Genomic DNA, 56139 nt, shown 5'->3' on the forward strand with positions numbered 1-56139 from the left:
CGTCGAAGATGCTCTGGTAGCCCACGGCCTTGAAGTCGCCGTGCGCGGTCGGGATCCTGGCCTCGGCCACCCGCACGACATGCTTCTCGTGCTTGCGCCGCCAGGCGATCATGTCGGCGATCGAGATCATCGCCAGGTTGTGCTCGTCGGCGAACACGCGCAGCTCGTCGGTGCGAGCCATGTGCCCGTCGTCCTTCTGGCTGACGATCTCGCAGATCACGCCCGCGGGGCGTAGTCCGGCCATCCGGGCCAGATCGACCGCGGCCTCGGTGTGGCCGGGCCTGCGCAGCACGCCGCCGTCCTTGGCGCGCAGCGGCACCACGTGGCCGGGGCGGGTGAATTCGTCGGCCTTGGCCTGGGCACTGGCCAGCAGGCGCATGGTGACGGCCCGGTCGGCGCCGGAGATGCCGGTGGTGATGCCCTCGCGCGCGTCCACCGAGACGGTGTAGGCGGTGCCGTGCTTGTCCTGGTTCATCGCGTACGCGGGCGGCAGGCCGAGGCGGTCGCAGTCGTCGGCGGTGAGCGGCACGCAGATGTAGCCGGAGGTGTAGCGGATCATGAACGCGACCAGCTCCGGGGTGGCCTTCTCGGCCGCGAAGATGAGATCGCCTTCGTTCTCCCGGTCCTCGTCGTCGATGACGACAACAGCCTTGCCGGCCGCGATATCGGCGACCGCGCGCTCGATGCTGTCCAACCTGGTCACGTCTGCTTGCTCCGTAATTTTGGCGGCCGGGGCCGCGGGTTTGCCGTGGGGATGGCAACTAGTCCTACATTACGGCGTGGTCCCTGGGTGCTCGGTCAGGCCCGACGCCGATCGGTTTCAGCCTCGTTGGGCGAGACGTTCCACGTACTTCGCGATGACGTCCACCTCGAGGTTCACGGTGGCACCGACAGGGGCGGTGCCGAGAACCGTCAGAGACAGGGTGGTCGGGATCAGGGAGACCTCGAACCAGTCACGCGATCCGTCGGCGTTCGGTTCCGCTTCGATGCCGAGGCCGGAGACGGTGAGCGAGACGCCGTCGACGGTGATCGAGCCCTTCTCCACTACATAGCGCGCGATGGAATCCGGCAGCGAGATCCGCACGACCTCCCAGTTCTCCGACGGGCTGCGGCGCAGGACCGTGCCGGTGCCGTCGACGTGGCCCTGCACGAGGTGCCCGCCGAGGCGGCTGTTCAGCGCGGCCGCGCGCTCGAGGTTGACCGGCGAACCGGCGACCAGCCCGCCGATGCTCGAACGCTTCAACGTCTCGTCCATGACGTCGACGGTGAAGCTGTCGCCGTCGACCACGTCGACGACGGTGAGGCAGACGCCGTTGACGGCGATCGAATCGCCGTGTCCGGCATCGGAAGTCACCAGCTTGCCGCGGATCGTCAACCGGGCGGCGTCGGTCAGCGCTTCGGTGGCCACGATCTCGCCAAGCTCCTCGACGATCCCTGTGAACATGCCTGACTCCCTTGTCGCGTCATCCGTACCCGTTGGGCCCAACAGCAGGTGGGTGGCCGCTATTCCCGCGCGGCCGCCCAGCTCGTCGCACAGCCTAGTAGCGCGGCCGGTGAGCCCGGGGCGGGGGCCGAACCCGACCACGCGCAGCACTCGGTTACCGAAAGCGATCGGCGGGCCGGCGATCGGGCGGCAAAGGTGTATCGACATGACGGAACGCCGCCGTTAATCAGTCCGGCGGTTGTCGTTCAATCCAATTTTCGACGAACCGGCCCCCTGCATTCATCCGGCAGCCTTAACCTGGTATTACCCGCCATTACGAACTGGAAACACGGTGAGTGGAATGCTTGCGCCCGCCGCGCCATTGACGCAATATTGTTACGTCAACGATTCCTGCTGTTCAACCAGATGTCGGGGCCTGGAACTGCGGGTTCTCCCGACATCATCGCCCGGAGCACTGCGGCTACCGGGAGTTCGCCCCAGGGATAGTCCACCACTCCAGGAAGACAACACTGTGGGTTACAACAGGTTCGCTATATGTGGGGGTGCCGCGTGAGCACATTGATCGATTCGACGCTGGAAATGCGCTGCGTGCGTTATCGGCGAGAGTTGCATCTGCCGGCCAAGATCGATTTCGATTCCCGCCGCATTCTGCTCCAGATCGGCGCGCACTACGGCGCGGTGACCATGCCCGGCGACCTGGGCGAGCGAGTGCAGGCCCGATTGCGCGAGGCCGCTATCGCGGGCCCGGTCGTCGATCACCCCCGCGCCCGGCGCTGGACGTTCCTCACCGGCCCGTGCAGGCCCGACTCCCTCACCGCGACCGCCTCGGCCGAACTGTTCCGCCTCTACGCGACCGTCGCCTGCGCGGGCAGCCAGATCGTGCTGCCCTCCCCCGACGACGAGCGCACCGGCTACCGCACCTGGGTGCAGGAACCCGAATCCGGCGACCATCGGCCGCCGGTGCAGGCAGTCGTCGACGCGGCACGGGCGCTCGGCACCCGCAAACTCCGCGCCCTGTAACTAGGGCAGCCAGACCGACGCGGCGAGGTTGCGCAGCGTCTGCACGGCGGCACCGGGATCGGCGGTGTTGTAGACGGCCGACCCGGCCACGAAACAATCGATTCCGGCCGCGGCGGCCTGCTCGATGGTGTCCGCGTTGATGCCGCCGTCGATTTCGACGACCAGGCGCAACTCACCCGAGTCGACCAGGTTGCGCACGATCCGCGCCTTCTCCAGCACGCTGGGAATGAACGACTGCCCGCCGAAACCGGGTTCCACGCTCATCACCAGCAGGGTGTCGAACTCACGCAGGATTTCCAGGTACGGCTCGATCGGAGTGTTCGGCTTCACCGACAGCCCGGCTCTGGCACCCGCGGCGCGGATATCGCGCGCCACCGCGATCGGATCGTCGGCCGCCTCGGCGTGGATGGTGACGTTGTAGGCGCCCGCCTCGGCGTAGCTCGGGGCCCAGCGGCCCGGATCGTCGATCATCAGATGGCAATCGAACGGGATGTCGGTGGCCTTGAGCAGGCTCTGCACGATCGGCAGACCCAGTGTGAGGTTCGGCACGAAGTGGCCGTCCATGACGTCGACGTGGAGCCAGTCGCATCCTTCGACAGCCGCGGCCTCGGCGGCGAGGTTCGCGAAGTCCGCGGACAGGATTGACGGGGCGATCATCGGCTGGGACGGACGAGAGAACGTCGGTGTGGACACAGCGCGCCAGTGTAGCGACGGCAATGGTGATTGCCCTGCCGGGATATGGGTAGCCTTCTCAGGGTGACCAATTTTTCGGCGGAACATGGGCCCTTCGGCGCCCCGGTGGAGATTCGTGTGGCAGCACAGCTGACGCAGCTGCCAATCGTGCGCGGACTGGCCGAAACACTGGTACTACTCAGCGATTTCACCCTCGACGAGGTAGCCGATGTGCGCCTCGCCGTGGACGAAGTGTGCTCGACGCTCATCGCGATCGCCGCCCCGGATACGCTGCTCACCTGCCAATTCCTTGTCGGTGACACCGAATTGCAGGTGCGCGTCGACGGTGTCGCGGCGGCGCAGGGCATGCCGGACCAGCGCAGCTTCGGGTGGCATGTGCTGCGCACGCTGTGCGACGAGGTGACTGCCGAGCAGCAGGATTTCGACAGCGGTGTGTCCGGTTTTCCGACGACGGTCCGATTCCGTCGGGTCCGGGGGAAGGCGTAGTGCACGGCGAAGACAACGAGCCCGACCACAACAATCTCGGCGAACCAGGAAAACCCGACTCCCCTCCCGCGGATTCGGACAAGGCCGCTGAACCGGAGAAGGAAACCCTCGAGCAGGAAACTCTCGACGAGGAGACCGAAACCCCCGAACCGGTGTCCGGATACGACGATGTCAGCGCCCTGTTCGAGCGCCTCGCGGCGACCGAGCCGGGCAGCGTCGCGCACGCGGTGGCGCGTGACGCGCTGATCAACCGCTGCATTCCGCTGGCCGACCACATCGCGCGCAAGTTCAGCGGGCGCGGTGAGCCGTTCGACGATCTGTCGCAGGTGGCGCGGGTCGGTCTGGTGCACGCGGTGGATCGGTTCGATCTGAGCCGCGGCTCGAATTTCCTGTCCTTCGCGGTGCCGACGATCATGGGTGAGGTCCGGCGGTATTTCCGTGACAACACCTGGGCGATGCGGGTTCCGCGGCGCGTCAAGGAGACTCACCTGCGCATCGGTGCGGCGGTGGATCAGCTGTCGCAGCGATTGGGGCGCTCCCCCACCGCCAAGGAGATCGCCGCCGAACTCGATGTCGACCCCGACGAGGTGACCCAGGCGGTCATCGCGGGCAACGCCTATCAGCCGACGTCGATCGACGCCGCCTCGATCGGGCGCGACAGCGACGCGTCGCTGCTCGACACCCTCGGCGAGGAGGAATCGCAGTTCGACCGGGTCGAGGAGTACATCGCGGTGCGGCCACTGCTGGCCGGCCTGCCCGAACGTGAGCGCCGCATTCTGACCATGCGGTTCTTCGAGTCGATGACGCAGACCCAGATCGCTTCGCAGCTGGGGATCTCGCAGATGCACGTGTCGCGAATTCTCGCGAAAACCCTTGCGCGCCTGCGCGAATTGTCCGAACGGGACTGACTCGCGCGGACCGGACAACGGTGTCCTACGCGCCCTGCCTCGCCCGCCGCAGCTTCGCGGGTGCGCGCAGCCACCAGGCGCTGTCGAGCAGCTCGGCGAGCTGTTGCGGGTCGACCGCGTCGAGGTCGATGAGGATGTACGGGTGCCCGTCGTAGTGCGGGGTGGTGTAGAAGGCCGGGTCGCCGGAGGCCAGCAGCGCCTCCTTTTCCGCGGGCTCACAGAGCAGGACAAGGCCGCCTTCGGCTTCGTCACGTAATCGCGCGAAACCCTTTCCGCCGACATTCAGGCCCGGACTGCGCCACCAGGTGCCCTCCGCTACCTCCGGCAGCGCCGTCGCCATCGCGACCACCTGCTCCCATGTCATCGTCATACGCCGATTCTCCTCCTCGGCGATCGCTTCCCGCTTGGACAAATGGAACGGCGCCGTCCCCTGTACTGGGAACGGCGCCGTCGTATCGTCGCGTCTACTTCTTGCGCAAAGTCGCCAGGAACATGGCGTCGGTGCCGTGGCGGTGCGGCCACAGCTGCGCGGACGGGCCGTCGCCGAGATCGGTGACACCGGGCAGGAACTCGCGGCTGTCGAGTTCTTCGGCGCCGGTGCGACGGACGAAATCGGCGACCACCGACACTGTTTCCGCGAGGTGTGGTGAGCAGGTCGAATACACGACGACACCGCCCGGACGCACCAGATCCCATGCGGCGGTGAGGAGTTCACGCTGCAAGGTGACCAGTTCGGCCACGTCGGCCGGGGTGCGACGCCAGCGCGCCTCTGGGCGCCGGCGCAGGGCACCGAGGCCGGTGCACGGCGCGTCGACCAGAACGCGGTCGTAGCCGGGGGTCAGACCGCTGTCGCGACCGTCGGCGACGTGCACGGTGACGGGCAGGTTCCGGGTGGACTTGCGGACCAGTTCGGCGCGGTGCTCGGCCGGTTCGACGGCGTCGACGGTGAACAGGTCGATCGCCGCCAGCGCGCCGAGCAGGGCGGCCTTACCGCCGGGACCCGCACAGAGGTCGAGCCAGCGGCCCTTGTCCTCGCCTTGCAGCGGCGCGCGGGTGAGGGCGAGCGCGACCAGCTGGCTGCCCTCGTCCTGAACGGCGGCGATGCCGTCGCGGACCGGTTCGAGCTGCCCGGGGTCGCCACCGTCGAGGTACACCGCGTAGGGCGACCAGCGGCCTTCCTCACCGCCGGTGACCAGCGCCAGCTCTTCGGAGGTGATCTCGCCGGGCCGCGCGACCAGGTGCACGACCGGGCGCTCGTCGTCGGCTGCCAGCAGTGCGTCCAGCTCGCCTGCCTGGGCGCCGAGCGCGTCGGAGAAGGATTGGGCGATCCACTTCGGGTGCGCGTGTTCGAAGGCGAGCTTGCCGACCGGGTCGGCCGGTGCCAGCTCGGTGATCCACTCCTCGGCGGTCTTCTCCCCCGCCCTGCGCAGCACGGCATTGACGAAACCGGCACGGCCCTGGCCGAATTCGGCGCTGGCCAGGTCGACGGAGGTGTCGACGGCGGCGTGCGCGCTGGTGCGGGTCCGCAGCAGCTGGTAGACGCCGAGGCGCAGGATATCGAGGATGGGTCCGTCGATCTCGTCGACCGGGCGGCCCGCGCACGCCGAGATCACCGCGTCGAGCTGCCCCTGCGAACGGCTCGCGCCATAGGTGAGCTCGGTCGCGAACGCGGCGTCGCGCCCACTGATCTTGCGCTCGCGCAACAGCTTCGGCAGCGCGAGGTTGGCGTAGGCATCACGCTCACGCACCGCGCGCAACACATCGAGGGCGACCTCGCGCGCCGGATCCACGGGCTCGCCGCGCCGCTTGCGCGGACTCGGGACGGTGGGATCGGGCCGCTCGGGGCGACGCGCAGCGGCGGCCTTGCCCGCCGGTCCCGCGCCGGCGGCTCGGCTGCCCGCGCCACGGCCACGCGCATCTCCTTCGCGCGCACCACGATCGGGACGGGAGGCGCCACGGTCGGGACGTCCCTCGCCGGGACGTGCCGCGCCGGAGCGACCGGTCGACCCACGCTCATCGCGCTGATCAGCCGCGTCACGCCGCTGCGCGGGTGCTTTCGCACCGCCGAAGCCGGGACGGTCATCGGCACGGCGGGGCGCACGGGATCGCGGAGCGTCACCGCGTTGTTCGCCCGCGTCACGACCCTGCGGGCCGCGAGCGAAACCGGGGCGGTCGTCCGCACGGCGGGGTGCGCCGGATCGGTTGCCGCCGTCACGGTCGTCGCGGCGGGGTCGATCGGAGCCGCCGCGGTCGTCGCGGCCGCCCGTCCAGCGGTCACCGTCCGCGCGCGGGGTGGTGGTGCCCTTCGCGGCGCGAGCGGCCCAGCCGCCGTCGACGTTCTTACCGGTGATCTTGCGGTCGTCACGGGGGCTGCTGCCGCGCGGCGCGCCCGCCTTTCCGGTGGGCTTGCGGTCCTCGCCGGACGTGATGCCTTTCGCGGCATCGGCTTCGCGGCGACGTCGACGGTCCGAGGCACTCATCCGATCACCGTGCCGGGGGTGAGGCGGGCGCCGCGGGCCCAGTCGAGGGCGTTCATCATCTTCTTGCCGGGTGGCTGGACCTGCCCCAGGCGGACCGCTGTGGTCGATGTTCCGACGAAGACGCCGGACTTGCGCACCTCGATCTCGCGTTCGGGCAAGGTTTCCTCCACCATTTCCACCGGGCCGAGTTTGAGGCGCAGCCCGTTCACCTCGGTCCACGCGCCGGGCGCCGGAGTGACGGCCCGGATGTGACGGTGGATGGCCAGCGCGGGTTCGGCGAAACCGATCCGCCCCGCCTCCACGGTCACCTTCGGTGCGTAGGACACGCCGTCGTGGGGTTGCGCGATCGCTTGCAGCGACCCGTCTTCCACTCCGTCCAGGGTCTTCTCGAGCAAGACGGCGCCCGCCTCGGCCAGCCGGGCCAGCAGCTCACCCGCGGTGTCGGTGAGCCCGATCTTCTCGGTCATCACCCCGAACACCGGACCGGTGTCGAGGCCCGCTTCGATCAGGAAGGTCGACGCGCCGGTCATGTCGTCACCCGCGTCGATGGCCGCCTGCACGGGAGCCGCCCCACGCCAGGCGGGCAGCAGCGAGAAGTGCAGATTGATCCAGCCGTGCGCGGGGATATCGAGCACCTGCTGCGGCAGCAACGCGCCGTAGGCGACGACCGGGCAGCAGTCCGGCGCGAGTTCGGTGAGCGCGGCGACGAATTCGGGGTCGGAGGGCTTGCGCGGGGTGAACACCGGGATGCCGTGTTCATCGGCGAGCTGTCCCACGGGCGAGCGCATGACCTTGCGGCCACGGCCCGCGACCGCGTCGGGCCGGGTGAGCACCGCGACGACCTCGTGGCCCTCGCTCTCGATCAACCGGCGCAGCGACGGCACCGCGGGTTCGGGCGTGCCCGCGAAAACGAGGCGCATCAGCGACCACCGCCGACGCCACTGGATTCGCGCACGGTGACTCCGCCGCGGAACCAGTCGGATTCGCGGATGGTGCGCATCGCGGCTTTGCGGTCGGCCGATTCGAGCCTGCTGATGAACAGCACGCCGTCGAGATGATCGTGTTCGTGCTGTACGCAGCGCGCGAGCAGGCCGTCGGCCTCGAATTCCACCGGCGCACCGGTGACGTCGACCCCGGTGACCCGGACGCGCGATGCCCGGCGCACGTCGTAGCGCACGCCGGGAATCGACAGGCAGCCCTCGGGACCGACCTGTTCGTCGGCCCCGATCGCCGACCATTCCGGATTCACCACGTGACCCGCGGCATCGCCGGTGTCATAGACGAACACCCGCAGCCCCACCCCGATCTGCGGTGCGGCCATCCCGACCCCACCGTCGTCGTGCATGGTCTCGGTGAGGTCGGCGACCAACGTGGCGAGGTCGGGACCGAACTCGGTGACCGCGTCGGCACGCGAACGCAGGATCGGGTCGCCGAACAGGCGAACGGGCTGAATGGTCACGGCGGCTCCCGGGGAGGACGAATTGCGGTCGTCCCAGTCTAGTGACCCCGGGAGGTGCTTCCGCCCAGCCCGGCCGTCAGGAGTTGCCCGCGATGATCACCTCGGGGATGCCGGTGCCGAGCGGGACCGGCTTGCAGACCGGGGCGGGTGCCCGGACGGGGTCGAGGATGCGCTGGAGCAACTGCTGCACGAAGGGGTCGTAGACCAAGTGGAAGTGGCCGGTCATGTCGTCGGCGCACAGGTCCTGCAGGACGAGGTTCTCCGCGCCCGCACCGCGCAGCGCGATATTGGAGAAGGGCTGGATCATCTCGTCCACCCGGCTGCCGACGGTGACGTAACGGACACCGGGCACGGTGTCGCCACCCGCGTTGAGCTCGACCATGAGTGGTTCGCCCTGGGCCTGCTGGACCGCGGCCGTCGAGGTGACCTTCGCGAAGACGTCCATCATTCCGGGAATGGCCTGTCCTACCGGAACCAGCCCGTACATGACCCCGCCGTAGCTGGGTGAGGCAAGGCCGACCCAGGTCCCGACCTTCGGCGCTCCCCCGAGCTTGTTGACGTAGAACCGGCTGACGTTCGCCCCCTGCGAGAACCCGACCAGATCGACCTTGGTCGCCTTGGTCGCGGCGAGAACATCGTCGACGAACTGGGCGAGCTGAGCGAAACTGATCCGCATGTCCTCGGTGCCGTAGGTGTCGGCACCCGGCGCCCCGCCGTAGTTCGGCGCGAAGACGCAGTAGCCGGCCGACACCAGTTGCGGTCCGATTCCCGCCCAGTCGGAGTACGCGCTCGAGTCGGTGCCGTGCACCAACACGATCGGCCGCGGATGCTCGACGCTCGGGATACACCCGAAGTTGTTGAGGCCCACCGGAACCGAGTTCGGATGGGCATTAATGTAATGGGCGGCGTCCAGATGATCAGCCTGTGCCGGACCCGCCTCCATCGGAATGACAGCGGGCCGATAGCCCGCCGGTTCAGCGGCGGTGATCGGCGCGAAAGTCACACCGATCACCGCCGCGCAGGCGAGTGCCGTGACCGACACCGCGCCCCGCAATCGTGATGTTCCCCAACCCCACAACATTCCCGGTTGTTCCATGTCCCAAACATTTACTCCATCGGTCCGACAACCGCACGCCGGGCAGGGGGTTCACGACGCCCTCACTTCTCGGGGGTTGCGTCGCCCTCGACGGTGACGTCGTCCTCGGCGAGGATTCGATACAGCGCCCGGCGGGTCTCGGCGAGCACCTCGGCCGCCTTCGCCGCCTGCTGTGCCGTGCCGACCTGGGCCACCTGGCCGACCGCGCCCATCACCTGTCCGACCAGGCCGCGCAGGTCGAGCGCCTGGGCGCCGACATCCTGCTTGACCTCGGCCCACGGGTCGCCGAGATCCTCGCGATGAGTCTCGACATAGGCCTTGCCCTCGTCGGTGAGCTGCGCGGTCTTGCGACCGGCCACCTTCTCGATGAGCACCAGGCCCTCGTCCTCGAGCTGGGCCAATGCCGGGTAGATGGACCCCGGGCTCGGGCGCCAGACATCGTCGCTGCGATCGCGGATCTGCTGGATCAGTTCGTAGCCGTGCATGGGGCGCTCGACGAGCAGCAGCAGCACCGCGGCCCGCACGTCACCGCGCCTGCCTCGACCGCCGCGGCCGCGTCCACGGCCGAATCCGGGACCGAAACCCGGTCCGAAACCTGGGCCGAAGCCCGGTCCGAACTCGGGGCCGTGCCCGTGCCGCCCGCCCTGACGGAACTGCCGCCGGTCGGGACCGAATTCCATGGGGCCCGGTCCACGACCGCGCCGGAAGTGTCCGAATTCTCGTTGTTCTTGGTTCTGCATGACAGCCTCCTGTGGCTCTCTCGTTGTACTTGACACTATCGACGATATATCGGCAATGCATCGGATGCAAGGAGAGAGCTGGATTCACCGCGCTCGCCGGCGCGCCTCATTCCCTGGTGAGGATTTCCCAGATCCATTCCGCTACGACCGCGGGTGGCGTCTCTGGCAACTGTTCGAGCCAGCAGGTGAGCACCGCGAGCATCGCGCCCGCCAGCGCCGCCGCGTCGACCTCGATCGGCACACCCGAGACGACCGGCTCGTGTTCGCCCAGCAGCCGGATGCCGTCGGCCAGGATGGTCGCGATGCGGCGGGCCAGCCGTGCGTGCACCGCGGCGGATCCGTGCTCGCCGAGCACATTGCGATAGAGCTGGGCGTGGTCGGCGATGTGCTGGATGTAGCCGAGCAGAAAATGCGGCGGGCGGTCGGGCAGACCGTCACCGAACCCGCCTTCGCGCAGTGAGATCCCCGCGTCGAGCGCATGGCGTTCGATCGCGTCGGCGAGCAGGGTTTCCTTGTCGGTGTAGTGGTCGTAGAAGGTGCTGCGACTCACGCCGGCGCGACCGGTGATGTCGGAGATCGCGATGCCGTCGACCGGGCCTTCCAGCCCCAGCTCGAGGATCGCGTCCTGGAGCAGACCCCGGCTGCGCAGTACCCGCGGATCGTCGGAGGTCTGCTTGCGCCCTACCGGCTGCGTTCTGATCACTTCTCCACCTTCACATCCACCGATCCCTGTGTCGCGCGACACGTTGACGTCCGCCGGGCCACCGCGCCTATCCTACACATGTAGGTAATCAGACAGTTGTAGGCTAAATACCCTGAAGGGGTACCCCATGGCGCGAGTTCTCTATCGCCTCGGCGATCTCTGTTTTCGCAATCCGTGGCGGGTGGTCGCCGTCTGGTCACTGCTCGCCACTGCAGTCGCACTGGTCGGAATCACCTTGGGCGCCAAGGTTTCCGATCGGTTCGACATTCCCGGCACCGAATCCGACCGCGCCCAGATCGTGCTGGTCGACAGCTTCGGCGAGGGCGCGCCGACCACACCGGGCGAGGCGCCTGCCAGGCTCCTCGTGCGGGCACCCGACGGCGCTCCGCTGCCGCTGACCCAGATCGACGCCGAACTCGCGACACTGAGCGGCACCCCCGGCATCGACAGCGTCACCCCGGCGGCGTTCGCGGTCTCGGAAAACGGTGCGGTCACCTTCGTCGACATCACCTTCGCGACCCCGGTGAATCCGACCGCGACAGCGTCGGTGGAGACGGTGCGCGACCGGTTGAGCGCCGAGGGATTGCGGCCGCTGCTCACCGGTGGCCCGTTCTACACCGAGGCGTCGTTCGTCGGTCCGTCCGAGGCGGTCGGGGTGGCGATCGCGATGGCCGTGCTGGTCATTACCTTCGGTTCACTGCTCGCCGCGGGTCTGCCGTTGCTGCTCGCGCTGGTCGGGGTCGGTATCGGCACCGGGGGCGTGGTCGCGGCCTCGACCCTGTTCGACGCGTCGTCGGCCACGCTGGCACTGTCGCTGATGCTCGGTTTGGCGGTCGGTATCGACTACACGCTGTTCATCGTGTCGCGGCACCGTCAGCAATTGGCGGAGGCGATGCCGGTGCGTGAGTCCGCGGCGCGATCCATCGCGACGGCGGGCAGTGCGGTCGTTTTCGCGGGCGCCACCGTGCTGATCGCCCTGTGTGGCCTGGCGATCGCGCGGATCCCGTTCCTCACCGGCATGGGCCTCGCGGCCGCGGCGAGCGTGGGAGTTGTTGTACTGCTGGCGATTACGCTGTTGCCCGCGATTCTCGGGCTCACCGGCGAACGCTTGATTCCGCGCGGCCGGGGACTTGCCTCGATCGAGGCGTCGCAGCGCCCCAATCGCTGGGGCGAGCTGGTGACAAGACGCCCGATCCTCACGTTACTGGCGGGCATCGGCGTGCTCGCGGTGATCGCGCTGCCCGCGCTCGGGCTGCGTCTGGGCCTGCCCAATGCCGGCCAGGAGCCGACCGATACCGTCGCGCGTCAGTCCTACGATCTGCTCGCCGAGGCCTACACGCCCGGCCTGAACGGGCCGCTCGTCGCGGTGGTGCAGGGCGAACCGAGCCGTATCCAAGCCCAGACCCAGGCCGCGATCGAGCAGATCGCCGTGCTACCGGGCGTCGCCATGACGCTGCCACCCGAGGTGAACGCCGCCGCTGACACCGCTCAGTTCGTGGTCGTCCCGACCACCGAACCCAGCTCGGAAGACACTGCCACCCTGGCGAAGTCGATCCGGCGCGGCGGGGCCGACCTGCACGCCGATCACGGTGCGACCCTGCACCTGACCGGCGAGACGGTGATCGCGATCGATGTGGCACGCAAGCTCTCCGCCGCGCTGGCACCGTTTCTGATCGTGGTGGTCGGCCTGGCATTGACCCTGCTGATGCTGGCCTTCCGCTCACTGCTGGTTCCGCTCACCGCGGCGCTCGGCTTCCTGCTCTCCCTGGCCGCCGCGCTCGGCGCGACCACCGCGGTGTACCAGTGGGGCTGGCTGGGTTCGGTGCTCAATGTGCATCACCCGGCGCCGATCCTCGCGTTCCTGCCGATCCTGCTGATCGGGGTGCTGTTCGGCCTGGCGATGGACTACCAGGTGTTCCTGGTGTCGCGGATGCGCGAGGCCTACGTCACCGGAAACGGATCAGCGCTCACCGCGGTGCGCACCGGTTACGCCCACAGCGTGCGGGTGGTCGCGGCGGCGGCGGTGATCATGATCGCGGTCTTTGCCGGATTCCTGTTCAGCCACAACACCATGATCGGCCCGATCGGTTTCGCGATGGGCGTCGGCGTGCTGTTCGACGCGCTGATCGTGCGCATGACACTGATCCCCGCTGTGATGGCGCTGCTCGGTCGCTGGGCGTGGTGGTTGCCGCGTCCGCTCGAGCGGCTGCTGCCCCACGTCGACATCGAAGGCGAGTCGCTGCCGCAAGCCCCAGGGGTTCGGTAAGAGCGTGAAACCATCACGGCCTGAACGGATTTCACCCGAGCCGACGACGCCCGGCACACCGCGCCGGGCGTCGCGACGCGCCTACCGCACGGCCAGCTCGTCGATCCATCGCTCCAGGCGGGCACCCTCGGTGACCATCAGCTGCGGGTCGCGGAAGGTGTTGGTGAGCAACGAGATGCCCTGATAGGCCGCGACGAACGCGATCGCGAGCTCAGCGGCGTCGGCGCGCCCCAGGTCGGCGAACTGCGTGCGCGCCCAGTCCACGAGTAGCCCCATCACGCGTGCTGGCTCGCCGCGGAAGGCGTCCTCCCGCTTGTCGAGCTCGGCGGCCAGCGAGCCGAACGGGCAACCGAAGCGCGCCGCCATCTCCCGCTCGTCGACCCAGCTGCGCACCATCGCCTTCAACCTCTCGTCGGGCCCCGGCAGTTCGGCGATCTCGGCGACAGCTCCGGCCAGTACCTGCGCGTGCAGGGCGATGACCGCGGCGATGAACTGGTCCTTGGTCTTGAAGTAGTAGTAGACATTGCCGACCGGCACGTCGGCTTCGCGCGCGATCTCGGCGATCGTCGTCTTCTCGATGCCCTGCTGGTAGAACACGCGCATCGCCGCTTGGACCAGGCGTTCCTGCTTCCCGATCTTCGGGCTGACCTGCGCGTCCGATTTAGTCATACAACTAACTATAGACAGCTGACGGCTCATGGGATACGTTCTGTTCAGCAATTCAGTCAGCCAACTAACTAAGGATTCACATGATCGTCGTCACCGGAGCGACCGGCAACATCGGCAGCACCCTGGTCGGACTACTCGCCGACGCGGGTGCGCAGGTCAGGGCCGTATCCCGGGGTACTCGCCCCGTCGAGCTGCCCACGGGCGTCGAGCACGCTGTCGCCGACCTGGGCGATGTCGACAGTCTCTCCCCCGCCCTGCACGGCGCCGACGCGCTGTTCCTGCTGATCACCGGCGAGCAACTGATGACCGGCCCCGAGCCCGCGCTGCTGCTGAAAACCGCCGCCGATGCCGGCGTGCGCCGGGTCGTCTTCGTTTCCTCGCAAGGCGCGGTGACCCGCCCCCACTCCGAGGGCTACGCCAGAACCATCGCCTTCGAACAGGCACTCGCCGAGTCCGGCCTCGAGTGGACGGCGCTGCGTCCCGGCGCGTTCTTCTCCAACACCTTCGCGTGGATCGAACCGGTCCGGACCCAGCGCATCGTCGCGGCGCCCTTCGGCGATATCGGCCTGCCCGCCGTGGACCCCGCCGATATCGCCGCCGTGGCCGCGGCAGCCCTGCTCGAAGACGGTCACCACACCCGCGCCTACACGCTGACCGGCCCCGCGGTGGTCACTCCCCGCGACCAGGCGGCAGCACTCGCCGAAGCGATCGACACCCCGCTCACCTTCCTCGAACTCACCGCCGAACAGGCCAAACAGAACATGCTCCGCTTCATGCCCGAACCGGTCGCCGACCACACCCTGACCATCCTCGGCACGCCCACGGCGCAAGAGCAGCAGGTCAGCACTGATATCGAGGACGTTCTCGGTCGACCGGCCACCGCCTACGCGCAGTGGGCAAGGCGCCACCGGGCGATGTACGCCTGACCGAGGTGCCCCGGTCAGCCGATGTCGACAGGGTCGATCTGGACGCGAAGGGGTGCGTCGGAGCGGTGGGAGCTGCGGATCGCTTGGGCGGCGGTGAGGGCGCGGGCGAGGGGCGCGCCGCCCGAGCGGGGTACGCGCAGGAGCATGCGTTCGACTTCGGCGGGAGAGTCGGTGCCGGAGAAGGGTTTACGGGCCGTCGGCGGTAGGGGGACGGGGCCGAGGATCTCGGTGCCGTCGGGAAGTGTTGTGGCGTCGAGCAATTCGGCGATCGAGGCGGTGGTGCCGTCGACGGCGGCGAGACGGACCGCGGGTGGGAAGCCGACTTCGGCGCGGGCTTCGAGTTCGGCGGCGGCATGGTTGACCGGGTCCCAGCGAACCAGTGCCTGGACCGTGGGCAGGGAGGGCTCGGCCATCACGATGACCTGTCCGCGAGGCCGCACCAGGGCCGCGGCACCCATCCAGCGGCGCAGAGTGTCCTCACTCGCGCGCAGGTCAGCGCGCCCGAGCAGCGCCCATCCGTCGAGCAGCAGAGCGACACCGTAACCGCCGCGCACGAGCGGTTCGGCACCGACGGTAGCCACGACCACCTGAGCACCCGGCTCGACGGTATCGAGCACTTCCCCACCCCCCGAGGCGCGGATCGGGACGCCGGAGAAGGCGCGGCCGAGCTCTTCGGCGGTGCGAGCCGCGCCGATCACCGTCGCCCGCAGCGCTCGCGCACCGCAGGCCTGGCAGCGGAACGCGGCTTCGGTGATGCCGCACCACTTGCACTGTGGGCTCGCCGCTTCACCATTGCCCGAATGCGGTAGCGCCAACGGTCCGTTGCAGTGCCTGCAGCGCGCGGGGGTGCGACATTTCGCACAGGCCAGCGACGGAACATAGCCTCGCCGCGGCACCTGGACCAGCACAGCGGCGTTCTCTTTGATCGCGGAGCGGGCGGCCGCGAACGCAACGCCGGGCATCCGCACCGAGCGGGCCAGCGCGTCGCGTTCCAGCGCGTAATCGCTGTCGCCGGGCGCGCTGATCCGGGGCGTCACCTCCCGCAACGTCTGACGTTCCGCGAGAAGGTCTCGCGCCCAACCGGATTCGACCACTGCCTGGATTTCGGCGGTGCGCGCAAAACCGGCGGCGACGAACGCGGCACCTGTCTCGTGCGCCCGCAACATCGCCACTTCGCGAGCGTGCGGATACGGGGAACGCGGCTCGGCGTAGGTGTCGTCGCCGTCGTCCCACATCGCGATCAGCCCTAGGTCCCGTGCGGGCGCGAACACCGCCGCCCGAGTGCCCACCACGATCCGGGCCTGCCCCCGCAACACCGCCAACCACCGTCGATACCGCGCTGCGGGACCCAAGCCCGCCGACAGTCCGACAGCTGAATCACCCACCAGTGCGACACATTCGGCAAGCAACCGATCGAGGTCCCGCTGATCCGGCACCATCAACACCGCACTGCGACCAGCGGCCACCACCGTCGCCGCCAACTCCGCCAGCCGCGCCGCCCAGTCCTCTCCAGGCAACGCTTGCCATGCCGCCCGTACACCCTTGCCCTGTGCCAGCGCACCGACGAACCCCAAGCCGTGCGCATACCGCCCCCACGCCGACGCATTGACCTCGATGCGCGATTCCGCCGCGGCATCGACCAGGACCTCCCCGGCCGTCGTATCCACCTTGTCCCCCGCACCTCCGTCGAACTCCTCGGCCGGATCGCCTACCTCGCCCGCACCTTGCTCACCGGTCGGGCCTGCCTCGACCAGGCCGGACACCGAATCATCCGCGCTATCAGCACCTTCCGTCGCGGCACTCGCCGCTTTCGTTGTGGTGCCGGTTTTCTTCGTGCCGCCGGTTTCGGTGCGGGCGTGACGCGGGGGAATCGCCAGGCGAAGGACATCGGGCCGAGTCCCCGCATAGCGGGTGGCGACGGCGGTGGCCAGGCGCAGAACTTCCGGGGTGAGGACGCGTTCCGGGGAGACGACCCGTTCGAGTGGCATCATCTTGCCGTTGTGGTCGCTGTGCGGGAGCCGTTCCAGCAGGTATCCATCGACGAGACGACCCGCGAAACGGACGCGCACGCGCACGCCCGGCTGGGCGATCTCGTCCAGTTCAGGTGGGACGAGGTAATCGAAGTCGCGGTCGAGGTGGGCAGGCGAAAGCAGCGGGAGCACCCTCGCGATGGGGTGTCCCGCTGCTGTCGATGTTTCGTCCGCTGCCACGCGGTCCGTGGTTATTACAGGCCGACGGCCGCGCGCAGCTTGTCGGCGCGGTCCGTGTGCTCCCAGGGCAGGTCTACATCGGTGCGGCCGAAGTGGCCGTAGGCCGCGGTCGGTGCGTAGATCGGGCGCAGCAGGTCGAGATCGCGGATGATCGCGCCCGGACGCAGGTCGAAGACCTCGGAGATGGCGGTGGAGATACGCACCGGGTCGATCTTCTCGGTGCCGAAGGTCTCGACGAACAGGCCGACGGGAGCCGACTTGCCGATCGCGTACGCGACCTGCACCTCGACGCGATCCGCCAGGCCCGCGGCCACGACGTTCTTGGCGACCCAGCGCATGGCGTAGGCGGCCGAGCGGTCGACCTTCGACGGATCCTTGCCGGAGAACGCGCCGCCGCCGTGGCGGGCCATGCCGCCGTAGGTGTCGACGATGATCTTGCGGCCGGTCAGGCCCGCATCGCCCATCGGGCCACCGAGGACGAACTTGCCGGTGGGGTTGACCAGCAGGCGGATTTCGGAGGTGTCCAGGCTGGGCAGGTTCAGATCACCGATGACGGCGTCGACGACCTTCTCGCGGATATCGGGGGCGAGCAGGTTGTCCAGGTCGATATCGGCGGCGTGCTGGGTGGAGATGACGACCGTATCGAGGCGGACCGGGCGGTCACCGTCGTATTCGATGGTGACCTGGGTCTTGCCGTCGGGGCGCAGGTAGGGCAGCACGCCCGACTTACGGACCTCGGTGAGCTTGCGCGAGAGCCGGTGCGCGAGCGCGATCGGCAGCGGCATCAGCTCGGGCGTGTCGATGGTGGCGTAGCCGAACATCAGGCCCTGGTCACCGGCGCCCTGACGCTCGATCGCGTCGTCGGAACCGCCGACGCGCGCTTCGTGCGAGGTGTCGACACCCTGGGCGATATCGGGCGACTGGGCCCCGATCGCGATGTTGACACCGCAGGAATTGCCGTCGAATCCCTTTGCGGAGGAGTCGTATCCGATCTCGAGGACCTTCTCACGGACGATCCGCGGGATGTCGGCGTAGGCGGAGGTGGTGACCTCGCCCGCGACATGGACCTGCCCCGTGGTGACCATGGTTTCCACCGCGACCCGGCTGCTCGGGTCCTCCGCGAGCAATGCGTCGAGGATGGAATCGCTGATCGCGTCACAGATCTTGTCCGGATGACCTTCGGTCACGGACTCACTGGTGAATAGCCGACTACCTGTCGTACGCACAGTTCTTCCCTCTCCCTCAACGGGTTACTCGTTCGGCTTGTGACGGTAACTTCTCGGTGTTACCGCGCAACCCTTCTCATCAAGACTATTCCAAACCACCGACATGGTGGCGAGTAAGTATCAAGCCGGACCGCGAACACCCACGCGGACGGTAAACTGCCCGACCCTCGTTGCCGCGCAACTGTTTTCGCGCGAAGTCGACGCGAACTCCCCGGTCAGGGCAGCAGCGGGACCAGCGCGTCGAGCACCCGGCTGGCCAGCAGCGCCTTCGATCCGTGATCGAGGGCCTGTTCGGTGCCGTCGGCGCCGAGCAACCAGCCGTCGTTGGTGTCGACCTCGAACGCCTTGCCCTCACCCACCGCGTTGACGACGAGCAGATCGCAGCCCTTGCGCGCCAGTTTCGCGCGCGCGTGGGTGAGCACGTCGCCGTTGTCGTCACCGGTCTCGGCGGCGAAACCGACGATCGCGGTACCGGCGAGCCGTCCCTCGGTGCGGGCGTCGACCAAGCCGGCGAGGATGTCCTCGTTCTTGGTCAGCGGGATCACGTCGGGTTCGTCGGCGCCCTTCTTGATCTTCGCGGCGGCCACGTGTGTCGGACGGAAATCGGCGACCGCGGCCGCCATGATCACCGCATCGGCGCCGAGCGCGTGCTTGTCGACCGCGGTCTTGAGCTGGTCGGCGGTGGTGATGTGGACCAGTTCGACCGCGGCGGGCGGCGCGAGCTCGATGGTGTTGCCCGCGATCAACGTCACCTGGGCGCCACGCTGGGCGGCGACCCTGGCCAGGGCATAGCCCTGCTTGCCGGAGCTGCGGTTGCCGAGGAAGCGCACCGGGTCGAGGGGTTCCCTCGTACCACCGGCGGTGATCACCACGCGGCGACCGGTCAGGTCGCGAGGCAGCGCGTCGGCACGTTCGAGCAGCAGCGAGGCCAGACCGAAGATCTCCTCCGGTTCGGGCAGCCGTCCGGGACCGGTATCGGTGCCGGTGAGCCGACCCGAGGCGGGTTCCATCACGTTGGCGCCGTGCGCGCGCAAGGTCGCGACATTGGCCACCGTCGCCGGATGCTCCCACATCTCGGTGTGCATCGCGGGCGCGAACAGCACCGGACATCGGGCCGTCAGCAAGGTGGCGGTGAGCAGATCGTCGGCGCGCCCCTGTGCGGCGCGCGCCATCAGATCCGCGGTGGCGGGGGCGATGACGACGAGATCGGCCTCCTGGCCGATCCGGACATGCGGCACCTCGGGCACGTCGGCGAACACCGTGGTGTGCACCGGCTGCCCGGACAGCGCCTCGAAGGTCGCCTTACCGATGAACTGTAGAGCCGACTCGGTGGGAATCACCCGCACCTGGTGTCCGGTCTCGGTGAAACGGCGAACGAGGGCACACGCCTTATAGGCGGCGATGCCCCCGCCGACCCCGACGACGATCCGCATGGTCTTCTACGCCTCCGGACTAGAGATTGTCACTCGCCCTCGGTGTGTTCGAGCAGGTCGGAGTGAATTTCGCGCATGGCGACCGACAGCGGCTTCTCCTGCAGACCCGGCTCGACGAGCGGGCCGACGTACTCGAGGATGCCGTCACCGAGCTGGTTGTAGTAATCGTTGATCTGACGGGCGCGCTTGGCCGCGTAGATCACCAGGGCGTACTTGGAGGACGTGCGCTCGAGCAGCTCGTCGATCGGGGGGTTGGTGAGGCCGATCGGAGTGTCGTACGCGGGTACTGCGGTGATGTCCGTGCTCACTAGGGGTGACTCCTGCGGGTTAGTGGGTCAAGAACTCGAATTTGTGCTAACGAACAACGATACCAACTGCTCACAAGCGGTCGTTACCTCGCTGTTCACGATGACCGTGTCGAACTCGTCACAGGCCGCCAATTCGACCCGGGCCGTCTCGAGCCTGCGCTCGATCACCTCGGGCGTCTCGGTGCCGCGTGAACGCAGCCGCGAGACCAGTTCTTCCCAGCTCGGCGGCGCGAGAAACACCAGCAGTGCTTCCGGCATCGCCTGCCGGACCGACCGTGCACCGGCCAGGTCGACTTCGATCAGTACGGAAAGTCCGCTCGCCAGCGCTTCTCGCACCGGGGCGGCGGGGGTGCCCGATCGCTGCAACCCCCCATGGATGTCTGCCCATTCGAGCAATTCGTCCGCCGCGATCATGGCGTCGAACTCGACTCGGGAAACGAAGCGGTAGTCGAGACCGTCGACCTCGCCGGGACGGGGGTCCCGCGTCGTGGCCGACACACTGAAGACCAATTCGGGCAGGCGTTCCCGCACGCACCGCACGACCGTGGATTTACCCACGGCCGAGGGGCCGACCAGTACTACCAGCCGGCCCTTCCGCGTGTTTTTGTCCACCAGACTTTAGGCGTCGAAGTCGAAGCGGGTGAGCAGCGCGGCGCGCTGCCGGGCACCGAGACCACGGAGACGACGCGTAGGCGCGATCTCCAGCTCGGTCATGATCTCCGCCGCCTTGACCTTGCCCACCTTCGGCAGAGCCTCGAGCAGCGCAGAAACCTTCATCTTGCCGAGAATCTCATCGGACTCGGCATCGGTGAGGACCTGCTTCAGGTTCGTTCCACCGCGCTTCAGGCGCTCCTTGAGCTCTGCCCGAGCGCGGCGAGCGGCAGCCGCCTTCTCCAGAGCAGCGGCGCGCTGCTCATCAGTCAGCTGGGGAAGGGCCACGGGTTCCTCCGTCTCATCGTTCATTGCCAGATCTACCGCCGGTTACCCGGACGGTCTGTGCGACCGTACCCACGGTGCGCGCCGATTGCGAACCCGACCCCCAGGTCAGGGCAGGATTACGAATGCCGTATGGCGCGCGCGGACCCGATGCGGTGACGGCTGATTCCAACGTCTCGATCGTACAGCCGAATTACTGAAATGCATCCCCACCTGCGGTTATACCGATATGGGCGATGATAGCCACCAGGTAGCGCGAGGGCCGCGTGCCGCCCTGGCAAACCCGGTGGCGCGCGACCAGCGGGTTTCCTGAAAAAGCCCGCGTGTCGCACGATTTCGTACAGCGTGTCGTCAAGATCGGGCACGAAACTCGTCGAGAACCGCACCCGACGCGGTCGCCACAACCTCGTCGATCCAGTCCGGAATCGGGGCCGCGCGGGCGATGTAATCGCGGACAAGACCGTACGGAATCGCCTTCACGGCGGCGCCCGCGATGGCCATCGATCGGTCGTCGGCGATCCCGAATTCGGTCACGACGGCAGTCAGCAGGGCGGCGTTCATCCCGTCGTTGACGCCGGCGATCGCGGCCCGCAGATCCTCGGCGCCGACCTCGAGGAGTTCGTCGCGATGGAACATCTTCATCGCCCGCGCCTCGGTGGGGTGCGCGCGGCAATAGCGCGGCAGGAACATGGCGGCGGACAGCAGTGGCGCGGGGCCGGTCAGTGCCGTGACGAAGCCCTCGTGGAAGCGGCGGATCGACCGCAGCCACAGGCGGGCGAGCAGTTCGTCACGTGAGGCGAAACGCACATAGATCGACCCCGAGTGCACACCGGCGGCCGTGCCGATCGCCGTGATGGCGGGCCGGGTGATCGCGGGGTCGGCGAGCAGATCGCGGGCCGCGTCGAGCACCTGATCGTCGGTGAAAAGGCGGGGTCTTGCCACCGGATCAGCCTAGTGGCACAGTTTATGAATATGGATTCAAGAACAAGATTCCCGCTCGCCGGTGCGCTGCTCACCTTCATCGGCACCGCCCATACCGCCCTCGGCGTCGCGCTGTTCTTCGCCGCCGATCAAGATGTCGAGCTCACCTTCTGGTTCACCGAGTTCGGCGTGGTCAGCATCGGTTTCGGCATCGCGATCATCGCGCTGGAGCGCGCGCTGGGGTATGTGCCCGGCGCGGTGCTGCTCGTGCTCGGCGCGGTCACGGTGTCCGGCCTGGCGTTCATGCCGCTGTCGGGGTTCCTGACGGTGCTGGCGCCGCTCGGCATCGGCGCGTTCGGCTGGTGGCGGGCCAGGAACGAGCGGGTCGCGGCCTGAGCGGTCACCCCTGCGCCGCACCCGCCCGCAGGTGCTCCAGGATGGCGAGCACCCGCCGGTTGTGTGCCTCGCCGGCCGGTAGGTCCAGCTTGGTGAAGATCGCGTTGATGTGTTTCTCGACGGCGCTGCGGGTGACGTAGAGCTGTCCGCAGATCGCCGCGTTGCTCAGGCCCTGCGCCATGAGTTCGAGCACCTCGCGTTCGCGCTCGGTGAGCCGGTGCAGCGGCGAGTCGGCGCGATTGTGCAGCAGGAGCTGGCGAACCACCTCCGGGTCGAAGGCGGTGCCGCCGGTACCCACCCGGTCGACGGCGTCGAGGAACGAGCCGATCGCGGCGACCCGGTCCTTGAGCAGGTAGCCGATGCCGCCGGTGCCGGTGAGGAACTCCGCCGCGTGCCTGCGCTCGACGTACTGTGACAGCACCAGGATCGCGATTCCCGGCTGGTCGCGGCGGATCTCCAGCGCCGCTCTGATCCCCTCGTCGACATGGTCGGGCGGCATCCGCACATCGGCGATGACCAGGTCGGGCGGGCGCACCCGCACGGCGGCCAGCAGTTCGGTCGCGGTGCCGACGGAGTCCACGATCTCGTGACCCTCGGCGGTGAGCAGCTGCGCCAGGCTCTCGCGCAGCAGCGCCGAGTCCTCGGCCAGGGTTATCCGCACGGAACCTCCACGGTGATGATCGTCGGGCCGCCCGGCGGGCTGTCCACTGTCATGGTGCCGTCCAGCGCGGTGACGCGGGTGGCGATGCCGGTCAGGCCGTGTCCGGTGGGGTCGGCACCACCTTTTCCGTCGTCGCGGACACGCAAGCGCACTGTGCGGCCGTCGCGCTCCACCGCGACCTCGACGGCCGTGGCTCCGGAATGTTTGATGGCGTTGGTGATCGCCTCGCTCGCGGTGAAATAACAGGCCGATTCGACCGGCCGGGGTGCGCGTTCATCGAGGTCGACGGTCAGTCGCGTCGGCACCGGGGTGCGGTCGGCGAGGGCTTCGAGGGCGGCGCGCAGGCCGTCGCGGGCGAGCATGGCCGGGTAGATGCGCCAGGAGACCTCGCGCAATTCGTCGAGGATGTGCCCGGTCTCGGCGATCGCACGCCGTCGCAGGTCGGCGCGCCCGTCCTCGTCGGCCGCCCGGTCCATCCGGCCGAGCAGGATCGACAAGGCGACCACCCGCTGTTGCACACCGTCGTGCAGATCGCGTTCGATACGCCGCCGTTCGTCGTCGATCACCTCGACCACCTCGGCGCGGGTGGTGGTGAGCTGGGCGACCCGCTGAGCCAGTTCGTCCTGGCCAGGGCGCGTGCTCCGGCGCAGGCACCAGGCTTCGGCCCGCACCACCCCGAGCAAACCCTGCACGGCGAGGAAGCCGAGCACCGCGCCGGGAAGTGCGAGCACGGTGACCGTCGCCCAGGTGACCTGCCCGGGTTCGGTCGCGTCGATGATCGGCACCGCGGCGCCGGTGCTCGCGCCGTAGACCACGGCCACCGCGACGACGACCCCCAACCCCGACAGGGCGAGCACCAGCACGCCGAGCACGCCGACCAGCGCGCGGACCGCCAGATATCCCGCGGCTCGCGCTCCGCTCGGCGCGCCGTTCGACCGCACGCCGAGCAACCGGGTGAGACGCCGGTGCTCCCCCTGGGCGATCCGGTCGGTGAGGTTCGCGGCGATCGGCGTGGCGAGCACACCGAACAGGTCCAGCGGCACGGTGAGCACGCCGAGCAGATATCCCGCGACAGCGGCGGCGACGCGTGACGATCGCGCCGTGGAGGTGCTCATCGCCCAATTCTCGCGAATCTCATCGGCCGGTGCTCGGCTGCGCCTGCCGCTGACGCACGCGCCGGACGACGAACACCGTCGCGGCCACGAGCACGGCGACGATCACGGCCTTCTGCAGGATGCCCGCGTAGGTCTCGACGACGTGCCAGTTCTCGCCGAGAAAGAAGCCCGCGAACACGAAGTCCGCGTTCCACAACAGGCTGCCCGCCGTGGTCAGCAGCGTGAAGCGGATGAGGGGCATGCGTTCGACGCCCGCGGGGATCGAGATCAGGCTGCGGAAGATCGGGATCATCCGGCCGAAGAAGACTGCCTTGTCGCCGTGGCGGGCGAACCAGTCCTCGGTGCGGTCCAGGTCGGACAGTCTCACCAGGGGTAGCCGGTCGACGATGCGGCGCAGGCGGTCGCGGCCGAGTGCGGCACCGAGACCGTAGAGGGCGAGGGCACCGACCACCGAGCCCAGGGTGGTCCACAGCAGGACCTCGGCCAGGCTGAATCGCCCGAGGCCTGCAGTGAAGCCTGCCAGCGGCAGGATCACCTCGCTGGGCAGCGGGGGGAAGAGGTTCTCGAGTGCGATCGCGAGGCCGGCGCCGAAGCCACCGAGCTGTTCCATCAGCTGTACCGCCCACCCGGCGATGCCGGTCAGTTCGGTCGAATTCCCTGTCGTATCCATGCTTTCGACGCTAGGTAGCCGGGACCCCGCGATCAGTAGCGTCAACCCCCCGGTTCGACGCGGCGCGACCGCAGCTCGGGGGTGGGGTTTTCCGCACCCCTGTCGCGGGGCGTACACCATCGCTGCGGGCCGGACGCGTCCCTAGCGTCGAAAGGTATGCGACAGAAACTGTTTCGGGCCTCTGTGGTCGTTGTGGGCACCGTGCTGGCGGCCACACTGATGGCCGCTCTGGTCCTCGTGACGGCACGGTGGCGGGTTGTCGGGGATACGGTCGAGGCCACCGCGCGCTGGAACGACACCGATGTGGTGTTGCGAGTCTCCGACGGCGAGCGGCAGCGCGAATGGCAATACGAGGGCAGCGCGGCCGGGCAGGCGAGCACGCCGGGACCGCACAGCAGGTTCCGGATCGGCAGCATCACCAAGACCTTCGTCGCCACCGTCGTGCTGCAACTCGTCGACGAGGGCAAGGTCACGCTGGACGGTTCGATCGCCGCGCACCTGCCAGAGCCGATTCCCGGTGGCGACCGGATCACGGTGCGGCAGTTGATGAATCACACCAGCGGGCTCTACGACTACATGAAAGAGCCGGGCATGTCGACGAACCGGTGGCGCGGCGACGACCGGTTCCGCACGCACGCACCGCGTGATCTGCTCGCCACCGCGGTGCGCCACGACCCCTATTTCGCACCGGGCGCCCGCTTCCGGTACTCGAACACCAACTACATCGCCCTCGGCCTGCTGATCGAGCACGTGACCGGGCACCGCTACGGCGACGAGATCCGCGACCGTGTCCTCACACCGTTGCGGTTGACCGCCACCACAGTGCCGGGCGAGGACCCTCGCGTCCCCGCGCCCGCCCTCACCGCACACCGTGACATCGACGGTGCGGGCCGGGTGGACGTGACCGAGATGAACCCCTCACTGGACTGGGCCGCGGGCGAAATGATCTCCACCACAGCCGATCTCGACGCCTTCTTCGCGGCACTGCTCGGTGGGCGTCTGATGAGCCCCGCCGCGCTGGACCGGATGCGTGAGACGGTCCCGATGGGCATGGGCTTCCACTACGGCCTCGGCCTGCAGCGTTTCGAACCACCGTGTGGTGCCGACCTGTGGGGGCACGGCGGTGAACTGCTCGGCTACGTCTCGTACGCGTTCCGGTCGACCGACGGACGATCACTGACGATGGCGATCGGCTCAGCGGCCTCGTCGGACGCACTGTCGATGTTCGCCACGGTCACGGCAACGTACTGCCTCGCCTGAACATCCTTCGTCACCATCGATCTGTGTGACCGCGGTCGGCGACTTCGCCTGATTCGGCGGCGCGACCGACGACGAGGCCGGGGCAGCGTTTCGCTACCCCGGCCGGTCGTCGTGTTCTCAACGCTGCAGGAAGGCGAACTCCTCTTGCAGCTGAGCCGTCTTGTCGCACAGCGCCGTCACCGACGGGCCCGCGTTGAGCACCTCGCGCGAGACCGCCGGTACGGCGGCGGCGAAGTTCGCCTCGGTGACCAGGGCGCGGATGGAGTCCGCTCCCCCGCCTTGCGCGCCCACACCGGGCATCAGGATCGGGCCGTTGAGGGCCGACAGGTCGGGTGCCTCGGTGAGTGTCGCACCGACGACCACGCCGACGGAGCCGAAACCGGACCCGGCGTTGCGGGCCGCGGCCTCGTCGACCATCGTCTGCGCGATGGTGCGCCCGTCCGCGGCGGTGATCCGTTGCAGTTGCGCCCCTTCGGGATTGGACGTCGCCGCGAGCACGAACACTCCACGGTGATTGTCCTGCGCCAGGCTCAGCGCCGGGTCGAGGGACCCGAACCCGAGGTACGGCGAGACCGTCACGGCGTCCGAACCCAGGGGCCCGTCGCCGAGCCAGGCATGCGCGTAGGCATCCATCGTGGAGCCGATATCGCCACGCTTGGCATCGGCCAGCACCAGGGTGCCCGAGGCCCGCAGCACCGAGATGGTGCGCTCGAGCACGGCGATGCCGCCGGAACCGTAGGTCTCGAAGAACGCGACCTGCGGCTTCACCAGGGCGACCCGACCGTCGAACGCCTCGACACAGATCTCGGCGAAAGCCTCCAGCCCGTCGACGTCTTCGGTGAGCCCCCACGCCCGCAGCAGGGCGGGGTGGGGGTCGATGCCGACGCACACTGGCCCGAACTGCCGCATGGCGTGCTGCAACCGGTGACCGAATGTCATGTCAGCCACGCAGTTTCGAGTGCAGTTCCTGCAGCGAGCGCACCCCGATGCCACCGTTGATGCTTGCCTCGATGCCCTGCACCGCCGCGGCAGCGCCCTGCACGGTGGTGATGCACGGGATGTTCGCGCCCACCGCGGCGGTGCGAATCTCGTAGCCGTCAACGCGGGGGCCCGAGTTGCCGTAGGGGGTGTTGAACACGATGTCGATCTCGCCGTCGCGGATCTGCTCCACGATCGAGGCTTCCGGCATGCCGGTGGCCGGATCGGTGGCGTCCGGGTCGGAGTGCTTGCGCACCTGTTCGCACGGAATGCCGTTGCGGCGCAGGGTTTCCGCGGTGCCCTCGGTGGCGAGGATACGGAAGCCCAGGTCGTGCAGGCGCTTGATCGGGAACACCATGGCGCGTTTGTCGCGGTTGGCGATCGAGACGAACACGGTGCCCTCGGTCGGCAGCGAGCCGTAGGCGGCGGCCTGGCTCTTGGCGAACGCGGTGCCGAAGTCGGCGTCGATGCCCATGACCTCGCCGGTGGACTTCATCTCCGGGGAGAGCAGCGAGTCGACGCCGGAGCCGTCGGCGCGACGGAACCGGTGGAAGGGCAGCACGGCTTCCTTGACCGCGACCGGCGCGTCCAGGGGCACGTGGCCGCCGTCGCCCTCGGGCGGCAGCATGCCTTCCTTGCGCAGGTCGGCGATGGTGGCGCCGAGCATGACACGCGCGCAGGCCTTTGCGAGGGGCACGGCGGTGGCCTTGGAGACGAACGGAACCGTCCGGCTCGCGCGGGGGTTGGCTTCCAGGACGTAGAGCACGTCGTCCTTGAGGGCGTACTGCACATTGAGCAGGCCCTTGACGCCGATGCCCTTGGCCAGCGCGATGGTGGAGCGGCGCACGGCCTCGATGTCGCTGCGGCCCAGGGTGATCGGGGGCAGCGCGCAGGCGGAGTCACCGGAGTGGATACCGGCTTCCTCGATGTGTTCCATCACGCCGCCGAGGAAGACCTCTTCGCCGTCGCACAGCGCGTCGACGTCGATCTCGATGGCGTCTTCGAGGAAACGGTCGACCAGCACCGGGTGGTCCGGGTTCAGTTCGGTGGCGCGGGAGATGTAGCCCTCGAGGGACTGCTCGTCGTAGACGATCTCCATGCCGCGCCCGCCCAGCACGTAGGACGGGCGGACCAGCACCGGGTAGCCGATCTCGTTGGCGATCTTCTTGGCCTGCGCCACGGTGGTGGCGGTGCCGTACTTGGGCGCGGGCAGTCCGGCGGCGACGAGCACGTCACCGAATTCGCCACGGTCCTCGGCCAGGTCGATCGCGGCGGCGGAGGTACCGACCACCGGCACGCCCGCGTCGGTGAGCCGCTGTGCCAGACCCAGCGGGGTCTGGCCGCCGAGCTGCACGATCACACCGGCGACGGTGCCCGACTCGGCTTCGGCGTTGTACACCTCGAGGACGTCCTCGAAGGTCAGCGGCTCGAAGTAGAGCCGATCGGCGGTGTCGTAGTCGGTGGAGACGGTCTCGGGGTTGCAGTTGACCATCACGGTCTCGTACCCGGCAGCCGAAAGCGTCTGTGCCGCATGCACACACGAGTAGTCGAACTCGATGCCCTGACCGATGCGGTTGGGGCCCGAACCCAGGATGATGACCTTCTCGCGCTCGCGCTGCGGCGCGACCTCGGACTCCGCACCGGGGTCCAGCTCATAGGTGCTGTAGTGGTACGGAGTCTTGGCCTCGAACTCCGCGGCGCAGGTGTCGACGGTCTTGTAGACCGGGCGCACCGCGAGGCGGTGGCGCAGCGACCGCACACCCGACTCACCGGCCAGCTCGGGCCGCAGGGCGGCGAGCTGACGGTCGGACAGGCCGTAGTGCTTGGCGCGACGCAGCAGATCCTCGTCGAGGACGGGCGCGTCGAGAACTTCCTGACGCAGCTCGACCAGGCCGAGCACCTCGGCGACGAACCACGGGTCCACGCCGGAGGCCAGCGCGACCTCTGCGACGCTCGCGCCGAAGCGCAGCGCCCGCTCGACCTTGTAGATGCGACCCTCGGTCGGCACGCGCAGGTCGGCGAGAATGGCTTCGATGGCCTCGCGCACCGACGCCGGATCGCTCGGATCCGTCGCAGCCCACTGGCCGTCGTCGGTGGTCCAGAAGCTGGCGGCCTTGGTCTCGAGCGAACGCAGCACCTTGCCGAGGGCCTCGGAGAAGTTGCGGCCCATCGACATCGCCTCACCCACCGACTTCATGGTGGTGGTCAGCGTGGCGTCGGCGCCGGGGAACTTCTCGAACGCGAACCGCGGCGCCTTCACGACGACGTAGTCCAGCGTCGGCTCGAAGCTCGCCGGGGTCTCGCCGGTGATGTCGTTGACGATCTCGTCGAGGGTGTAGCCGATCGCCAGCTTGGCGGCGATCTTGGCGATCGGGAAACCGGTGGCCTTCGACGCCAGCGCCGAGGAGCGCGACACACGCGGGTTCATCTCGATGACGATCAGGCGGCCGTCGGCCGGGTCCACCGCGAACTGGATGTTGCAGCCGCCGGTGTCGACGCCGACCTCGCGCAGGATCGCGATGCCGAGATCGCGCATCTTCTGGTATTCCCGGTCGGTGAGGGTCATCGCAGGGGCGACGGTGACCGAGTCACCGGTGTGCACACCCATCGGGTCGACGTTCTCGATCGAGCAGACGATGACCACATTGTCGTTGCGGTCGCGCATGAGCTCGAGTTCGAACTCCTTCCAGCCGAGGATGGACTCCTCGATCAGGACGTTCGCGGTCGGCGATGCGGCCAGGCCGCCACCGGCGATGCGGTCGAGGTCTTCCTCGTTGTAGGCCATGCCGGAGCCGAGGCCACCCATGGTGAACGAGGGGCGAACGACCACCGGGTAGCCGAGGTCGGCGACGGTCTCGCGGACTTCGTCCATGGTGTAACAGACGGCGCTGCGGGCACTCTCGCCGCCGACCTTGGCGACGATGTCCTTGAACTTCTGCCGGTCCTCACCGCGCTGGATGGCGTCGAAGTCGGCGCCGATCAGCTCGACGTTGTACTTCTGCAGCACACCGTTCTCGTGTAGCGCGACGGCGGTGTTGAGCGCGGTCTGCCCACCGAGGGTGGCCAGGATCGCGTCGGGGCGTTCCTTCTCGATGACCTTCTCGACGAACTCCGGGGTGATCGGCTCGACGTAGGTGGCGTCGGCGAATTCCGGGTCGGTCATGATGGTCGCCGGGTTGGAGTTCACCAGCGAAACGCGCAGTCCTTCGGACCGCAGCACCCGGCACGCCTGGGTACCGGAGTAGTCGAATTCGCACGCCTGGCCGATCACGATCGGGCCAGAGCCGATCACCAGGATGTGCTTCAGATCCTCGCGGCGAGGCATCAGGCTCCTTCCATGAGACCGGCGAAACGGTCGAACAGGTATGCGGCGTCGTGCGGGCCTGCGGCGGCCTCGGGGTGGTACTGCACCGAGAAGGCGCGGCCGTCGATCAGCCGCACACCCTCGACGGTGCCGTCGTTGGCGCAGATATGGGAGACCTCGGCCTTACCGAACGGGGTGTCGAACACCTCGCCGCGCTCGCCTTCCAGGGCGAAGCCGTGGTTCTGGGCCGTGATGGAGACGCGGCCCGTGCCCTCTTCGATCACCGGGATGTTGATGCCGCGGTGGCCGAACTTCATCTTGTAGGTCGAGCGGCCAAGCGCCCGGCCCAGGATCTGGTTGCCGAAGCAGATGCCGAACAGCGGGATGCCGCGCTCGAGCACACCCTGGGTGAGCGCGATCGCGCCGACCTGGGTGGCCGGGTCGCCGGGGCCGTTCGACAGGAACACACCGTTGGGGTTCAGCGCGAGAATGTCGTCGAGGGAGGTGTTCGACGGCACCACGTGGGTGCGCACGCCGCGCTCGGCGAACATGCGCGGGGTGTTGGTCTTGATGCCCAGGTCGACCGCGACGACGGTGAACTTGTGCTCACCCACCGGATCGATCGTGTACATCGCGTCGGTGCTGACCTCTTCGGCGAGGTCGGCGCCCAGCATCGAAGCCTGGCCGCTGACCCTCGCGAGGAGCTCCTCGTCGTTGGCCAGCGCGGCACCGGAGAAGATGCCTGCCTTCATCGAACCGCGGCTGCGCAGGTGGCGGACCACCGCGCGGGTGTCGATGCCGGCGATGCCGACCACGTCCTGGCGGTCGAGTTCGTCGGTCAGCGTGCCGGTGGCGCGCCAGTTGGAGGAGACTCGCGAGGGGTCGCGCACGGCGTAACCGGCGACCCAGATCTTGGCGGACTCGTCGTCCTCGTCGTTCCAGCCGGTGTTGCCGATCTGCGGGGCCGTGGCCACCACGATCTGGCGGGCGTAGCTGGGGTCGGTCAGGGTTTCCTGGTACCCGGTCATCGCCGTGCAGAACACGGCCTCACCGAGCGTCTGGCCCTCGGCACCGAAGGCGGTACCGCGGAATACGCGGCCGTCCTCGAGCACCAAGGCTGCTTTCACTGTCATTCGTCGTCTCCCGTCGTCGCCCTGGTGGAATCCGCTGCCCCGGCCGTCCATGCCGGGTACACCGTCTTGTCGTCACCGCGGAAACCGGTATCGATCTCGGTTCCCGTCGGCAGTGTCCAGCGAATTACCAGCACACCATTTTCTGTCATCACTTTGCCCGCGTGGCCGCGCTCGGTACGCACGGCTGTCACCGATTCCTGCGGAATCCAGATCACCGTGGCGCCGTCGCGTTCGAGCAGAATTCCGCGTTCGAACCGCGTCAGTTCGGCGGTCGCCCGGAATCCCAGGTCACCGACCGCGATCCGGTCCTGCCAGCTGGGCGCGATGGTGCTGCCCAGGTACATACCGGTGGTCGGTTCCAGTAGTTGTGCGCCCAGTTCGGCCGGCACCGTCGGCAGTTCGCCGATGCGTGCCTGCTGCCGCGTGGCCTTCTTCTGCCATGCCCGGTACATCAGCCACAGGCATGCAACAAAAAATGCCAGCAGCCCGACTACCCACAGCGTTCTTTCCACGTCCTGGCCTCCCTAGATCCCGACCGCCTTGCCCTCGCGGGCAGTTACCCGGCCGCGCAGCACGGTGGCTGTGACCTCGGCCGGGAACGTCATGTCCTCGAACGGTGTGTTGTTCGAGATGCTCGCCAGTTCGGCGCCGCGCACCGTCCACTCGGCGTCGGGGTCGATCAGCGTGAGGTTGGCGGGCTCGCCCACCGCGATCGGGCGGCCGTGGTCGTCGAGGCCGACGATCGCGGCGGGCTTCTCGCTCATCACCCGGGCGACACCGCGCCAGTCGAGCAGGCCGGGCTCGACCATCGTCTGCACGATGATCGACAGCGCCGTCTCGAGGCCGAGCATGCCGGGGCGAGCGGCCGCGAACTCGCAGCACTTGTCCTGTTCGGCGTGCGGGGCGTGGTCGGTGGCGACGCAGTCGATAATGCCGTCGGCCAGCGCCTGGCGCAGGGCGGCCACGTCGGCGGATTCGCGCAGCGGCGGGTTCACCTTGTTGACCGCGTCGTAGGTTTCCAGTCGCGAGTCGTCGAGCAGCAGGTGGTGCGGGGTGACCTCGGCGGTGATCGAGATGCCCTGGGACTTGGCCCATTTCACCAGCTCGACGGTGCCCGCGGTGGAGGCGTGGCAGATGTGCACGCGGGCGTTCGCATCGCGAGCGAGCAGCGCGTCGCGGGCGACGATCGACTCCTCGGCGGCACGGGGCCAGCCGTGCAGTCCGAGGCGCGCGGCATTGGGGCCCTCGTGCGCGATGGCACCCTTGGTCAGGCGCGGCTCCTCGGCGTGCTGGGCGATGAGAACGCCGAGGGAGTTCGCGTATTCGAGGGCGCGGCGCATGATCAGCGGGTCGTCGACGCAGTGGCCGTCGTCGGAGAACATCCTGACCTGGCCGATACCGGCGGCCATGGTGCCCATCTCGGCGAGCTGCTTGCCCTGCAGGCCGACCGTGACGGCACCGACCGGGAACACGTCGACGAGGCCGACTTCCTGGCCGCGACGCCACACGTGGTCGGTGATCACCACCGAGTCGGCGACCGGACTGGTGTTGGCCATCGCGAACACCGCGGTGTAACCGCCCAATGCGGCTGCGGCGGAACCGGTTTCGATGGTCTCGGTGTCTTCGCGGCCGGGTTCACGCAGGTGCGTGTGCAGATCGACGAAGCCGGGCAGCAGGATCTGGCCGTTGCCCTCGATCACGTCGGCGTCGCCGGAGGCCGTGATGCCCGTGCCGATCTCGGCGATGATGGTGCCGCGCACCAGCACGTCGACGGGGTCACCTTCGCCGTAGGGCTTGACGTTCTTGATCAGCAGCTCACTCATACCGTTTCCTCCTGACCGACGAGCAGCCGGAACAACACGGCCATCCGCATGTGCACTCCGTTCGAGACCTGCTGCAGCACAGCCGATTTCGGCGAATCCGCGACCGCCGAGGCGATTTCCATACCGCGCAGCATCGGGCCGGGGTGCAGGACCACCGCGTCGTCGTCGAGCAGTGCGAGCCTGCGCTCGGACAGTCCGTAGTTGATCGAATATTCGCGGGCCGACGGGAAGAACCCGCCGTTCATCCGCTCGGCCTGCACGCGCAACATCATCACCGCGTCGGCACCGGGCAGTTCGGCGTCGAGGGAGCTCGAGACCCGGGCGGGCCAGGCCTCCACGCCGACGGGCAGCAGGGTGCGCGGCGCGACCAGCACCACTTCGGCGCCGAGAGTATTGAGCAGCGAGACGTTGGAGCGGGCGACCCGGCTGTGCAGGATGTCGCCGACCAGCACGATCCGCTTGCCTTCGATATCGCCGAGGCGCTGACGCAGGGTGAGTGCGTCGAGCAGGGCCTGGGTGGGGTGCTGGTGGGTGCCGTCTCCGGCGTTGATGATCGACGGGGCGGCGCGGTTCTCCTCGCGGGCCCACTGCTCCATCCAGCGTGCGATCTGGTGCGCGGCGCCCGAAGCCGGGTGGCGCACGATCAGCGCGTCGGCGCCTGCGGCGTGCAGGGTGAGCGCGGTGTCGCGCAGCGATTCACCTTTGGAGACAGAAGAACTCGACGCACTCACGTTGATCACATCGGCGCTCATCCACTTGCCCGCGACCTCGAAGGACACGCGGGTGCGGGTGGAGTTCTCGTAGAACACCGTCATCACGGTGCGGCCGCGCAGGGTCGGCAGCTTCTTCACCTCGCGGCCGAGCAGGGCCTGTTCGAAGCGTTCGGCTTCATCGAGGAGTTCGGTGGCGGTGCCGCGATCCAGGTCGGCGACCGTCAGAAGGTGCTTCACGCCTCCACCTCGCTGGCGCTCGGCTCCGGCGTGAACCACTGGGTGGCTCTGTCCATGGTTCGGTCGCTACGCTCCCTCACTGCTCCTGTCCTTCCTGATGCAGATACACGCCGTCACGACCGTCGTGCTCGACCATGAGCACCGAGATGTCCTCGGCGCGCGAGGTGGGCACGTTCTTGCCCACGTAGTCGGCGCGGATCGGCAGCTCGCGGTGGCCGCGGTCGATGAGCACGGCCAGCTGCACGGCGCGGGGGCGGCCGAGGTCGCGCAGGCCGTCGAGGGCCGAGCGGACTGTGCGGCCCGAGAACAGCACGTCGTCGACGAGGACGACCAGGGAGTTCTCGATGCCGCCGTCGGGGACCGAGGTGCGCTCGAGCGGGCGGTGCGGGCGGCTGCGCAGGTCGTCGCGATACAGCGTGATGTCGAGGGAGCCGAGCGCGGGACGCACACCGGAGAATTCCTCGATCTTGTCCGCCAGCCGGTTCGCCAGAGTGGTGCCGCGGGTGGGGATTCCCATGAGAACCACCCGCGGTGCGTCGGCGTCGCCGGAATCCAAAGCGGTCTTCTCGATGATCTGATGCGCGATACGCGCTACGGTCCTGGTTACGTCCGATGGCGACAACAACTCGCGGCCGGCTGCCACCCACTCCGGGGTGTGCCGCTGCGATGTTTCGCCCGCGCCGGTTTTGGCCGCCCGTTCGGGCACAGCCATGCCGACCTCCTTCCCCGCCTCACCGGACGGTCCGTTAAAGGATGCCTAACTCGCCCGTCAGCCTATCAGCGCCACCGAGTGCCTTTGACCAGGTAGGCCCACCTGTGAGCGCGACCACGGACCGCCGATGGACGACCGCTGCCGTGTCGGCGATCACATGCGCGCCGAAAGTCCAGTGAGCGCGCATGTTTCACCGCCACGCACCGCCGCCGTGACGGCCGGCGCGAACCGGTCCGTGATCGCCTTCACGTCGTCGGGACGGCCTTGATAACTGCCGCCGCCCGGCGCGAATGGTTCGCCTTCGATCACACCCGCTCGGCGAGCACGACACCGACTGCCGGGTCGTTCACCGCCACGTCTCGGCCGAGCGGAACGACCATGTCGTCCCACGCGCGGAACCGGGTGCGCCAGCCGTGCTCGACGAGCCACTGCTCCCCCGGCCGCCCCGCATCCAGCGGTGGGGTCTGCGCATCATCGTCACCGCCGACGAGTCGGCGGAGTTCGGCGTAGGGCGCGGCGTCGGGATCGACCGCGAACCGGCTGAGGCCGAATCGGCTCCCGGGCGCGGACAGCGCCGTCAGTGTCGCCACCGTGCCGAGGTGATCTTCGGGCGGGAGGTACGCCAGCGCGCCCTCGTCGATCCAGTGTGTCGGTCGGCCGGGGCGAAATCCGTGCTCGCGCAACGGGACAGCCCAGTCTGTTCGCAGGTCGATCGGCAGGACGTGCCGCCGCGCCGTCGGTGTGGCGTCCGCGGCGCGCAGCACCGGTTCTTTGAAAGCGAACAGCTCGGGCAGGTCGAGTTCGTAGACGGTGACGTCGGCCGGCAGACCGAGCCGGTAGGCGCGGGTATCGAGACCCGCGCCGAGCAGGACGATCTGGCGGCATCCGGCGGCGACAGCCTCGGCCACCTGATCGTCGACCAACCGAACGCCGACGGATCGGCCCGCGAAGAACTGTTCGGCTAGCGCCTCGACTCGTCGCCACCGCGCTGTGCCGCCCTCGGTACTCGCGAAATCGCGGCGCGCGGCGTCGACGAATGCCGTGGCGAGTGGGTCGTCGTAGAGCCGATCGGGCCTGCGCGACTCCTGCTCACGGATCAGCGCGACCCCGATCGCTGTCAGTGCCACCCCTGCGGTGGGCACATTCACCTGTGTCATCTACTCCTCCTGAAGAACTAACTTGCCGACCGGCTAGTGATCTCGGTCATGGTCCGAACGGTAGGCTCGCCCTAGCCGGTCGTCAAGCAAAGGAAAGCCCCGTGGACGGACGTCGTAGCGACACCAGGGAACGTATTCGCACGGTGGCGATGGAATTGTTCTCCGAGCGCGGCTACGAGAAGACGTCGCTGCGCGAGATCGCCGAGCGGCTCGGTGTCACCAAAGCCGCGCTGTACTACCACTTCCGGACGAAGGAAGACATCGTCGTCAGCCTGTCCGACGATCTGCGCCGCGGCATCGACGACATCGTCACCTGGGCTGAACAGGCTCCGCCGGGGTCCGAGCGCGCCGAGCAGATCCTGCGCCGCTACAGCGCGCTACTCCACAGCCTCGGCCGTGACATGGTGCGGTTCTGGCATGAGAACCAGCCCGCGTTCCGCGACCTCGGTTTCGGTGCGGGCCTGCGCTATCAATTCCGTGTCCTCGCCGATCTCATGACCGGCCCTGGCGCCACTCCGCTCGACGTCTATCACGCCCGGCAAGCGCTGCTCGCGATCAGCTGGAGCCTGTCGATGATGGGCGATCTCGAGCTGACCGACGACCAGATGCACACCGCCGCAACGGATATCGCGATCGATATTCTCGCCCGGATCCACTGACCGGTCACCGTCGGGCACCCGGAAACACGTTGCCGGGTGGAGGCGTGGTCGGCCATCATCGGTCATGACCATCGGCACCAGCGCCCATTCCGGCTCGACACCGCCGGAGCGGATCGAGCTGGGCGATCTCGTGCTGCGCCGCTGGCGAACCAGCGATCTGACGCGCCGGTTCGCCGCGCTGACCGCTTCACACGCCCACCTGCGCCCGTGGATGTCGTGGGCGGAGCAGCCACCGACGCTCGCCGGACAACGCCGATCGCTGCGGACCTCGGCCGCGTACTGGCCGACGCCCGACGGCGGCTATCTGTACGGGATCTTCACCGCGAGAGGCGAGGTGGCGGGCGGCATCGGACTCCACGACCGGATCGACCCCGGCGCCCTGGAGATCGGTTACTGGTGCCACGTCGCCCACACCGGCCGGGGAATCATCACCCGCGCCGCCCACGCACTGACCACCACCGCGCTGGCCCTCCCCCATATCGGTCGCGTCGAAATCCATTGCGACGCGGCCAATGTCCGCAGTGCGGCGGTGCCGAAGCGGCTCGGATACGACCTGGTCAGCACTGCCACACGCCCGCGCACGGCACCCGCCGACTCCGGTATCGGAATGGTCTGGGCGACAACAGGCTGCCGTTCGGACGGCCTGTGAGGTCGCTTGTCGGCCGATGACCCACGGACTAGACTGTGACGCGCACCACATCGCGACGGTGAGTTCGTACCGCCGCCCAGAGCGATCGTGATCCGATCGGAGCGCCGGGTCACGGTGTTCGATCGCGACCCGCCGTTCGCTGGGCCGGGCCCCAGTCACTCCACTCCCGCTCGACCGCGCAAGGAGATGACCGCCATGACGGTTGCCGTCGAACTCGACTTCCCCGGCTCGACCCTCGAACAGTACGACCAGGCCCTGGCGAAGATGGGCTTCGTGCACGGCAGCTCGGGCGGCCCCGGCCTGCTGTTCCATCTGGTCAGAAAGACCGACAACGGGTTCCACGTCACCGATGTCTGGGAATCCCCCGAGCAGTTCCAGAGCTTCGCCGAAACCACCCTCGGCCCCATCGGCATGGAAGTGGGCATGCCCAACCAGCCCACCATCGAAATCCACGAAATCTACAACTATCTGGCCCAGGGCAACTGACCTCGCCGATTCGCCGCCGAGGTCAGCGTTCCTCGTGTGCCACATGCCATATCCCACCCTCTATACGCACCCGTATATGTGCCGATACGCTCGGATTTGTACGGTTCCGTATAGAGGTTGGGAGTCAGCTATGGAACGGCCGAGTGTGAATCGGACGATCAAGTGGGCAGGGCGGGTCATCGCGATCATCGGCATCGGGCATCTCACGCTCGGCATGCTGGCCAGCTGGTCCTATTTCGATGACTGGCTGTCGTTGGACCTGTGGGGGCATTGGTGGGAGGACACCGGTGCGGCCAACGCCTTCTGGGCCAACCCCGCCGGGTTCGGCTGGCCACTGTTCATTGTCGGACTGCTCGTTGTCTGGATGGAACGGAACGGGATCGTTCCGCCGCTCTTCCTGGCCTGGATGGTGCTCGGCTGGGGCGTGATGTGTGCCGTCGTCGTCGAGCCGACCCCGGGACCGATCGTGGTGGTTGCCGCGGTCATGCTCCTGCGCGGAATCCGCAGCGCCGCTACACCTGCCGGAAGACCATCGCCGGACCTGGTATCCCGCGCATGATCGAGTCGAACCGTCACAGCGGCGCGGGCGGTTCCGGCGCAGCCTGACGGGTGGGCAGCGCACTGATCGTCAACGCCAGCATGACCAGTGCGATGCCCGCGAGTTCCAGCGCGGTGGGCCGTTGCGCGAGAGCGATCGCGCCGACGACGGTCGCGGTCGCCGGGAGCAACGCGAGCAGCAAGGCGAATCGCGCACGGCCCACCGCGGTCAGCACCACCTGATCCAGCGCGTACGGCACCGCGCTCGACAGCACGCCGACGCCGAGTCCGAGCAGCCAGGTCCGCGGGTCGGCGAACACCGCGGCGTCGATCGCCAGCTGCGGGATCAGCACGAACGGCGCCAGCAACACTGCCGCGGCCGCCATGCCGACAGCCAGGGAATCCTGGCCGTCACCGGTGTCGGCGACGCGTTTGCCGACCAGGATGTAGGCCGCCCACAGAACGGCCGAGGCGAGCGCGAAACCCACCCCGACCGGCTCGACGTCGAGTTGCACACCGGCCAGCAACACCACCCCGACCGCCACCAGCGCCACAGCGAGCAGGTCGCGCGCGCGTCGCGAGCCCAGCGTCGCGACGGCGACCGGACCGAGGAATTCGATCGCGACGGCGGTGCCGAGCGGGATGCGCGCGATCGCCTCGTAGAACACGATGTTCATCGACACGGTGACGATTCCGAAGCCCGCCGCCGTCGCGATGCCCCGCCGCGTCCAGCGGGTTCGCCACGGGCGCCGCCACGCCAGCAACGCCACCCCCGCCGCGGCGGCGCGCAGCCAGGCGACGGTGGCCGGTTCGGTGGTGTCGAACAGGAATACGCCGAGGGCCGCGCCCACATATTGCGAGGTCGCCGCGACGATGAACACCATCGGCACCGACCAGCCGGGTAGCGAGCGCGTCGCCGACCGTTCGGTTGTCGAGATCGAATTCATCCCAGGAGTAATCCACAGAAGGGCACGGATTTCAACGCGCCGCGGACTTCCCGCGTCGGCGCGATTACTGGACGCCGAACCACTTGGTCAGCGCCGCACGCATATCGGCTGCGGCGGTGTCCGATGGCTCGTCGATCGTCGCCGCCCAGGCGATGTGACCATCGGGGCGGATCAGGAGAGCATCGGCCGGGCGATCGACAGTCTTGGCCGAGTGGATCTCGACGCGCGGCGCCCACTCCCCGACGATCTCGCGCAGGTCGGCGCGGTCGGCCAGGTCGAGGAAGATCGGTCGCGCGGCGTGCATGAGTTCGGCGACGGTGGTGCTGCCCTGGTCGGTGTCCAGGATCAGATCGGGCACGAAAGTGCCGGTGAGCGAACGGTTTCCGGGTTCCGGGTAGCGCAGATCGGCGCCCGCCACGAGGGCTCCCATGCGGCGCAGCGCGGGTTCGTCGGAGAGGAGTTCCTGGAACACCGCGCGCAATGCCTCCGCGGCGGGATCCTGGCCATGGCGCAGTGCCGCCTGGGCGCGGGTCTGCAGCAGTGCGCGGCCACCGGCGAAGTGACGTTCGGAGTGATAGGTGTCGAGCAGGTCCGCCGGCGCCCAACCGCCGATGTCGGCGGCCAGCTTCCAGGCCAGGTTCACCGAATCGGTCATGCCGAGGTTCATCGCGGCACCGGTGGCGGGCAGCAGGTGGGCGGCGTCACCGGCCAGGAAAACCCTGCCCACCCGGTAGTTCTCCGCCTGCCGGTCCTGGAACTGGTAGCGCGACAAGCGAGTCGGCGCGCCCAGCGGAACCTCCGCGCCGAGCACACGCCGCACGCTGTCGCCGAGTTCGGCCATGGTCAGCGGTTCGTCGTTGTCGTATTCGGCTTCGTCGTTCTCGGTGGTCTGGAAGAACATCACCCGGTCCTCGGTGCTGACCCGTCCGAGCGCGAACACCCCGTTGTCGGTGCGGGTGAATCCCGGATCGATCCGGCCGAGGCCGGGTACCTCGATCCCGCCGTCGGCGAGCACGGTCACCGACTCGTGCACTGCGACCACCGCCAACCGGTTGACCTCCGGATAGGTGCTGCCGGGGAATTCGATTCCCGCCAGTTCGCGGATCCGGCTGCGGCCACCGTCGCAGCCGACCAGGTAGCGGGCGCGCACCCGGTACGGCCCGTCCGGCCCGTTCACCTGCGCGATCACCGCGTCGTCGTCCTGGGTCACCGCGACCACCTCGTGTCCGCGCCGGATCTCGGCGCCGAGGTCGACGGCGTCCTCGGCGAGGAGCTCCTCGACCCGCGCCTGCGGAATCGCCATGGCGTGCATCGGAGTTTCGTCGAGACCGGTGAAGTCGAGGTACACACCGCCGAAGGGGAAGATCGGCTTCGGACTCGGGTCGCCGCTGACCGCCGTCATCCGGTCGAGCAGTCCACGGAAGCGCAATACATCCAGAATCCGCCCACCGAGACCGCTGGCCTTCTGCGCGGTACCGGGCTGTTCCCGGCGTTCGAGCACCAACGGCCGTACCCCGGTCCGACCCAGCTCCCCCGCGAGCATCAATCCGGCGGGCCCGGCGCCGACAACGATCACGTCGGTGGTCATCTCTTGCATGTTGTTGTCACTCCCGAATGTGGCTGGTCCCTGCATTGCCCAGCGATTGTGCAGCACCACCGGGGCCTTGCCGCAAGCCCCCGGGTGAGCTATAAGTTAGAAGGGGCAACGAGTGTGTCGGCCGCGTCAGCCGGTCCCGGACAGCGCCATCCCCGCCCCGACTCCGATGATCATCAGCCCGCCGGTGCTGCCGACAGTTTCCAGTCGACGCGGAGAACGCACGAACCACGAACGCGCCGTCGCCGCGAGCAGCGCCCAGCAACCATCCGACAGCGCTTGGATCGTCAGGAAGATCGCGCCGAGGATCAGCAACTGCGCGGGCAGCCCACCTTCGGCCGGAACCGCGAACTGCGGAAGGACCGCGCCGAAGAACACGATCGTCTTGGGGTTGGTCACGCCGACGATGAATCCCTGCCTGAGCACCCGACTTCCACCGATACTCGGGGCTTTCGATTGCAAGGCCGCCGCCAGCTCCTTCCGCTGCCGGATCGTCGCGATGCCCAGATAGATCAGATACCCGGCTCCGACGATCTTCACGAGCAGGAACAACGTCGCCGAGGCCATCAAGATCGCACCCAAGCCCACCGACACCGCGACCAAGGGTACGAACGATCCGGCGACGGCACCCGCGACCGACAGCACAGCGGACCGGCGCCCCAGCGTCAGTGCTCGACCGATCGCGAACAGCACGTTCGGACCTGGAATCACGATGATGATCAGGGAGGCAACGGCGAAGGCCGCGGCATTCGACAGCGGAACCATCTGTCGAAGCGTAGCCGCCGTCGATCGTGCGCCGCGGCGGAATCCGGTGACGCTGCGGCTCAGGGAGCGCGCAGCACCGAACGAACCAATTCCGCTATGCCCGAGCGTAAACGGTCGACCTCCCCCGCCCTGGCCAGTTGCTGAGCGAGTTCCCCGCCGACCGTCGAAAGCAACAGCGCGCCAACGGTGTCGGCGTCGATGTCGGGGCGGGCCTCGCGTAAGAGGGTGCTGATGTGCTGTGCCCAGAAGGTGTGGAATTCGGCGCTGCGGGGATGTGGCGGCATCGCCTGGTAGGCCGCGATCAGTTCCACGTCGTCGGTGACCAGGCTCGTCATGGCGTCGAAGAAGGCGAGTAGCCGGTCGGTCGCCGGTGCGCCCGGCCCCAGGGGCGGTGGGCCGGTCGAGACCGCCGTCATCAGCCCGGCCGCACCCTCGGCGACGAGCTCGTAGAGCAGGCCCGCGCGGCTACCGAACCGGTGGAAGATGGTGCCCTTCCCGACGCCTGCCGCTGCCGCCACCCGATCCATCGTCACCCCGGCCGCGCCGTGTTCGGCCAGCAGCGCGGCGGTGGCGTCGAGGATCGCTCGACGGTTGCGCGCGGCATCGGCGCGTTCGGTGGGACGTCGGTCGGTCATCGCACCCGCTTTCTCGGCACCCGCCGATCCGTTGACAAGTTGACCGACGGTCCATATCGTTCGAGATATCTGGACCGACAGTCAACTTATGGAGTTCTGATGCAGGCAATCGTAATGACAGAGACGGGCGTACCCGAGGTCCTGGTGGCACGGGAGGTCGGCGAACCTCGTCCGGGCGACGGGCAGGTCGCCGTCCGAGCAGAGGTTGTGCCGGTGCTGTACCCGGAGACCAAGGTCCGGGCAGGTGCGTTCCCCTTCCCCGCGCCGCTGCCCGAGGTCTTCGGGTTCCAGGCAGCGGGCACTGTTGTCGACATCGGCGCGGGCGTTGATCGGGGATTGCTCGGCGCACGGGTGGTCGCGTCGACCAACGGCTTCGGTTCCTACGCCGAACTCGTTGTCGCCGAAGCCGATTCGGTGACGGTGATCCCGGACGGGCTGACCACCGAGCACGCCGCCGCGATCCTGATGCCGGGGTCGGTGGCACTGGCGCTGATGCAGACCGCAGCCGTCGCCGCGGGCGCGACCGTCCTGATCGAAGCGGCAGCCACCGGTGTCGGCAGCTGCCTCACCCAGCTGTGCGCCGCCGCGGGCGTGCGCGTCATCGGCACCGCGGGCGGGGCACAGAAAGCCGGCCTCGCTCGCGCCAACGGTGCGCACGAGGTGCTCGACCACACCGCGCCCGACTGGGCGAACCAGCTCGCCGACCTGCTCGCAGGCGGCACGGTCGATGTCGTGTTCGATTCCATCGGGGGCGATTCACTGACACCGCTGCTCGACTCGATCACGCCACTGCGCGGCCGGATTCTCAGCTACGGCTGGCTCGACGGCGCACCCGCGCAGCTGGGCGTCACCGATCTGATCCTGCGTGGGCTCACGCTCACCGGCTGCGCGGGCACCGCCTGGCTCGGCGAAGTCGCGCGGCAGCGATCGGCGGCTCTGACGGCTTCGGCGCAGGGCCTGCTGACACCTGTGGTCCACTCGGTTCTCCCCCTCGCCGGCGCCGCGGACGCGCACCGAATGCTGGAAGACCGGGTCGCGTTCGGCACCGTTCTGTTGCGTCCGTGACGAATCCGGCGGCCGCGACACACTAAGAAGGCGCTTCTGTGTGCTCGATTCCCACCAACCTTTAGCCTAATTGAAACTTGGGTTATGCTTCAACCATCCTGAAGGTTGGTGGACGTCACGCAACCGGGCACACCGAAGGAGCAAACCCCATGTCGCAGACAACATCCGGCATCGACTCGCTGGCACTACCGTCCACGCCACTCGCGAACGAAACCCACCGGCTGATCGCCGACGCCCTCGAAATGCCGGTGTGTCATCACAGCATTCGCGGGTTCCTGTTCGGGCGCGCCCACGCCGCCGCCAAGGGCTTGCGGCCCGGCACGGACTACGACGAGGAGCTCATGTTCCTCATCTGCGCGCTGCACGATATCGGCCTGTCCGAACGTGCCAACGGCACACAGCGATTCGAGGTGGACGGCGCGGATTTCGCGGCCGAGTTCCTCGAAGCGCAGGGTGTCCACGATGAGCGCGTGGACATCATCTGGGACGCCATCGCCGCACACACGACCGGTCTCAGCGACTCACCCGTGTACCGCCGTCGGCGACCCGCCGCCATCTGGATCGCGGTCACCGGCATCGGTCTCGACGTGGCCGGCGGCCCCGGCGACCTACCCCCCGGCTTCGCGGACCTGGTCCACGCCACCTATCCGCGCCTCGGCGGCACGCGTGCCCTCACCGACGCCATCGAACGCCAGGCGGTCGCCGACCCGCGCAAGGCACCACCGGGCTCGCTGCCGGGCGAGATCCTCCGGCTGCGTCATCCGGAGTTGGTGCCCTACTCCTGGGACATGATTCTCGACGCGAGTGGCTGGCAGGACTGATCCGACGCAGGAACGCACCGCTTATCGAACATACATTCGAACACGTTGTAGACTGGCGCTCATGTCGCTGCCCCTGCAAGGTTCACTGTTCGACGGTGATGCGATTGCCCTGGGTTCGATCGAGGCGATCCGGCGCACCCCACTCGACGCGACCAGCTGGGTCGATGCGCTGCCCGGCTGGCTGAGCGGCGCGAGTCAGCTGTTCGACCGGCTGGCCGAGCGCGTTCCCTGGCATGCCGAACGCAGGCCGATGTACGACCGGGTGGTCGACGTGCCGCGGCTGGTGTCGTTCTTCGGGGAGAACGATCCGCTGCCGGATCACATTCTGGTCGAAGCGCGCGCGGCGCTGACCGCGCATTACGCGGCCGAGCTCGGTGAACCGTTCCGGACGGCCGGGCTGTGTTTCTATCGCGACGGCCGCGACAGCGTCGCCTGGCACGGGGACACGATCGGCCGCGGCGCCACCCACGACACGATGGTCGCGATCGTGTCGGTCGGGGCGCCGCGTTCGCTGCTGCTGCGCCCGCGCGGTGGGGGTGCCAGCGTGCGGTTCACGGTGGGGCACGGGGATCTGCTGGTGATGGGTGGGGCGTGTCAACGCACCTGGGAGCACGCGGTTCCCAAGACCGCACGCCCCGTCGGACCCCGCATCAGCATCCAGTTCCGCCCACGCGGCGTCCGGTGAGCCGTTTTGCCGCGTTGAGCAATACTTACGGATTTCGCTGACGTGGCGGATTGTCGGTGGCTGGTCGTAGGATCCGGGGATGGGGAGTTCACTTTCGCCGCATGCGCGGGCGTCGAATGCGTTGACGGGGCGGTGGTGCGCGACGTTCGGGGGCGAGGACGCGGTGGTGTCGGGGGCGGGGCTGTGGCCGTTGCTGGCAGTGCTGGCCGGGGCGGCGTCCGGGCGGTCGCGGGACGAACTCGCTGCGGTGGTGGGGATTCCAGCCGAGCAGGCGCATGCGGCCGGGCTGGATATGCTGAAATCGCTGGATACTTCGCGGGAGGTGTCGACGGCGATCGGGGCATGGGTTCGGCCGGAGCTGACCTTGCGCGAGGAATGGGTTCGCAGTATGCCCGCGGGGACGGTCGGTGAGCTGGGCGATCCGGCGGCACTCGATGCGTGGGCACAGGAGCAGACCCGGGGGTTGATCAAGAAGTTTCCGGTGCCGATCACCCCGGATACCGTCCTCGCGCTGGCCACCGCCCTGCTGGCACGCACTCGCTGGGTGAGTCCGTTCGACGAGATTCTCTACACACCGGAAACCGGTCCGTGGCAGGGACATCGGGGTCCCGGCCTGTACCGGACGAGCCATCCCGACGGCAGTGTGTCGGTACTCGGCGACGACGTCACCCGCGTGATCGTCACGGGCAAAGGCGAACTCGATGTGCATCTGCTGATCGGAGCGGATCCGCGCCACGGTGTCGCCGTCGGCCTCGCGGCGCTGGACGGGGCCGTCGGCGTGCGGACAGAACTGCCGGTCGGCACGACAGCGCCCTGCCTCTCGGTGAGCCGACGGGAGACCTACGGCGGCGGCGATTCCGTCGTGCTGGAGCTGCCGCCGTTCGAAGTCGAGAACGAACACGACCTCACCCGCCATGCGGCACTGTTCGGGCTGCACACCGCGATGAACAATCCCGGTTCCCATTTCGCCGGACTCGCCGATGATCCGCTCGCACTGGACGCCGCGGGCCAGAATGTCATGGCGCGCTTCGACGCCGCAGGCTTCGAAGCGGCCGCAGTGACGGCCGTGGCGATATGCCCGGGCGGCATGCCGCAGAAGACATGGTCGACGATCACGTCGGTGAACATCGACCGGCCCTTCGGATTTCTCGCGGTGGATCGGCCGACCGGACTGGTCTTGGTGGCAGGTCAGGTCACGAAGCCGCCGGTGGAGTGGGTCCGGCCGGTCGGCGAGGCGCCCGCGCGGGGTCCGAGCCCGGGGCCGCCGTGGTGAGATCGGTAATCGACATTGCCGAAGACGTTGCTCAGCAACAGGATTCGGTTTCGATACAGCTGGTGGAGGCCGTATCCTGGTAGAAGTCCGCAGTCAGGTGCACAGGGGGTCGTGGTGATCGTCGTTGTCGCGGACGAGAGCGAACTCGAAGGCGCCGAACAAATCGTCGGCGCTGCCCTCCGTGACCAGGCGTTTCAGGCGGGCGGCGTCGCCGTGTTCCGCTGCCATGTGCCGGAGAGCCGGGGCGGGTCGGTCGAGGTCGACGCGCTGGTGTGCACACCGCAGAGCGTGACCATCGTGGAGGTGAAGGGGTTCACCGCCCGCCAGGAAGGCACCCTCGCCACCCCGCCGAACGGGCCGTGGACCATCGACGGCGAACCGGCCGCGCTCTATCACGCCGTCCGGGTACCGAACCCGTTCGTCCAGGTGCGCCGGCAGGTGTTCGCCGCCAAGAGCTTGCTGCAGCAGTCCGGGATCTTCGGCTGGGTGAACGCGGTGATCGCGCTGGTCTCCCAGCCCGGTGCCGAGATCACCATCGAGGAAAGCAGAATCGCCGACGGGTACCGTGCGGTGCTGATCGATCGTGATGACGTCGGCGCACTGCACGACTACTTCCAGGCGGAGAGCGGGCGCACTGTCCGGCTCAGTGTCGATGACGTCACCCGGGTGTTCGCCGCGCTGAACCTGGGCCATCTGCTGCCCGCCCCTGATGCGCTGATGGCACAGGGTTTTCCGGCCGTTCTCGACCCGGCGACCAAGTCCCGGCCCGCTGCGCCGACCGCCGTGGAGCTCGACTCTCCTTCGGAGACAGAAGAGTCCGCCACCGCAGCGAATTCGGCTGCGGCGCCGGTCAGTTCGGCACGGGTCATCCAAGCCGCCACGCCCCCTTTTCTCGCCGCGATCGACAGGCTCGCCCATCGAACCCCTACGTCGGCTCACCCCGAGGAGTCAGTGACACCGACCCGTTCCGAAGAAGCGGCGCAATCCCCGTCTCCGAGAGAAGAATTCACCGGCACGCAGGCCGAGGAGTCGAACGAGGTGGCGGCATCTGCCCCAGCGGTCGAACAGCCGACGCCCGAATCCGCTGAACCTGCGACGAACGAGGCTCCCGCTGCCGAAGTTACCGAAGAAGATCTGTCACCTGACGAGCGCCCTGAGCGCGAGACGGCCGGAGAGGACACGACCTCGCACAGCGAAAGTGTTGTCTCGCTGAGTAAGTCCGTCGCTCGAACCGAATCAGGCGCGACCGTTGATCCGGTGGTCGATGGCACCGAACACACTGCGAGTGAGAGTTCGGAGCACCGGCACGAACCCACACCGGACGACGAGATTGCCGCCACGGGCACCCCGGTCGGCACCGACGCAGGTCCGAAGGTCGGCTCGGGTCCCGCGGTGGGCGCAGCGGTCGGCACCGCTGCCGCACTGGGTGCCGCTGCCGCCGTCGGTGCCGCAGGGTCGACCGGCCGGACCGGATCGTGGAGTACCCCCTCGACAGCGAGCGGCACCCCCGCTGTCGCGCCCTCGTACCATTCCGCGGAACCCGAAGCGCCCCAGAAGAACCCGGAGCACTGGTCCGATTGGGTCGAAAGTGACCGGGCTCCGCGGCAACCGACGTTGTCGGAGAGGTGGCGGTCGTGGCGTCGGGGGAACGGTCCGTCGCTGATCGAACAGTGGCACAATCGCCCCGTTCGGGAGCGCAGCGCACCGAGGCGGGGTCTGCGCGTGGGGCCCGGTGTCGCGTTGGTGCTGTTCATCGCGCTGTTCGGGGCCGGGTTCTTCGCGATCACGGCGGTGCAGGCGAGCCGATTCGAGATGTCGGACTTCGACCGGATGTGTGGCGAGGACAAGAAACCGTTCCCGAATGCCGCGCCCTATCAGCGCGACGGCGCACGGCCGATCTATCTGTCCGGTGAACTCACGACCATGGTCCACCCCGACGATCCGACCGCGTGGAACCCGGACGACCCGTCGACCGTGCAGCTCATCGCCTGCATGAAGCAGCTGGAACTGCGCGAGCTCGTCCAGACCTGCCAGTACGGTCCCTCCTCCGGCGCACCGATAGGGCGCACCGTCAACCTCTTCCGCGCGACCTACGAGGTCGCCGTCTACGAACTCCACACCGGACGCGAGGTCGCCAAGGCGACCATGCTCGGCGAACGCTATTCCGCCAACCCGTCGAACACCGATCAGGATCGTTGCCGAGCCGCCGCCGACGCCCCCGACTACCTCGGCCGCCGCCTCGGCCAACCTTCGACAGCCCAGCTCACCGGCTTCCTCGCCCCGTTGGTCCACTCTCCCCGCTGAACCACTTGACCTCGAGTGCACTCGAGGTAGCAAGATCACCTCGTGCCCAGCGCACACCCGACACCGCGCCTACCCAGCGCCGGTCGCGCCTCCGCCGGTTTCCTCGTACACCCATCGGCGGAGGCCGTCGGGATCACATCCGCACTCCACTGCCGTGATGTGCGAGTTCGATTGCGGCAGTGGCAAGCTGGCGGGGTGGAACAGCCGAACGTCCCGCAGGGGCACCAGACCGGGCAACCGCCGCCGGGGCCGAACGATCAGTGGCGACCGCCCCGCGGTCGTCGTAAGCGGCCGGGCTATCGGGAGCAACAGGCGCGCCATGCGCGCTTGTTCGGCGGCAAACGTAAGTGGGTTCTCCTCGCGCTGGCGGCGATCGTGCCGATCAGCGCCGTCGGCTTGGTGGCCTGGAGTCTGATCTCGCCGCCATCGGATACGGAGCGGACCGGCGATTGCGGGTACTACACCGATCCGACACGAGGTGGCTGGGACTTCCATCGACGGGCATGTACCGACTCCGACGCGGTGCTGATCATCACCAGCGCGTGGAGTACGCAGAAATGCGCGACGGGTGACATGGATTTCTCCCGGAGTCACCGGAAGTACACCAGCAGCCCGATGAAGCACCTGTGCACTCACCTCAACGCGAAAGTCGGTGAGTGTGTCAACGATCCGGGCAACGTCAACCTCCATCTCCACCGCATGCGCAAAATTCCCTGTGGCGCAGGGGCATTCGAGGTCAATACTCGTGTCGAAGTCACTGACCCGAACGTCTGCAACGCAGCAAGCAAGCAGTTTCGCGAGACGAAAGCGGTGACCCACACCTCGCCGGCGGTCTCGTTCTGCCTGCACAAGATCTAACCGACCAGGCGAGCCCCACAGACACAACAGCCGCACGTTCGCAATGAACGTGCGGCTGTGACAACGGGATTCACGCCGAGACGGTGATTTCCCATTCGTGGATCGTCAGGTCCGACGCGCCGGTGATGTGCAGCGGATCGGTGTGCACCAGCGCTGTTGCGGCAGCATGGCTTTCGGCCAGCACAACGTAGGCACCACCGGTGCCGTCGGTGAAGCCGCCGCTTTCCTGGAGTCGGCCTTGCACGAGCAGCTCCTGCAGGAAGGTGCGGTGCGGTTCGATCACCGAGGCGTCGAACTTCGGGGTGCGCATGGCCATCACGAGGTACTTGCGCGCCACGGTCAGGACTCCGCCTCGCCGCGCGCGGCCTTCGTGGCGGCCGTGGCTGCCGCGGCGGCGCGAACCTGCGGTGCCACCTGCACGACCTGGCCGAGCACGCCGTTCACGAACGACGGGGAGTCATCGGTGGACAGTTCCTTGGCCAGCTCGACGGCCTCGTCGACCGCGACGACCGGGGGGACGTCGGTGGCGTGGAACAGTTCCCACACCGCGATCCGCAGGATGGCCCGGTCGACGGCGGGCAGCCGCTGCAGGGTCCAGTCCTGGAGGTAGCCCTCGATGGTGCCGTCGACCCGGTCGAGGTCGTCGGCGACGCCCTCGACGAGGGTGGTGGTGTAGGCGTGCACGGGGGCCACGCTCTGGTCGCGGGTCGCGAGCTCAGCGCGATCCGAGAGCAGCACGGAGACGTCGACATCGCGCGCCTCCGCCTCGAACAGCAGGTCCACGGCCCGGCGGCGCGCCTTGTGACGCGCGCCGAGCTTCTTGAACGAGCCCTTCTTGTCTGCCGGGGAGTCGGTCACGATCAGCCGTTGACGCGGCCGAGGTAGCTGCCGTCGCGCGAGTCGATTTTCAGCTTGTCACCGGTGTTGATGAACAGCGGGACGGCCACCTCGGCGCCGGTTTCCAGGGTGGCGGGCTTGGTGCCACCGGTGGAACGGTCGCCCTGCAGACCGATGTCGGTGTGCTGCACAACCAGCTCGATGGTCACGGGGAGCTCCACGAACAGCGGCGCGTCCTCGTGCACGGCGACCTGCACGCCCATGTTCTCCAGCAGGAAGCGGGCACCGTCACCGATGGTGGCCTCCGGGATGGAGATCTGGTCGTAGGTGTCACCGTCCATGAAGATGTAGTCGGTGCCGTCGTGGTACAGGTAGGTCATGTCGCGACGGTCGACGGTCGCGGTCTCGACCTTGACACCCGCGTTGAAGGTCTTGTCGACGACCTTGCCGGACACGACGTTCTTCAGCTTGGTCCGCACGAACGCGGGGCCTTTGCCCGGCTTCACGTGCTGGAATTCGATGATCTGCTGGAGCTGACCGTCGATCTTCAGCACAAGGCCGTTCTTGAAGTCGCTGGTGTCCGCCACTGTCCTCGGATCTCCTCGTTCGTATTACTGCGTACTGGGGGTTACTGCGTTCTGCGCGCCGACGTCAGTCGACGACGATCAAGTCCTTGCTGGTGCGGGTGAGCAGTTCCGGGCCCGCTTCGCGTACTACGAGCGTGTCCTCGATCCGGACCCCGCCGCGGCCGGGAAGGTATACACCAGGTTCGACGGTCACCGCCACACCAGCGAGAAGTGTACCGGTACTCGTTTTCGCCACTCCGGGTGCTTCATGGATCTGCAGCCCGACGCCGTGACCGAGACCGTGCACGAACTGCGGGCCGTACCCCGCCGCTTCGATGATCATCCGGGCCGCCGCGTCGACCTCGCTGGTCTGCGCGCCCGGTTTGAGCGCCTCGGTTCCCGCGCGTTGCGACCGGGCGACCAGTTCGTAGATCTCCCGCTGCCAGTCGGCGGGGGTACCCAGCATCAGCGTGCGGGTCATATCGGAGTGGTAGCCGTTGACCACCGCGCCGAAATCGAACTTCACGAAGTCGCCGGTGGCCAGGACGGCGCCGGTCGGGCGGTGATGCGGGATCGCCGAATTGGCTCCCGCCGCGACGATCGTCTCGAAGGAGATCGCCTCGGCACCGTGTTCGAACATCGCCCATTCGAGGTCGCGGGCAACCTGTCGTTCGGTGCGGCCCGGACGCAGCAGGCCGCGCTCGAGCAGGGTGGCAAGGCCCGCGTCGGCGGCCGCGCAGGCCGCGCTCAACTGGTCGACCTCGTAGTGGTCTTTGACCATGCGCAACTGTTCGACCAGGCCCGAGGTGGGGACGAGCTGCAGTCCGGTGCGCAGTTCCCGGAACGCGGAGTGCTGATCGACGGTCACCACATGGCTTTCGAAGCCGACGCGGCCCAGCTGCCATTCCCCGGTCAGCTCGAGTATGCGGCGCGCGGTGGCTCGGCAGATCTCGGCCTGCAGGTCGGGGACCTGTTCGGCCACCTGGGCGGAATACCGGCCGTCGGTGCCGATGATGGTGCGGTCCTCGGCGCCGCGCATATCCCACGAATGCACCAGCACAACGGCATTGGATCCGGTGAAGCCGGTCAGGTAGCGGATGTTGACCAAATCGGTCACCAGCAACGCGTCGACACCGTTTTCCACCAGCAGGCTCCGCAGGGCACCGCGCCGGGCCGCGTAATCGGGAGCCGTGTAGTCAGCACACATGGGTCAACGCTACCGCTCAACGGGCGACACGTCGGCACGCGATGCTCCGGATTTCGTGTCGGTAGGCAATTGGATACGGCTTTGTTCACATACGCGGAAGTTGTCCACATTCTCGGGTACGGCCCGCTTTCGGCCGTCGCGGCGCAGCACGATCGAACCCATGACCACTGCCGCGTTCTGTTGCCTCATCGCCTGGTGCCTGCTGCTCGGCGTCATCGATATTCATGCCCGTCGTCTTCCCAACGCGCTGACCGGCATCGGTGCCGTCGCGGTGTTCGTGTTCGCCCTGTCGACAGGGGAATTGGCGACCGCGGTGATCGGTGCCGCCCTGTTGACGATGCCGTACCTGGTCGCCCATCTGCTCTCCCCCGCCGCACTCGGGGCCGGTGATGTGAAGCTCGCGGTGGCGCTCGGGGCCGCCGCGGCGATCGCCGGGCCACCGGCCTGGGTATGGGCCGCGGTGGCCGCACCGCTGCTCACCGCTGCGGCCGCGGTGGTGATGCTCGGCGGTGATCGACTGCGGCTGGTGCTCGGACGTGGTTCACGCCAGGTGCGTACCGCACCGTCTCCACGGTTGGTTCCGCATGGTCCGGCCATGTGCCTGGCCACGGTGACCGCGATGGCGTTGGCATGACCGGCGGTGCGACGCGCCGAGACGATCCCGGTGACGGGGTTTTGTCGGCCGCCCGGAGCAGGCCGGTTCGGCCGGATCAGGGCGGCGGCCGCCACCGCGCGGCCCGGCGCGGGGGCCACGTGCCGCTCGTCACGTCGGCCCGCATTCCCGACTACACGTGTCGACATGGGAAGATGGTCGGCGTGTTGCGCTGGATAACTGCCGGAGAATCCCATGGTCCCGCTCTCGTCGCCCTCCTGGAAGGGATGGTCGCCGGAGTCGAGGTGACATCGGACGATGTCTCCGCACAGCTCGCCCGCCGCCGGCTCGGTTACGGGCGCGGCGCCCGGATGAAGTTCGAGGCCGACAAGGTCACCCTGGTCGGTGGCGTGCGCCACGGCCGCACCATGGGCGGTCCGGTCGCGATCGAGATCGCCAACTCCGAGTGGCCCAAGTGGACCGAAGTGATGTCGGCCGATCCGATCGACGAGACCGAGCTCGCGGGAATGGCGCGCAACGCGCCGCTGACCCGCCCGCGCCCCGGGCACGCCGATTACTCCGGCATGCTCAAGTACGGCTTCGACGACGCCCGCCCGGTGCTCGAGCGGGCCAGCGCCCGTGAGACCGCGGCCCGCGTCGCCGCCGGAACCTTCGCGCGCAACTTCCTGCGTCAGGCCTTCGGCGTCGAGGTCATCTCGCATGTGGTGTCGATCGGTACCGCGGCCAACACCACCGGTGTCACGCCGGGTCCGGCCGATCTCGACGCGATCGATGCCAGCCCCGTGCGCGCGTTCGACGCCGACGCCGAGGCGGCCATGATCGCCGAGATCGAAGCGGCGAAGAAGGACGGTGACACCCTCGGCGGTGTCGTCGAGGTGATCGTGGACGGGCTGCCCATCGGGCTCGGCTCGTTCGTCAGCGGCGAGCAGCGCCTCGATTCGCGCCTGGCCGCCGCCCTCATGGGTATCCAGGCGATCAAGGGTGTCGAGGTAGGCGACGGGTTCGAGACCGCGCGCCGACGCGGCAGCCTGGCCCACGACGAGATGCGTCCCGGCCCCGACGGTGTGCTGCGTTCGACCAACCGCGCCGGTGGCCTCGAAGGTGGCATGACCAACGGCGAAGCACTGCGGGTGCGTGCCGCGATGAAGCCGATCTCCACCGTGCCGCGCGCGCTGGCCACGGTCGACATGTCCAGCGGCGAAGAGGCCGTCGCCATCCACCAGCGCTCCGACGTGTGCGCGGTCCCCGCGGCGGCCGTCGTCGCGGAATCGATGGTGGCACTGGTGCTGGCGCAGGCCGCGCTGGAGAAGTTCGGCGGTGACTCGATCGCCGAGACCGTCGACAACATCACCAGTTACGTCAAGCGGATCGGCAGCCGCCCACACGTGCCCGCGGACAGCCGTATCCCGTGACCGCGCAGGGGCAGGAGGGGACCGCGCCGGAGAGCGACGCGGACCCCTCACCGGCGACCGTCGAGCCCGGTGCTCCTGACACCGGCACCGACGACCGGATCGCACCGCTGGCACGGGTGGTGCTGGTCGGGCTGCCCGGCTCGGGGAAGTCGACGATCGGGCGCAAGCTGGCCAGGGAACTCGGGGTGGCGCTCTACGACACCGACGCGGGGATCGAGGCCGATACCGGGCGCACCATTCCCGATATCTTCGCCACCGACGGTGAGGTGGAGTTCCGCCGGATCGAAGAAGAGGTGGTGCGCCGCGCCGTGCTCTCCCACGACGGTGTGGTCTCTCTCGGCGGCGGATCGGTGCTGTCCGAGCGGACCAGGGATCTGCTGCGTGACGCGACGGTCGTCTACCTGGAGATCAGTGTGTCCGAAGGGGTTCGGCGCACCGGCGCGAGCAATACGCGCCCGCTGCTCAACGGTGTCGACCCCGCCGCCAAGTACCGGGATCTGATGCGCGAGCGTCGCCCGCTCTACCGCGAGATCGCTACCGTGCGCGTGCGCACCGACGGACGAAGTCCGGGTCGGGTGGTGCGGATGATCCTGGCCAAGCTCGGCCTGGAATCGGTGCGCACCGACCTCGACGCCACCCGCTCGAACACCGGAAATGTCACCGCGGCTTCGGGTTCGGTCACCAGCAGGCCCGGCACCGGGAGCAACCGGTCCAAGAACCGGCGACGGGCCAGAGCACGCGCCGCCGCCGCGCGCCGAGGCAACACCGAACAGACGGGCGTGGTGGCGACCGAGCGTCGCGCCAGCGTCGAAGACCGGAACCGTTCGGCGGCAACACAATCCGCGGCCGACGGGGCCACGGTCGAGGAAACCACCGGTACCGCTCGCACCACCGGTGCGGCGCAGAGCGAGTCGCGCACGGCAGGCAGTCGGCGGTCCCGGCGTACCAGGTCACGCCGGGGAGGCGCACGCATCCGGTCGGCGACCACTGCTACCGCCCGCGATACGGACAGCTCGTCGGGTGCCGGGTCCACGAACCAGGAAGGCCGTGCGGGCAACGCCGAGAACCAGTCGGGCACCCGCGATGCCGCCGGGGGTCGGGCGGGCAGCCGCCATGCCGCTGGTAACCGGGTAGGCGGGCGCAATACGGTCTCGGGCGCCCCGGCGAGCAGTCGCAGCGTCGGCCGAGGCAGGCGGGCAGCCAGCCGCGAAGCCGGCGCACCGGGGCGGGTGGGCAACCGTGGTGGCGAGCCTGCGCAATCCTCGGGCTCGGCGACGTCGGACCCTACGAAGGAGTCCCGGACCGGGGCCTCGCAACAGGTTCAGCGGGCCGGGCCACCCGGTGACGCGGAACGCGCAACGAGTACCAACGAACGCAGGCGACGCGGACAGCCGCGGCGGCGTAGCGGGCGACGTAATAACAATGACCAGAAAGAATCGGAGCAGCGCACGTGACAGAGCCGTCCATCATTGAGGTTCGCACCGCCGACCCGTACCCGGTGATCATCGGCCGCGGGCTGCTCGGCGATCTCGTCGAGGCGGTCAACGCGGGCAATGCCGTGCGGACCGTGGCGATCTTCCATCAGCCGCCGCTCGCCGAAACCGCCGAAGCGGTGCGTAAAGCACTGGCCGACACCGGGATCGACGCGCATCGCATCGAGATCCCCGACGCCGAGGACGGCAAGGAACTGGCCGTGGCCGGGTTCTGCTGGGAGGTGCTCGGCCGGATCGGGCTGACCCGCAACGACGCCATCGTGAGCCTGGGCGGTGGCGCCGCCACCGACCTGGCGGGCTTCGTAGCCGCCACCTGGATGCGTGGCGTGCGCATCGTGCACGTGCCGACCACGCTGCTGGCGATGGTGGACGCGGCGGTCGGCGGCAAGACCGGCATCAATACCGAGGCGGGCAAGAACCTCGTCGGCAGCTTCCACGAACCCAGCGCCGTGCTGGTCGACCTCGCGACCCTGGAAACGGTGCCGCGCAACGAGATCGTGGCGGGTATGGCCGAGATCATCAAGGCCGGTTTCATCGCCGACCCGGTGATCCTCGATCTCATCGAAGCCGACCCCGAGGCCGCCCTCGATCCCACCGGTGACGTGCTGCCCGAGCTGATCCGCCGCGCCATCCAGGTCAAGGCCGATGTG

Annotated in this window: 58 protein-coding genes and 1 pseudogene (2 of these 59 running past the window's edge); 21 read left to right on the forward strand and 38 right to left on the reverse strand. The window is 68.4% G+C overall.

Annotated elements, in window-relative coordinates; translation table 11 throughout:
- Together ACFWPK_RS03635 and ACFWPK_RS03640 are read right to left on the reverse strand one after the other, a co-directional pair.
- Positions 1-703, reverse strand: the 5' portion of a protein-coding gene (locus ACFWPK_RS03635; RefSeq protein ID WP_378627050.1) for a bifunctional 3,4-dihydroxy-2-butanone-4-phosphate synthase/GTP cyclohydrolase II. 542 nt of this gene lie to the left of the window's left edge; only the first 703 of its 1245 coding nucleotides appear in the window; it begins with the start codon at positions 701-703; its stop codon lies beyond the left edge, outside the window.
- A gap of 117 nt (positions 704-820) precedes the next feature.
- Positions 821-1444, reverse strand: coding sequence for a riboflavin synthase (locus ACFWPK_RS03640; protein ID WP_378912980.1), 624 nt, complete (start codon positions 1442-1444; stop codon positions 821-823).
- A gap of 549 nt (positions 1445-1993) precedes the next feature.
- Between ACFWPK_RS03640 and ACFWPK_RS03645 the strand changes: the two genes are divergently transcribed.
- Positions 1994-2464: a hypothetical protein gene (locus ACFWPK_RS03645; RefSeq protein WP_378912982.1), complete on the forward strand. Its 471-nt coding sequence runs from the start codon at positions 1994-1996 to the stop codon at positions 2462-2464.
- Here the strand turns inward: ACFWPK_RS03645 and rpe are convergent, their stop codons facing one another.
- Positions 2465-3121, reverse strand: coding sequence for a ribulose-phosphate 3-epimerase (gene rpe, locus ACFWPK_RS03650; protein ID WP_378913154.1), 657 nt, complete (start codon positions 3119-3121; stop codon positions 2465-2467). It lies immediately after the preceding gene.
- 99 nt (positions 3122-3220) lie between these two features.
- Between rpe and ACFWPK_RS03655 the strand changes: the two genes are divergently transcribed.
- Both ACFWPK_RS03655 and ACFWPK_RS03660 read left to right on the forward strand, forming a co-directional pair.
- A complete protein-coding gene (locus tag ACFWPK_RS03655; RefSeq protein ID WP_378912983.1) occupies positions 3221-3643 on the forward strand; it encodes an ATP-binding protein in 423 nt (140 codons plus the stop codon).
- Positions 3643-4551 (forward strand): RNA polymerase sigma factor SigF, encoded by a 909-nt coding sequence (locus ACFWPK_RS03660; RefSeq protein WP_378912984.1) that lies wholly within the window; start codon positions 3643-3645, stop codon positions 4549-4551. The genes ACFWPK_RS03655 and ACFWPK_RS03660 overlap by 1 nt, the downstream gene beginning before the upstream one ends.
- A 25-nt stretch (positions 4552-4576) precedes the next feature.
- Here ACFWPK_RS03660 and ACFWPK_RS03665 read toward each other — a convergent pair whose 3' ends face one another.
- The 7 genes from ACFWPK_RS03665 to ACFWPK_RS03695 form a co-directional block, all read right to left on the reverse strand.
- Complete coding sequence (locus tag ACFWPK_RS03665; RefSeq protein ID WP_378912985.1) at positions 4577-4921, reverse strand: MmcQ/YjbR family DNA-binding protein; 345 nt, start codon at positions 4919-4921, stop codon at positions 4577-4579.
- A gap of 94 nt (positions 4922-5015) precedes the next feature.
- On the reverse strand, positions 5016-6341 hold the full coding sequence (locus ACFWPK_RS03670) for an RsmB/NOP family class I SAM-dependent RNA methyltransferase (RefSeq protein ID WP_378913155.1): 1326 nt from the start codon (positions 6339-6341) through the stop codon (positions 5016-5018).
- A 686-nt stretch (positions 6342-7027) separates the two neighbouring features.
- Positions 7028-7951, reverse strand: a complete 924-nt coding sequence (gene fmt / locus ACFWPK_RS03675; protein ID WP_378912986.1) for a methionyl-tRNA formyltransferase — start codon at positions 7949-7951, stop codon at positions 7028-7030.
- Complete coding sequence (gene def, locus ACFWPK_RS03680) at positions 7951-8490, reverse strand: peptide deformylase (RefSeq protein WP_378912987.1); 540 nt, start codon at positions 8488-8490, stop codon at positions 7951-7953. The genes fmt and def overlap by 1 nt, the downstream gene beginning before the upstream one ends.
- Positions 8491-8566: 76 nt before the next feature.
- Positions 8567-9586: an esterase/lipase family protein gene (locus tag ACFWPK_RS03685; RefSeq protein ID WP_378912988.1), complete on the reverse strand. Its 1020-nt coding sequence runs from the start codon at positions 9584-9586 to the stop codon at positions 8567-8569.
- Between the two features lie 62 nt (positions 9587-9648).
- Positions 9649-10326 carry a PadR family transcriptional regulator gene (locus ACFWPK_RS03690; protein WP_378912989.1) on the reverse strand — a complete coding sequence of 226 codons (678 nt, stop codon included), beginning with the start codon at positions 10324-10326 and terminating at the stop codon, positions 9649-9651.
- 106 nt (positions 10327-10432) lie between these two features.
- Positions 10433-11029, reverse strand: a complete 597-nt coding sequence (locus tag ACFWPK_RS03695) for a TetR/AcrR family transcriptional regulator (RefSeq protein ID WP_378912990.1) — start codon at positions 11027-11029, stop codon at positions 10433-10435.
- A gap of 127 nt (positions 11030-11156) precedes the next feature.
- Here ACFWPK_RS03695 and ACFWPK_RS03700 point away from each other — a divergent pair, with 127 nt between their 5' ends.
- Entirely contained in the window at positions 11157-13295 is a 2139-nt protein-coding gene (locus ACFWPK_RS03700; protein ID WP_378912991.1) for an MMPL family transporter, read from the forward strand.
- An 81-nt stretch (positions 13296-13376) separates the two neighbouring features.
- On the opposite strand, the gene ACFWPK_RS03705 is transcribed toward ACFWPK_RS03700, so the two are convergent.
- Positions 13377-13964, reverse strand: coding sequence for a TetR/AcrR family transcriptional regulator (locus tag ACFWPK_RS03705; protein WP_378912992.1), 588 nt, complete (start codon positions 13962-13964; stop codon positions 13377-13379).
- An 80-nt stretch (positions 13965-14044) separates the two neighbouring features.
- Here ACFWPK_RS03705 and ACFWPK_RS03710 point away from each other — a divergent pair, with 80 nt between their 5' ends.
- Complete coding sequence (locus tag ACFWPK_RS03710; protein WP_378912993.1) at positions 14045-14890, forward strand: SDR family oxidoreductase; 846 nt, start codon at positions 14045-14047, stop codon at positions 14888-14890.
- A 14-nt stretch (positions 14891-14904) separates the two neighbouring features.
- Here ACFWPK_RS03710 and ACFWPK_RS03715 read toward each other — a convergent pair whose 3' ends face one another.
- The 7 genes from ACFWPK_RS03715 to ACFWPK_RS03745 form a co-directional block, all read right to left on the reverse strand.
- A complete protein-coding gene (locus tag ACFWPK_RS03715) occupies positions 14905-17100 on the reverse strand; it encodes a primosomal protein N' (protein WP_378912994.1) in 2196 nt (731 codons plus the stop codon).
- A gap of 14 nt (positions 17101-17114) precedes the next feature.
- Positions 17115-18326: a methionine adenosyltransferase gene (gene metK, locus ACFWPK_RS03720; RefSeq protein WP_378912996.1), complete on the reverse strand. Its 1212-nt coding sequence runs from the start codon at positions 18324-18326 to the stop codon at positions 17115-17117.
- A 215-nt stretch (positions 18327-18541) separates the two neighbouring features.
- Positions 18542-19759: a bifunctional phosphopantothenoylcysteine decarboxylase/phosphopantothenate--cysteine ligase CoaBC gene (gene coaBC / locus ACFWPK_RS03725; protein WP_378912997.1), complete on the reverse strand. Its 1218-nt coding sequence runs from the start codon at positions 19757-19759 to the stop codon at positions 18542-18544.
- Between the two features lie 29 nt (positions 19760-19788).
- Positions 19789-20067 (reverse strand): DNA-directed RNA polymerase subunit omega, encoded by a 279-nt coding sequence (gene rpoZ / locus ACFWPK_RS03730; RefSeq protein WP_056810542.1) that lies wholly within the window; start codon positions 20065-20067, stop codon positions 19789-19791.
- A gap of 27 nt (positions 20068-20094) precedes the next feature.
- Positions 20095-20679, reverse strand: coding sequence for a guanylate kinase (gene gmk / locus ACFWPK_RS03735; RefSeq protein ID WP_056810544.1), 585 nt, complete (start codon positions 20677-20679; stop codon positions 20095-20097).
- Positions 20680-20685: 6 nt separating this feature from the next.
- Positions 20686-21006, reverse strand: coding sequence for an integration host factor, actinobacterial type (mihF, locus tag ACFWPK_RS03740; RefSeq protein ID WP_056815410.1), 321 nt, complete (start codon positions 21004-21006; stop codon positions 20686-20688).
- Between the two features lie 348 nt (positions 21007-21354).
- On the reverse strand, positions 21355-21945 hold the full coding sequence (locus tag ACFWPK_RS03745; protein WP_378912999.1) for a TetR/AcrR family transcriptional regulator: 591 nt from the start codon (positions 21943-21945) through the stop codon (positions 21355-21357).
- 30 nt (positions 21946-21975) lie between these two features.
- On the opposite strand from ACFWPK_RS03745, the gene ACFWPK_RS03750 reads away from it, so the two are divergent.
- On the forward strand, positions 21976-22320 hold the full coding sequence (locus tag ACFWPK_RS03750; protein WP_378913000.1) for a DUF6463 family protein: 345 nt from the start codon (positions 21976-21978) through the stop codon (positions 22318-22320).
- Between the two features lie 4 nt (positions 22321-22324).
- On the opposite strand, the gene ACFWPK_RS03755 is transcribed toward ACFWPK_RS03750, so the two are convergent.
- Genes ACFWPK_RS03755 through ACFWPK_RS03765 form a run of 3 tightly spaced genes read right to left on the reverse strand, consistent with a single transcriptional unit; the run spans position 22325 to position 24766 of the window.
- Positions 22325-22981, reverse strand: a complete 657-nt coding sequence (locus ACFWPK_RS03755; protein WP_378913001.1) for a response regulator — start codon at positions 22979-22981, stop codon at positions 22325-22327.
- The gene (locus ACFWPK_RS03760; RefSeq protein WP_378913002.1) at positions 22972-24096 is read right to left on the reverse strand and encodes a sensor histidine kinase; all 1125 of its coding nucleotides are present in this window, start codon (positions 24094-24096) and stop codon (positions 22972-22974) included. The genes ACFWPK_RS03755 and ACFWPK_RS03760 overlap by 10 nt, the downstream gene beginning before the upstream one ends.
- A 19-nt stretch (positions 24097-24115) precedes the next feature.
- Positions 24116-24766, reverse strand: coding sequence for a DedA family protein (locus ACFWPK_RS03765; RefSeq protein WP_378913003.1), 651 nt, complete (start codon positions 24764-24766; stop codon positions 24116-24118).
- 156 nt (positions 24767-24922) lie between these two features.
- Here ACFWPK_RS03765 and ACFWPK_RS03770 point away from each other — a divergent pair, with 156 nt between their 5' ends.
- Positions 24923-26026, forward strand: coding sequence for a serine hydrolase domain-containing protein (locus ACFWPK_RS03770; RefSeq protein WP_378913004.1), 1104 nt, complete (start codon positions 24923-24925; stop codon positions 26024-26026).
- A 117-nt stretch (positions 26027-26143) separates the two neighbouring features.
- On the opposite strand, the gene pyrF is transcribed toward ACFWPK_RS03770, so the two are convergent.
- The 9 genes from pyrF to ACFWPK_RS03815 form a co-directional block, all read right to left on the reverse strand.
- Positions 26144-26965, reverse strand: coding sequence for an orotidine-5'-phosphate decarboxylase (gene pyrF, locus ACFWPK_RS03775; protein WP_378913005.1), 822 nt, complete (start codon positions 26963-26965; stop codon positions 26144-26146).
- Position 26966: 1 nt separating this feature from the next.
- Positions 26967-30329 (reverse strand): carbamoyl-phosphate synthase large subunit, encoded by a 3363-nt coding sequence (gene carB / locus ACFWPK_RS03780; RefSeq protein ID WP_378913006.1) that lies wholly within the window; start codon positions 30327-30329, stop codon positions 26967-26969.
- Positions 30329-31441, reverse strand: a complete 1113-nt coding sequence (gene carA / locus ACFWPK_RS03785; protein ID WP_378913007.1) for a glutamine-hydrolyzing carbamoyl-phosphate synthase small subunit — start codon at positions 31439-31441, stop codon at positions 30329-30331. Before carA ends, carB begins: the two co-directional genes overlap by 1 nt.
- Positions 31438-31953, reverse strand: a complete 516-nt coding sequence (locus ACFWPK_RS03790; protein ID WP_378913008.1) for a transporter — start codon at positions 31951-31953, stop codon at positions 31438-31440. The genes carA and ACFWPK_RS03790 overlap by 4 nt, the downstream gene beginning before the upstream one ends.
- Before the next feature lie 12 nt (positions 31954-31965).
- The gene (locus ACFWPK_RS03795; RefSeq protein ID WP_378913009.1) at positions 31966-33264 is read right to left on the reverse strand and encodes a dihydroorotase; all 1299 of its coding nucleotides are present in this window, start codon (positions 33262-33264) and stop codon (positions 31966-31968) included.
- Positions 33261-34214, reverse strand: a complete 954-nt coding sequence (locus ACFWPK_RS03800) for an aspartate carbamoyltransferase catalytic subunit (RefSeq protein WP_378913010.1) — start codon at positions 34212-34214, stop codon at positions 33261-33263. Before ACFWPK_RS03800 ends, ACFWPK_RS03795 begins: the two co-directional genes overlap by 4 nt.
- Positions 34215-34290: 76 nt before the next feature.
- Positions 34291-34926, reverse strand: a complete 636-nt coding sequence (gene pyrR / locus ACFWPK_RS03805; RefSeq protein ID WP_378627016.1) for a bifunctional pyr operon transcriptional regulator/uracil phosphoribosyltransferase PyrR — start codon at positions 34924-34926, stop codon at positions 34291-34293.
- Positions 34927-35079: 153 nt separating this feature from the next.
- The gene (locus ACFWPK_RS03810; protein ID WP_378913011.1) at positions 35080-35235 is read right to left on the reverse strand and encodes a hypothetical protein; all 156 of its coding nucleotides are present in this window, start codon (positions 35233-35235) and stop codon (positions 35080-35082) included.
- Positions 35232-36083 (reverse strand): SAM-dependent methyltransferase, encoded by an 852-nt coding sequence (locus ACFWPK_RS03815; protein WP_378913012.1) that lies wholly within the window; start codon positions 36081-36083, stop codon positions 35232-35234. Before ACFWPK_RS03815 ends, ACFWPK_RS03810 begins: the two co-directional genes overlap by 4 nt.
- A 101-nt stretch (positions 36084-36184) precedes the next feature.
- On the opposite strand from ACFWPK_RS03815, the gene ACFWPK_RS03820 reads away from it, so the two are divergent.
- The 4 genes from ACFWPK_RS03820 (at position 36185) to ACFWPK_RS03835 (ending at position 38436) form a co-directional block, all read left to right on the forward strand.
- On the forward strand, positions 36185-36742 hold the full coding sequence (locus ACFWPK_RS03820; protein WP_378913013.1) for a TetR/AcrR family transcriptional regulator: 558 nt from the start codon (positions 36185-36187) through the stop codon (positions 36740-36742).
- Between the two features lie 64 nt (positions 36743-36806).
- On the forward strand, positions 36807-37391 hold the full coding sequence (locus ACFWPK_RS03825; RefSeq protein ID WP_378913014.1) for a GNAT family N-acetyltransferase: 585 nt from the start codon (positions 36807-36809) through the stop codon (positions 37389-37391).
- 195 nt (positions 37392-37586) lie between these two features.
- Positions 37587-37877, forward strand: coding sequence for a hypothetical protein (locus ACFWPK_RS03830; RefSeq protein WP_378913015.1), 291 nt, complete (start codon positions 37587-37589; stop codon positions 37875-37877).
- Between the two features lie 130 nt (positions 37878-38007).
- On the forward strand, positions 38008-38436 hold the full coding sequence (locus ACFWPK_RS03835; RefSeq protein ID WP_378913016.1) for a DUF6463 family protein: 429 nt from the start codon (positions 38008-38010) through the stop codon (positions 38434-38436).
- 13 nt (positions 38437-38449) lie between these two features.
- Here the strand turns inward: ACFWPK_RS03835 and ACFWPK_RS03840 are convergent, their stop codons facing one another.
- The 4 genes from ACFWPK_RS03840 to ACFWPK_RS03855 all read right to left on the reverse strand — a co-directional run bounded on the left by ACFWPK_RS03840 (position 38450) and on the right by ACFWPK_RS03855 (position 42355).
- Positions 38450-39361, reverse strand: a complete 912-nt coding sequence (locus tag ACFWPK_RS03840; RefSeq protein WP_378913017.1) for a DMT family transporter — start codon at positions 39359-39361, stop codon at positions 38450-38452.
- Between the two features lie 64 nt (positions 39362-39425).
- Positions 39426-40949 carry an FAD-dependent monooxygenase gene (locus ACFWPK_RS03845; RefSeq protein ID WP_378913018.1) on the reverse strand — a complete coding sequence of 508 codons (1524 nt, stop codon included), beginning with the start codon at positions 40947-40949 and terminating at the stop codon, positions 39426-39428.
- A gap of 135 nt (positions 40950-41084) precedes the next feature.
- Complete coding sequence (locus ACFWPK_RS03850; RefSeq protein WP_378913019.1) at positions 41085-41720, reverse strand: LysE family translocator; 636 nt, start codon at positions 41718-41720, stop codon at positions 41085-41087.
- A 59-nt stretch (positions 41721-41779) separates the two neighbouring features.
- On the reverse strand, positions 41780-42355 hold the full coding sequence (locus ACFWPK_RS03855) for a TetR/AcrR family transcriptional regulator (RefSeq protein ID WP_378913020.1): 576 nt from the start codon (positions 42353-42355) through the stop codon (positions 41780-41782).
- 99 nt (positions 42356-42454) lie between these two features.
- On the opposite strand from ACFWPK_RS03855, the gene ACFWPK_RS03860 reads away from it, so the two are divergent.
- The 6 genes from ACFWPK_RS03860 (at position 42455) to ACFWPK_RS03885 (ending at position 49361) form a co-directional block, all read left to right on the forward strand.
- Complete coding sequence (locus ACFWPK_RS03860; protein ID WP_378913021.1) at positions 42455-43420, forward strand: zinc-binding alcohol dehydrogenase family protein; 966 nt, start codon at positions 42455-42457, stop codon at positions 43418-43420.
- 149 nt (positions 43421-43569) lie between these two features.
- Positions 43570-44241 carry an HD domain-containing protein gene (locus ACFWPK_RS03865; RefSeq protein WP_378913022.1) on the forward strand — a complete coding sequence of 224 codons (672 nt, stop codon included), beginning with the start codon at positions 43570-43572 and terminating at the stop codon, positions 44239-44241.
- Positions 44242-44302: 61 nt separating this feature from the next.
- Positions 44303-44926 carry an alpha-ketoglutarate-dependent dioxygenase AlkB gene (locus ACFWPK_RS03870; protein ID WP_378913023.1) on the forward strand — a complete coding sequence of 208 codons (624 nt, stop codon included), beginning with the start codon at positions 44303-44305 and terminating at the stop codon, positions 44924-44926.
- A gap of 79 nt (positions 44927-45005) precedes the next feature.
- Positions 45006-46199 carry a serpin family protein gene (locus ACFWPK_RS03875; protein WP_378913024.1) on the forward strand — a complete coding sequence of 398 codons (1194 nt, stop codon included), beginning with the start codon at positions 45006-45008 and terminating at the stop codon, positions 46197-46199.
- Between the two features lie 111 nt (positions 46200-46310).
- Positions 46311-48503 (forward strand): NERD domain-containing protein, encoded by a 2193-nt coding sequence (locus ACFWPK_RS03880; RefSeq protein WP_378913025.1) that lies wholly within the window; start codon positions 46311-46313, stop codon positions 48501-48503.
- A gap of 195 nt (positions 48504-48698) precedes the next feature.
- Entirely contained in the window at positions 48699-49361 is a 663-nt protein-coding gene (locus tag ACFWPK_RS03885; RefSeq protein WP_378913026.1) for a hypothetical protein, read from the forward strand.
- 70 nt (positions 49362-49431) lie between these two features.
- On the opposite strand, the gene ACFWPK_RS03890 is transcribed toward ACFWPK_RS03885, so the two are convergent.
- From ACFWPK_RS03890 to ACFWPK_RS03905, 4 genes are all read right to left on the reverse strand, one after another.
- Positions 49432-49698, reverse strand: a complete 267-nt coding sequence (locus ACFWPK_RS03890; RefSeq protein WP_378913027.1) for a YciI family protein — start codon at positions 49696-49698, stop codon at positions 49432-49434.
- A gap of 2 nt (positions 49699-49700) precedes the next feature.
- Positions 49701-50219, reverse strand: coding sequence for a transcription antitermination factor NusB (nusB, locus tag ACFWPK_RS03895; protein ID WP_378913028.1), 519 nt, complete (start codon positions 50217-50219; stop codon positions 49701-49703).
- Positions 50220-50221: 2 nt separating this feature from the next.
- The gene (efp, locus tag ACFWPK_RS03900) at positions 50222-50785 is read right to left on the reverse strand and encodes an elongation factor P (protein WP_067452307.1); all 564 of its coding nucleotides are present in this window, start codon (positions 50783-50785) and stop codon (positions 50222-50224) included.
- 64 nt (positions 50786-50849) lie between these two features.
- On the reverse strand, positions 50850-51971 hold the full coding sequence (locus tag ACFWPK_RS03905) for a M24 family metallopeptidase (RefSeq protein WP_378913029.1): 1122 nt from the start codon (positions 51969-51971) through the stop codon (positions 50850-50852).
- A gap of 160 nt (positions 51972-52131) precedes the next feature.
- Here ACFWPK_RS03905 and ACFWPK_RS03910 point away from each other — a divergent pair, with 160 nt between their 5' ends.
- From ACFWPK_RS03910 to aroB, 4 genes and pseudogenes are all read left to right on the forward strand, one after another.
- Entirely contained in the window at positions 52132-52605 is a 474-nt protein-coding gene (locus ACFWPK_RS03910) for a prepilin peptidase (RefSeq protein ID WP_378913030.1), read from the forward strand.
- A 173-nt stretch (positions 52606-52778) separates the two neighbouring features.
- A complete protein-coding gene (gene aroC / locus ACFWPK_RS03915; protein WP_378913156.1) occupies positions 52779-53996 on the forward strand; it encodes a chorismate synthase in 1218 nt (405 codons plus the stop codon).
- 98 nt (positions 53997-54094) lie between these two features.
- A pseudogene (locus tag ACFWPK_RS03920) lies at positions 54095-54598 on the forward strand (shikimate kinase); the annotation flags it as partial.
- A gap of 848 nt (positions 54599-55446) precedes the next feature.
- A protein-coding gene (gene aroB / locus ACFWPK_RS03925; protein ID WP_378913031.1) for a 3-dehydroquinate synthase crosses the window boundary here: on the forward strand, positions 55447-56139 show its 5' portion. Its footprint extends 426 nt past the window's final position; only the first 693 of its 1119 coding nucleotides appear in the window; its start codon is at positions 55447-55449; its stop codon lies beyond the right edge, outside the window.

Source organism: Nocardia sp. NPDC058519 (genome assembly GCF_042719755.1).
GTDB lineage: Bacteria > Actinomycetota > Actinomycetes > Mycobacteriales > Mycobacteriaceae > Nocardia.

Excerpts from the sequence above, each read along its gene's own strand:
- ACFWPK_RS03795 (WP_378913009.1), bottom strand. The coding sequence starts at position 33,264 with ATGAGTGAGCTGCTGATCAAGAACGTCAAGCCCTACGGCGAAGGTGAC.
- pyrR (WP_378627016.1), bottom strand. The coding sequence starts at position 34,926 with ATGGCTGTGCCCGAACGGGCGGCCAAAACCGGCGCGGGCGAAACATCG.
- ACFWPK_RS03830 (WP_378913015.1), top strand. The coding sequence starts at position 37,587 with ATGACGGTTGCCGTCGAACTCGACTTCCCCGGCTCGACCCTCGAACAG.
- carA (WP_378913007.1), bottom strand. The coding sequence starts at position 31,441 with ATGACAGTGAAAGCAGCCTTGGTGCTCGAGGACGGCCGCGTATTCCGC.
- ACFWPK_RS03840 (WP_378913017.1), bottom strand. The coding sequence starts at position 39,361 with ATGAATTCGATCTCGACAACCGAACGGTCGGCGACGCGCTCGCTACCC.
- ACFWPK_RS03860 (WP_378913021.1), top strand. The coding sequence starts at position 42,455 with ATGCAGGCAATCGTAATGACAGAGACGGGCGTACCCGAGGTCCTGGTG.
- ACFWPK_RS03640 (WP_378912980.1), bottom strand. The coding sequence starts at position 1,444 with ATGTTCACAGGGATCGTCGAGGAGCTTGGCGAGATCGTGGCCACCGAA.
- coaBC (WP_378912997.1), bottom strand. The coding sequence starts at position 19,759 with ATGCGGATCGTCGTCGGGGTCGGCGGGGGCATCGCCGCCTATAAGGCG.
- ACFWPK_RS03850 (WP_378913019.1), bottom strand. The coding sequence starts at position 41,720 with ATGGTTCCGCTGTCGAATGCCGCGGCCTTCGCCGTTGCCTCCCTGATC.
- ACFWPK_RS03825 (WP_378913014.1), top strand. The coding sequence starts at position 36,807 with ATGACCATCGGCACCAGCGCCCATTCCGGCTCGACACCGCCGGAGCGG.
- ACFWPK_RS03905 (WP_378913029.1), bottom strand. The coding sequence starts at position 51,971 with ATGTGTGCTGACTACACGGCTCCCGATTACGCGGCCCGGCGCGGTGCC.
- ACFWPK_RS03855 (WP_378913020.1), bottom strand. The coding sequence starts at position 42,355 with ATGACCGACCGACGTCCCACCGAACGCGCCGATGCCGCGCGCAACCGT.
- ACFWPK_RS03665 (WP_378912985.1), bottom strand. The coding sequence starts at position 4,921 with ATGACGATGACATGGGAGCAGGTGGTCGCGATGGCGACGGCGCTGCCG.
- ACFWPK_RS03750 (WP_378913000.1), top strand. The coding sequence starts at position 21,976 with ATGGATTCAAGAACAAGATTCCCGCTCGCCGGTGCGCTGCTCACCTTC.
- aroC (WP_378913156.1), top strand. The coding sequence starts at position 52,779 with ATGGTCGGCGTGTTGCGCTGGATAACTGCCGGAGAATCCCATGGTCCC.
- ACFWPK_RS03700 (WP_378912991.1), top strand. The coding sequence starts at position 11,157 with ATGGCGCGAGTTCTCTATCGCCTCGGCGATCTCTGTTTTCGCAATCCG.
- ACFWPK_RS03835 (WP_378913016.1), top strand. The coding sequence starts at position 38,008 with ATGGAACGGCCGAGTGTGAATCGGACGATCAAGTGGGCAGGGCGGGTC.
- ACFWPK_RS03865 (WP_378913022.1), top strand. The coding sequence starts at position 43,570 with ATGTCGCAGACAACATCCGGCATCGACTCGCTGGCACTACCGTCCACG.
- rpe (WP_378913154.1), bottom strand. The coding sequence starts at position 3,121 with ATGATCGCCCCGTCAATCCTGTCCGCGGACTTCGCGAACCTCGCCGCC.
- ACFWPK_RS03690 (WP_378912989.1), bottom strand. The coding sequence starts at position 10,326 with ATGCAGAACCAAGAACAACGAGAATTCGGACACTTCCGGCGCGGTCGT.
- ACFWPK_RS03685 (WP_378912988.1), bottom strand. The coding sequence starts at position 9,586 with ATGGAACAACCGGGAATGTTGTGGGGTTGGGGAACATCACGATTGCGG.
- carB (WP_378913006.1), bottom strand. The coding sequence starts at position 30,329 with ATGCCTCGCCGCGAGGATCTGAAGCACATCCTGGTGATCGGCTCTGGC.
- ACFWPK_RS03870 (WP_378913023.1), top strand. The coding sequence starts at position 44,303 with ATGTCGCTGCCCCTGCAAGGTTCACTGTTCGACGGTGATGCGATTGCC.
- ACFWPK_RS03705 (WP_378912992.1), bottom strand. The coding sequence starts at position 13,964 with ATGACTAAATCGGACGCGCAGGTCAGCCCGAAGATCGGGAAGCAGGAA.
- pyrF (WP_378913005.1), bottom strand. The coding sequence starts at position 26,965 with ATGACATTCGGTCACCGGTTGCAGCACGCCATGCGGCAGTTCGGGCCA.
- ACFWPK_RS03760 (WP_378913002.1), bottom strand. The coding sequence starts at position 24,096 with ATGAGCACCTCCACGGCGCGATCGTCACGCGTCGCCGCCGCTGTCGCG.
- ACFWPK_RS03815 (WP_378913012.1), bottom strand. The coding sequence starts at position 36,083 with ATGACACAGGTGAATGTGCCCACCGCAGGGGTGGCACTGACAGCGATC.
- ACFWPK_RS03910 (WP_378913030.1), top strand. The coding sequence starts at position 52,132 with ATGACCACTGCCGCGTTCTGTTGCCTCATCGCCTGGTGCCTGCTGCTC.
- ACFWPK_RS03765 (WP_378913003.1), bottom strand. The coding sequence starts at position 24,766 with ATGGATACGACAGGGAATTCGACCGAACTGACCGGCATCGCCGGGTGG.
- fmt (WP_378912986.1), bottom strand. The coding sequence starts at position 7,951 with ATGCGCCTCGTTTTCGCGGGCACGCCCGAACCCGCGGTGCCGTCGCTG.
- ACFWPK_RS03845 (WP_378913018.1), bottom strand. The coding sequence starts at position 40,949 with ATGACCACCGACGTGATCGTTGTCGGCGCCGGGCCCGCCGGATTGATG.
- ACFWPK_RS03710 (WP_378912993.1), top strand. The coding sequence starts at position 14,045 with ATGATCGTCGTCACCGGAGCGACCGGCAACATCGGCAGCACCCTGGTC.
- ACFWPK_RS03770 (WP_378913004.1), top strand. The coding sequence starts at position 24,923 with ATGCGACAGAAACTGTTTCGGGCCTCTGTGGTCGTTGTGGGCACCGTG.
- ACFWPK_RS03875 (WP_378913024.1), top strand. The coding sequence starts at position 45,006 with ATGGGGAGTTCACTTTCGCCGCATGCGCGGGCGTCGAATGCGTTGACG.